The organism is Parapedobacter sp. (genome assembly GCF_035556095.1).
In the GTDB taxonomy this organism is placed as follows: domain Bacteria; phylum Bacteroidota; class Bacteroidia; order Sphingobacteriales; family Sphingobacteriaceae; genus Parapedobacter.
Genome location: NZ_DATMFT010000005.1, coordinates 115,344 through 173,014 on the forward strand (window position 1 = coordinate 115,344; position 57,671 = coordinate 173,014).

The following is a 57,671-nucleotide window of genomic DNA, read 5'->3' on the forward strand; positions in this document are numbered from 1 at the left end:
AACGTGTCCGTATGAGGATTGTCGGCAAGGCTGAACACCATGTCCGGCGATAGGGCCACTTTCTTACGATAAATTTTCTTATGTATGGTAAGTGCCTTTTTTTTGGCATAGCTGCCCATCACCTTTGCAGCCCGGCCAGTGGGGGCCAGCAGCACTGAGCGCATGCGCAATGCCGGTAACGCGGCTACCAACGCACTGATAATGGTTGTTTTACCGGTGCCGGCATACCCTTTGAGCACAAAGCAACTGGATTGGGTCGTGCCTTGATCGATTAGAAAATCGGCAAGCCGCCGCAACGCTTCGTCTTGCTGTGCGGTAGGCCGCATGGGAAAACGGCTGGAAATCAATTCAACTAGCTGCACGGCCAAAGGTACCCAAAAGTTTGTTCAAAATGATTTATTCTAAGTAAGTTTGTCGCGGCACAAATAAATCAACATGATATATACCACGACAGGTTTTGACGAGCAGCAGGGGGCGGCGCATACGCTGTTGATCGGGGTGGGGGCGGTAACCCATACGTTGATCGTTGTTGATGGAGCGCGACAGCTGAGTTTTGCCGCGAGCTACGACCCGGCAAATACGGAGCCGGAAGTGACGGCGCTACTCGACCTCGATTTCGCTGCCGTGAAACTGGCTGTTTCCGATAGCCGTTATTCCTTTATTCCCGCTGAGGTATACGACGAACAGCAGCACGACATGTATCTCCAATATCTTCCCTTCGATGGCGTTGGGACAACGGATGTTGCCGATGTGGATCCGCTTAATATAAAGTTGCTTCATCAGAGCAGCCGAATTGGCTTGGAAGCCCTTATTTCTCGGTTCCCATATGCTGAAATCTATCCGCAGGTATTGGGGCTGCTCAGTGCGGTGGCTGTCCGCGGGCTGCAGGCAAATGAACCATTGCTGGTTATCGAGCGGCATGCTCCGTGGGTAACCATCAGTGTATTTGATGATCATAGGTTTTTGTATTGCCATGATTTTGAGGTGAGTAACGAAGATGACTTCACTTATCACTTATTAGCCGTTGTAAATCGATTTGGTTTTGGTAGCCGGCGACCTAGTATTTACCTGGCCGGTGATATTGAACGTGGCGGTCCGGATTATGAACGTGCTGGAACGTATGGAGGGAACGTGGCATTAGCCGATAGCCGTGCGTGGACTGGCATTCACGTACCGGATGATGTGAAGCCGAACCAACACCGCTTTTTGTCACTTTTGGGATTATACCAATGCGTATAATAGGGGGGAGCCACGCCGGTCTACGGCTACAACCGCCAACCAGCTTGCCCGTTCGGCCAACGACAGACATGGCGAAGGAAGCGATATTCAACGTACTCCAACATCGCATTGACTTTGGTGGCATAGACGTGCTGGATCTTTGCGCGGGAACGGGCAATGTCACCTTGGAAATTGCTTCCCGCGGGGCTGCCCACGTAACCGCCGTAGATATCCACTTTAAGTGTGTACAATACATCAATGCAATGGCCAAAAAATTGCAGATGCCGGCCGTTAAGGGTATCCGGGCAGATGTGTTGAAATTCATTGCCTCATGCAAAGAAGGGTTTGATTTCATTTTTGCAGATCCGCCTTATGAAATGCCCCAGTTGCCCGACATTCCCCGCCGCATACTCGATGGCGGCCTAGTGAAGCCGGGCGGTTGGTTGGTTTTGGAACACGCAACGACACGTAAAATCCCTGTCCATGCGATGTTGGTGGAAACACGGAAATACGGATATTCCTCATTTTCATTTTATCACTATGAACAACTTGGAGGCAAATAACTGGAAAACGATACATAAAAAGACGACCTACGAGAATCCGTGGATATGTGTGGAGCACCGAGATGTGATCACACCTGCCGGCAGCCCGGGTATTTATGGCGTGGTCATGTTCAAGAACAAGGCAATTGGCATCGTGCCAGTCGATGACGCCGGTTTCATTTATTTGGTGGGCCAATATCGATATCCGTTGGAAGAGTATTCGTGGGAAATCCCCGAAGGAGGCGGGCCGATAGGGGAAGACCCATTAATAACAGCCCAACGCGAGCTGAAGGAAGAAACCGGATTAACCGCCGAACATTGGCGGCAGATTGGCCGTGTTCATACGTCCAATTCCGTTACCGATGAAGAGGGTTTTATCTTTTTGGCGCAAGGATTAACGCTTGGATGCGCCCAGCCGGAGGAAACCGAGGAACTGGTGTTGAGAAAGGTGTCGTTGGCCGAAGCAGTGGACATGGTGATGCGCTCGGAAATCACCGATTCGATTTCGAGCTGCGGCATATTGATGGCTGCACGGATATTGGGTGCCTAACTATGACCCTGACTATACTGATAGCGGTATAACTGCAATTACAGTTTGTATTTCGATGAACTTTAGCTAAGTTTACCGGGAACAACAGCAAAACCTGATTAGAAGAAAAATGATGAAGAAACTCCTGTTATTTACTATGCTGGCGCTTTGCATGGGCAGTGTACGTGGTGCCGATGTCGATACCGTATCCGTATGGAGCGAGGCGATGAACAAAGCGGTGAAGTCTGTTATTGTTACACCAACAAACTATGTACAACAGCGTGCCTTTCCCGTGGTGTATCTGTTGCACGGCTACAGTGGCGATTACGCGGACTGGGTCAATAAGGCACCCGAAATCAAGGATCTTTCCGATAGGTACGGCTTGATTATTGTGTGTCCCGATGGAGGGTACGGCAGTTGGTATTGGGATAGCCCATTGGACAATTCGTTCCGTTATGAGACGTTCGTTTCGGACGAACTGATCACATGGGTTGACGGGAACTACAAAACCATCGCAAGCCGTAATGGGCGGGCGATTACTGGGCTTAGCATGGGTGGGCACGGTGCACTTTACCTCGCTATGAAACATGTTGATGTGTATGGTGCGGCCGGTAGCACGGCAGGAGGGGTAGATATTCGTCCATTTCCACTTAATTGGGATATCGCCGAGCGGTTGGGAAGTTATGCCGACCATCCTGAGCGATGGGATAACCATACGGTGGTTAACTTGCTCCATCGCCTCACGCCCAATGCGCTCGCTCTCATAATCGACTGCGGAACAAGTGATTTCTTCTACGGCGTAAATGAGCAACTGCATCGCAAACTATTGGACCGTAATATTCCGCATACCTATATCACCGGGCCGGGGGCCCACAATTGGGAATACTGGCAGCAATCCATTATTTATCAATTGTTATATTTCAATGAATTTTTTTCGAAGGGGTGAGTGGTGAACTCCCTCTTCGTTGACGCGCTAAGTTTCCTTTACGTCCAGCCGCATCAGCGCAGGTACGAAAAACGATGCGATGCCTATCAGGCCGATTACGCTGCCCAGTATGACAAATGTCACGCTGATGCCTATTGTATCGGCCAGGAAACCAGTGCTCAACAATCCAATCATTGATGGTAGCAATGCGATGCTGAAATACATGGAAAACACGCGGCCTAACATGGCAGGATTTATTTTTTCCTGTAAAACGGTCATGAACGACGCGTTATAGACCGAGCCAGCTATCCCACCCAGGACGGTAAGCACAACAAAAGCGATAAATCCGGATGGAGGTAGTAAGCCCGAGCCGGCCAAACTGACTCCCAAAAGGATATGCATGCCATTGATGATGATGATTTTGTTCAGCGTCGGCTTGAAGATACCCAATACCCCGCCACCCACGAGCATTCCGACGCCCCAAACCACCTCGATGACACTCATTTCAAATTTCCCTCCACCAAAGTGCTGCAGGGTGAGCAATGGGAATAGCACCGCTACGGGCATGATGCAGAATGTGGCGAGAATAGAAAACCCGAATAGCCAGGATATACCCTGGTTTGAGGTAACGGCGCTGATGCCTAAACGAAGGTCGCGCAGTACTTGTTTGATCCCCGGAGTCTGTTCAGCCGTAGCTTTGTCAGGATTGGGGATGTGCACCAACAGGAGGGAAGCAATGGCAAACACGGCTCCGCCGATATCAAGCAATAACACATACCCGATGTCCATCAGTCCGATGGCCAACGCGCCGAGTGCCGGGCCTGCTATACTGGATACCGACTGGATGACTTGATTGATGCCTCCGATACGGAGCAGTTCAGATTCGGGTGCCAGCAACGGTACCGAGGCTTGCATAGCTGGCATGTGGAATGCCGATCCTACCGAGCGTAAGGCTAACAAGATGTATATGAACATTAGTTCGGAGTATCCGAGGTAAAACAATACAGACATTACCCCGGTACAGGCAGCGATGAAGCCGTCTGCCAGGATCATGGTACGCTTTCGGTCCCAGCGGTCTATGAATACACCGGCAAAGGGGCCGATGATGGTTTGCGGCAGGAAGGCCGCGATGGCGGCGAACGCCAGCACTTCGGCCGATCCGGTTTCGAGGCTGAGCCAGATGATGATGGCGAAATTGACTGCGGAGCTACTCAATAAAGATACAAATTGTCCGGTCCAAATGATGGCAAATGTTCTTTTCCATGTAGTTGTCATGGCGACGAGCTAAATTATTGGGCTTCCCACGGATACACGCATGCGTAGCGTGGAAAACAATAGTAAATAAGACGTGAATAAACGCGAAATGTTTCGGCGGAAACCGAAACACGAAGTAGTACCCGAGATTCGATTACCTCGGGCTTATGCCCTGTCCCTGTAATGCGGGGTGCTATTGCAATAAACCAGTTTCATCGGCGTAATGAGTTGTTTCCGGCCCAAAGATAGGATATTTTTTGTTTTTTTAGTGATTCATTTATTTGTTCGCTGCCCACTTCGGCTTTGTTTTCAGTACGGCAGCATGGATCGGGCAGTCGAGATCATGGGCACCGGGCAGGTATCCGGTGCTCATTAAAAACTCGTTGACGATTTCACCTCCCGTGAATTTGAAGGTTTTTTTAAATAATTTCATCCATTCTTGTAGGGTTTTCGGATGATTGTGGTTGAGCCATTGCTCGAACGAACCATAAGCTTCCTGAAGCTCAACAATCGCTTTCGCATTTTCTATGGCGGCATTCACTTTGAGTCGGTTGCGGATAATGCCCGCGTCGGCAAGCAGCCGGTTCCTGTCGGCCTCGCCATACGCAGCTACTTTGGCCACATCAAATTGGTCGTATGCCGCTCGGAACGCCTCCTCTTTCCGTAAGATAGTCTCCCAACTCAGGCCAGCCTGATTGATTTCCATGATGAGTCTTCCGAACAATTCGTTGTCGTTATGGATGGGGAAGCCATAATGGTGGTCGTGGTAGCGTTGATGTAATGCCTTACGCGCTTCAGGCTGCAGGGCAGGGATGGCGGTGCAATATGACATGATGGTGGTGCGTTAAATACGTCGCCTAAGGTAGAAAAAGTTCATTAGTTTTCACACCACCGTCTCACGGTCGCCACTAACCGGGATGTACGTATTCGTTTTTCCGAAACAGTACAATCCGTTTGATGAGGTCCAACGGTAGTGGTTGATCATTGGGTAGCTGTATGGCCGACTTCGAGACTTTATATCCTTTTAGGTCGTCTGCAAATTCGTTTAACAGATCATCGCTCCACGGACTGGAGAGTGAAATGTGCGCGGTGTAGGCAGAATAGTAAATCAGAAAGGATTTCCCGATTTTGAAGGCTGGTATCTGATAGCTGATTACCTCTTCTACGCCAGGAACCGCTTCATTGACAACTTCCCGGATTTGCTGCATCCGCTCTCGTATTTCGGATGGGAATGTAGCTTGATACTCGTCGATGGTTTTGAAATCTGTTTTTGCCATGCTATTAAGCTTGAAATTTTAAAATGCCTTGTCACCAAAATAATCAGAAAACTTGATCATTTTAGGTGGATCTCGATGTAGCCGTTGCGTACACTAACAAAAGCGGAAGCTAAGATGTTTTATAAATGTGTTCCGTTCCCTACACTTCCACTTCAATCCATACAGGTGCATGGTCACTGGTCTTTACCCATCCACGTACATCGCGGTCTACGCCTGCGGCACGTAACTTCGGCACCACTGCAGGGCTCAACAGGAAGTGGTCTATACGCATACCCGCATCGCGGCCGAAGGCGTTGCGGAAATAATCCCAATAGGTATAGATGGTTTGGCCGGGGTAAATCTGCCGAATGGCGTCGGTCCAGCCCTGTTCTTCCAATGCCGAAAAAATCGCCCGTGTTTCAGGTCGGAAGAGGGCGTCATTCACCCACCGCTCGGGGCGGTATACATCGGCTTCGGTAGGAATAATGTTGAAATCGCCTGTCAATATCACCGGTCCACCTTGCCTAAGTAGCGTTTGCGCATGCCCAAGCAGGCGGTTCATCCAGCTGAGTTTATAGTCGAATTTAGGTCCCGGTGCGGGATTGCCGTTAGGAAGATATAGGCAACCGATCAGTATACCGTTAATTTCGGCTTCGATATACCGGCTGTGTGCATCCTCGGGATCACCGGGTAGCACGCGGCAAGTCTCTTTAGGTAATCCGATACGGGAGAGGATAGCTACGCCGTTCCAACTTTTCTGGCCATGCCAGACGGATTCGTAGCCCGCTTCGAGGAGTGCCGCCTCCGGGAAGTTCTCTTGAATAGCCTTGAGTTCCTGTAAGCACACCACATCAGGTTGCGATTCTTCCAGCCATCGCAACACCACGGGTAGCCGCGCGTTGATGCTGTTTACATTGTATGTAGCAATCTTCATACGGCAAACTTAGTTAAATTCCGTCTATCCACAAGATGGAGAGGCTACCAAATGACCGCCCGTTTAAAGTAAGCTATACCTATTTTTAGGTAATTTGAAGAATGTGGATAAGTATTGGTCGATTCGGTCTATCTTTGTTAAATCAATATTACCCCAATGGACGAAGCCATTTTCACTACACAGAAACCCGCCTTTATTGGTTTGCCGTTGCGGATTACATTCGGCGGCACCGACCACGAGTTGCGATTGCTGCAAAAGGAAGTAGGTCGGCATGCCGATTACCTCGAGATCCGGATTGATGACGAGCCGCACAGGTTGGTCAACACGGGTGACGGGTGGCGTTTCGATGGGGGAGAAGATAACGCCGCCTTTGCACAGGCCATCTGGCACGCTGTTTCGCTGCGATATCGACTATAATTCCTTTCTTATCAGGGAGTTCGATTTCGTTATACCAAGTTATTCTTATTGTTTGGTCTTTTTAACCAAATAGTTCGGGTTTTTAATTACAACTTTATAGTTGCCTTTCTTTTTGATTTCTTTCATCAAGCGGTTTACTCCAAATTGTGCGTGGTAGTCCGCTGAATCATCGAAAAGGATAAATCCACCGACTTCAAGATACTGTCGACATTACAAAAATCGGCTTTCACGAATTCGTAACTATGATTCCCATCAATATAAGCGAAACTGATTGCTCCTCCCAATTGGACAGCTCGACCTATAACGTCCTTTGCCAGTTTCTCTTCCTTCCATAGTCGGAAAAAATCACTAGCGAATTCCTCGATTGTAAATGGTTGCATTTTTGAAAAGAAACTTACGTTCCTGATGAATGTATTCTTGACAAATTGCCGGTATTCGTTGTGCGTGATATCAGAAGTGCCAAAGTTCGTTTCTTTATTTTGGGTCTTTCTCTCAAAAATCCACTTGTCGCACGTTATAAGTTTATTCGTTTTTTCTGATTTTGCTAAATAATGGCTTATAACATTTGTTGATAGGCCGCAGAAACTTCCTATTTCGATAATGGGTTTGTCCGAAGGTAAATGATCGACAACATATTCAATACAATAAATGTTTCCCTGGTTGAGCATCCCTGCATTAGCAAATTTCAACCAGTTTATAAAGGGGTCTGTTTTGGCATTTTTTCGTTTAGCTAGAAACCATAGGAATTTTAGACCATTTAATATTCTCATTTTCTGATTATTTTTTCTTTTTATTAGCTGATGAGCGCTTGATGTAAATAATGATTGCCCTGTGTGTCAATATTATTTGCGTCTCGGTTTCATATAACGTTTAAAACCAAAGTCGATTGGTTGGTATATCCCTTTATAGTAAAGACGTGTGCCTTAAACGAAACGCTATGGCCATATCCCCGCCACGTCCATCAGATAAGGGACAACTCACCCCCATGTGTTGGCTTTTTTCGTACATTTGCTATTATATCTTCTATCCATCAGTTGTGCTGGGTAAACGTTGTATGTATGGAACAAAAAAAGCAATTTGGGGTGATCCTTAAACCAATGGCAGACTCTTCATACCTGCCCGTAGCATGGGAATACCGGGAAGTCATCGAAGAGGCGATTAAAAAAAAGACAGCTGGAAAAGTATTCTACTTCTGCCAGGAAGAAGGGATATGCGAAGCATCTGGGAGCATTGTTAAATTGAAAGAAATAAGTAAAGAAGGGCTTTTCATGGTGCTGAATACCGATTTAAAAATTCGGGTAGACCGGATTATCACACTTTTCGGTAAGCCCGGTGCCGCTTACGACGAGTACAATGCGTATGGGAATGCGTGCATGGATTGCCTTGGTGGATATGACAAAGATGAGTTGTGATTATTTTTTGCATATAAAAACGACATTCCCTACATTTGCAACCCTTGCAAAGGGAAAATAACCAGACTCCGTAGCTCAGCTGGTAGAGCAACTGACTCTTAATCAGTGGGTCGACAGTTCGAACCTGTCCGGGGTCACCTGTAGGGACAAGTCTAAAAAACTAAGACTTGTCCCTTTTTTATTCCCCTGTAACTTATTGTTATTCTGACATATAAGAGCATACCCTAAGCATCCCCGAGTATCCCCCTGAGCGTTAGGCGAGATGCGTAACAAAATAAACCAATTTCAAATCAGGAAATAGTTGTACATTCAAAGGGTACAAATACCCTACTCGCTATGAATAAATTAAGCAACGTCGATGAATACATCAACAGTTTCCCACAAGGAATCAAAGTGATATTGGAGCAAATCCGGCAGACCATCAGGCAAAAGTCTCCCGATGCTGTTGAATCCATCAGCTACGGCATGCCTACTTACAAGCTAAACGGCAAACCGCTGGTCTATTTTGCAGGTTACAAAAACCACATCGGATTTTATGCCACGCCAACGGGGCATTCCGAATTTGCAGAGGAGTTAGCAACATACAAACAAGGCAAAGGGTCGGTGCAGTTTCCCTTGAATAACCCCATGCCGCTGGATTTAATTAGCAGGATCGTCGCATTTCGCGTGAGGGAGACCTTGGAAAAATAAAATACACACATGATCAGTATCCAACGCACCGATTCTAACCATCCGGATTTCATTAAATTAGTAGCCGCCTTAAATGCCGATCTTGGTGCTTTTTAAATTTTTTTTAAATGAATCGAAAAGATTTTCTCCGTTCTACCCTGTTCCTATGTACGCCAGTAATCATTCCGTTTGGTAGCAAGGGCGTACCTGATTTCGAAGATGGTTATGTTATGACTGTCAATGGCCCCGTGTCAACACGGGATATCGGGTTCACCCTTTCACATGAACACATCATGGTAGACTTTATTGGGGCTGATGAGGTAACACCTGCCCGCTACGATACCGATGATGTATTTGTTAAATCACTACCACACCTAAAACAGGCGGGTGAACTGGGGTGCAAGACGTTGGTAGAATGTACACCTGCATGGTTGGGCCGCGATGTACTGTTAATGCGGCGACTCGCTATCGCAAGCGGCCTCCATATCATCACCAACACGGGATATTATGGCGCTTCTGCAGAAAAGTTTCTACCGATACATGCTCACAGTGAATCTGCTGAACAACTCGCCGCGCGTTGGATAGGAGAATGGAAAGACGGAATCGACGGCTCTGGCATCAAACCTGGTTTCATTAAAATAGGTGTCGATGGTTATCCGCTTTCCGCCGTACAACGCAAATTGGTAGCGGCCGCTGCGCTGACCCACCTGGAAACCGGTTTAACCATCGGCATTCACACCGGTAGCGGAGCGGCAGCACAAGAGGAGCTAAACATCCTCAAAAACATGGGGGTAGCACCCGAAGCTTGGATCTGGATTCATGCTCAAAATGAGTTGAATAGTGCCACACATATCAACATGGCTAAAGAAGGTGCATGGGTATCGTTTGATGGATTAAGTGACCAATCCGTCGATACCTATATCCAATTCCTTACCAATATGAAAACCGCAAACATGCTGCACAAGGTATTGGTTTCGCATGATGCTGGATGGTACCATGTGGGTGAGCCAGATGGAGGGAATTACCGTCCGTATCATACTGTCTTTACAGCACTTATTCCAGCATTGAGGAAAAGTGGATTCTCAGATGCCGAGATCAACCTGATATTTATAAAAAATCCTGCCCATGCATTGGCTGTAAGGATACGGTAGCACAGTATAGTCTATTGCTTCAATCGCTCTTTAAACTCCGCCTTGAATTTGTCAAATTAGCTTGCTGCAAGGCTTGTTTTACAGTGTCCTTGTTGGGCTTGGATATGGGTATTTTTTCACCAGATAGTAACAATAGAATACCACCGTCTTCTTTTAACCAGCTTTTTACATATTTCGGATTTACTAAATGACTTTGGTGGGTTCTTAAAAATCCGTTGGGGCACAGTAAGTCTGCATATTCTTTAAGTGATTTGGAAACCATTATTTTTTCACTACTCGAAAGGAAGAAATGGGTATACGTATTGTCTGCTTCGCAACGTATAATTTCTGATAAAGCAACATACCTTATTTCGCCTTGCATCTGTAGGGCGATTTTGTTCACATTCGTTTCAGGCTTTCTGAGTTGTTGCAGTAAAAAATCGAGCTGCGAGGTTTGCGTTTGTGCGGCCAATTTATGCTCGGCTTTATTTACCGCATTCATCAATTCTTCAATATCGATAGGTTTTAAAAGATAATCCAAGGCGGCAAATTTTACAGCTTGTATTCCGTATTGGTCGTAAGCGGTCACAAAAATAACTTCAAAATCACGCGATGGCAACAGTCTTAGTACATCAAAACCCGTTTTATCGCCCATTTGAATATCCAAGAACACCAAATTGGGCAAATATTTTTCAATGGCATCAACCGCATCACCTACACGTTGTGCCGTGGCGATTATCGTTACCTGCGGACAGTGCTTTGCCAACAATGTCCGTAGGTTCTCCAAGTTGGAAATTTCGTCATCGATTAAAACTGCTCTCATCATATTATAGCCAATCCGTTAATGTTAAACCTATTTTAGTGCCATTAGTGGTTGATTGCATAGCTAAGATAAAGCGATTTTCTTTATAAATCCGATTTAATAGCGCTATTCTACTGCTACTCAATTGCATACCTAAGCCATTGTGCTTCTTTTCCGTGTCAAATCCATTGCCATTATCGGCAACAGTCAATACCAAATCATTTGCTTGCTTCATAAATTCAATCGTAATTTTTCCGGCGGTAGCTTGTTGCGATATGCCGTGTTTCACCGCATTTTCTACAAAAGGCTGTAACAGCATACTTGGTATTTCTATGTTCGCTAAATCCAGGTCTTCGGATGGATTGATTTCGTACTGAAAGCCAAACCGCAATTGTTCCATTTGTAAGTAATCGTCCAATAAGGTCTTTTCTTGTGATAAACTAATCAGTTCTTTGTCATCCAATACGTTGCGCGTTAACCGGGCAAATTTAGCAAGGTATTTATTCGCACGGTCTGTTTCGTTTTTATTCATCAGATTTTGAATGCCGGAGAGCGCATTGAACAGAAAATGAGGGTTTAATTGGGAGCGAATGGAGTTAAGCTGAAGCTTTGCCGCGTTTTTCTGCTGCTCTTGTTCTGCCAATTTTTTCTTGTTTCTTTTTCTGGTAAAGTAGAGGATAACAAGAAAAACCAACCCGAGAAAAAATGCGATGATAAGGATATATATAAAAGCTTCTTTTTTGGTATAACTTTCTTGATCTAAAGTGATAGCGAGCGTATATCTGGCCGTATATTTTTCTATTTCTTGTGGTGAAATATCATACTTGAAAACATCATTATCAAGGGAAATATCCCATCGAATCATTGGCTGAATGATAATTTCATAATCTCCCGACTTTTTGAAAATGCTTTTGTCGATCTTTACGTAAGGTGAAAGTTTATCTTCTTCATTAAGGTAGCCACCATATAGCCATGCAGTAGATTCAAAGATTATTTTACCTGTTTTGTTGTCTTTTATGGAGGTGGAGTAGAGATAGTCGAGATCCGATCTTTCTTTAACAATGGTCAGTTCGTCATCTTTTTCAGCGAAAGTAAGGTCGATTCTTTCTTTCGGATTGACTATATGGCTATAGTCAACGCCTCTTTCAGTTGCAAAACGCTTTGCTAAGACTTCGATTTTTGCGCTCGGAATAGGCTTCCCGTAAAACACACTTTTGTAAACATCCTGCGGTCTTTTGATGTCATACGTTAGTATGGTAATGGTTTTGCCTTTTATAGGGAAGGTACCAAGTGATGTGGAATCGCGTACTTCGTCTTTCCATTCATGATCTTTCCTGATGACATCTTGTAGTTGCTCTTTATTGATCGGCTTGTTTACTACTAAGGGTTTGTTATCCTCCAAGATCGTGTACCGAAAGTTCTCCGGATTCTCTGTCTTTTGAAAATACATTTGGACACTTACATGGTTGACTTCCGGCAAATAATTAAAAGAGGTGTTGGGTTGATTGGGAAATTTATTGGCATAATAGACATTTTTGGCAGCACTATCAACATGCATGTTTAATCGTCCTCCGGCAGCGTAATTGACATAGGGGCTGACGCCTTTTTGCGCATTTACCATTGGTACCGTGATAATGAAACTAAGAACTGTAACGGCTAGTTTTTTCATGGTGTTTTAGTTTAATTTTCATCAAACTTGTCACAATAATAGGAAAACTAAAACCATAAAACAGTAATCGTAGTGTTTGAAATAGTAAATGTATTGTTCTGTACAGTATTTGAATAGTGCTATGAGAGGAGCCGATCAGTATCCATGATGTGGCGAGGGTAGCCAGCATACTTTAAAAATATTTCCTATCTTTCGGAATCAAAAAACACCACACCTATGGCTGTAAAATACGTTACTGTACAACAACATGATTTCAGGAACCCGGATAAACCACGCTATATCGCGCAATGCAAAAGCCGGGGCCACGTAGACGTCCGCGACATCAGTCGGGACTTATCCCACGCATCTACGCTGAATGCGGCCGATATCGTGGCCGTAATCGAAGGGCTGATCCACACGATAGGTCACGCCCTGTCCGATGGTTATATTGTCAAGCTGGGCGACTTCGGCTCGTTCTACCTCGCGCTGGAAGCCGATTCGAAAAACACACCGAAAGAGGTGAATGCCCATAGCATAAAAGGATGCAAAGTTTACTTCCGCGCGGGAAAAGAACTGGTGCGAACACTGGCGGAAACCAGCTTCTCGACCAAGTGACCGAAGTCGGTATCAGAAAAGGCGGGCGGCTTTAAATTGATAGCTGCCCGCCTTTTAGGTAGAAGCCGCGCGCCTTTTAGTCAAAAGGCCGGCGGCTTTTATGTGACCCATCGTAGTCTTTTTCCCTTTAGCATGAGGTGAGATACTGTCCGATATGGAACAGCTGGTGTTCGATATCGAACACTTGCTTGCATCTAAATCAATGCAAGATATTAATAATAAGCAACTTATTTGTTTGGCTTGATAACTGTAACATCTCCTTGCGGAAAGAATAAAACGGAACACGGAAAATGCAGATTAAACGGAAGGACACTGATAAATCCGTGGTATCTGTGTTCAACTGGCCGGAAAAGTTGGCTGGTGCGTTATGGAGAAAAAAGATGAAAACGACACTACGCTATTTATGGAAAAATAGGCTGTTCACCCTCTTGAATGTGTTCGGGCTTGCCGTTGGTATAAGTGCCTGTTGGTTAATCTTCGTTATCGTTGATTATGAAAGTAGGTTCAATAAAAAGATCCCCGACGGCGACCGCGTATTCCAAATAACGAGTTATATTGCCGGCGTCCCCCGTCCGATAGTTGAATTTGTTGAACAGGACATCCCCGGCGTCGAATTGGTCGTACCGATTCACGTCCGTTCGATGCTCAGTGGGAAAGGCGGTGTTCAGAATGCGCCATTCATTGATGAGCCGAAAAAGCAAATTGCGACAACCAGCGGTTATTTCGACCTCGTGCCTTATCGATGGTTATCGGGAAACAAATCAACGGCACTGGATGCACCAAATAAAGTGGTACTGACCCAACGTCGAGCAAATCAATATTTCCCCGGAATGTCCCCACAGGACATCCATGGCCGAACCATCGTTTACAACGATTCCATTCCATATGTCGTATCCGGTATTGTCGCCGAACTTCCCTTTGAAAGCAGTTTTGAATGGCAGGAATTTTTTCAAGTGGAATTTAGCAAAGATTACTGGCTTGCAGACTCCTGGAATGTCATCGATGTGCGGGAACAATTATACGTGAAGCTAGCACATGGGGTCTCTGCCGAACGGGTTACCGGACAGCTCAATGCCATCAATAATGCTCGCAATAAAGCGGATTTTGCCAAATATGAATCGTCATTTAGCTACCGGCTTCTACCTTTATCGGAAGTTCATTATGCAGCTAATTTGGGCGGAATAAGGCATCGGACTGTGGATCGGGAGGTCTTATACGGGCTTATGGGGATTGCAGCGTTCTTAATTCTACTTGCTGTAATTAATTACATCAATCTTAGCACTGCACAGCTCCCACAGCGGGCGTTGGAAATCGGCATCCGAAAAACATTGGGAAGCAACCCCCGCCAATTAATCGTCCGATTTATGGCCGAGACACTCGCTATCGCATTTGTTGCGGTTTTATTTTCTATCGCCCTTTCCGAAGTGTTTTCCTACCTGTTGGCTGATTTTATACCTCCAGACCTTGATGTGTATGATCATATCGGAATAAAGGTACTTTCGCTAACTGCCCTAATTTTTGTGATCACGCTGATTGCAGGCGTCTATCCTGCATGGCTAATTACACGGGTTCGCACCGTGAATGTCTTGAAACGAAAGACAGGGAGCGCTATCGGCGGGGTTCAGGTGAGTTTCCGAAAGGCCCTCGTTGCTTTCCAGTTCGTAATCGCAATGGTATTCATCAGTTGTTCGATCATTATCGGCCAGCAGCTGCGATTCGCGCTGACAAAAGACTTGGGATTCGACTATAATGTGGTGCTATCGGTAAATATTCCCGAACGTATTCATCAAAAACATGGAAATGAGAACAACTCCCTAAACCTGAAACGGTCGTTGGAGCAGTATCCGGAGATAGCATCCGTATCCTTGGGCGATCTACCCATGGACGAGATGTTGGGTCATACCCATTTCTTCCATCAAAATGACACGGGGATGGTCGAAGTTCTTGCAGGAGGAAAGTATATCGATGAAGACTACCTCCATGTCTTTGGCTTGGAGGTAGTGGCCGGGAGAAACATAGACTTATCAAAAGGTACGCCGGAATACATCCTAAATGAGGCTGCTGTCGAGGCCTTTGGATTTTCTTCTCCAAACGACGCCGTGGGTAAAATGCTTGTTAGCGGCTCCAGTGCAGAACCCCTCCCTATTGCTGGCGTTGTACGCGATTTCCATCAACAAGATTTCAAGAATGAGATCAGTCCACTCGTTTTGATGTTTGGATACTATAGCCAACGGGATATCCATATCAAACTGGAGCGAGCAGTTTCAAACGGATGGCAACAAGCCATCGCCAAAATAGAAACGGAATGGAACAGGTTTTATCCTGAAGCAACCTTTGATTTTCGTTTTTATGATGATGTCATCGCGGAATTGTATCGTAAAGAGCGCCAAACGTCAACGCTAATTGGCACTGCGACAGGGATCACTATATTCATCAGTTGCCTAGGCCTGTTCGGCTTGGCAACACTCACTGCTTCCCAACGCACTAAGGAAATTGGCATCCGAAAAGTACTTGGTGCGTCCGTTTCAGGAATCGTGGCGCTGCTCTCCAAAGATTTTGTGAAGCTGGTGCTGATTGCTATCGCCATTGCCTCCCCCATTGTGTGGTGGGCCATGAACAAATGGCTGGAAGATTTCGCTTACCGCATCGAGATACAATGGTGGATGTTTGCTGTAGCCGGACTCGTGGCGGTAGCGATTGCGCTACTTACGGTAAGTTGGCAGGCGGTACGGGCGGCATTGGCCAAACCGGTTGACTCGCTGAGGGATGAGTGATTGTTGGAATAAGGTAAAGTGGTAAAAACAATAAGACCCGATTGCCCTGATTACCGCATGCCCCTGTTTGGCCAATTCCAAAGCGCCTACTTTTCCAATACCCGAGGTAGACCCTGTAATCAAAATTCTTTTTCTTGCTGCTATCATGGTCCTTAAAATTATCGGGGTGCTACCCGGTGGGTTATCCAACGACGTTTCAGTAGTCATCGGGCTTGGACTGACGGGTTAATATGGTACAAAGATTGGTATTTCGTCTGTAGTTTGCAATGCGAACGGTTAGCAATAAATAACCGGAAAATATTCTCGCCCGAGTCCAGCACGATATTGTCCAACGACGTAAATAAACCTCATCAGGAACGGCTACTCTTTACCAAATCATGACAGCTTATTCGCCTCGATTACGTAAGCTTGCCGTGAAGCTATGTGTGTCATCCGCTATTATGTGATATGGATCGTAATGGCCTGTGCAAGCGTAACCTATGCGCAGGAAGTCCCGGTGCGGGGTAACGTAATAGATCACCGCGGACACCCGGTAGGCGGTGCCAATGTGTTCATCAAGGGTACCGTGTATGGTGCCACCACCGAAGACGACGGTTCGTTTACCTTCCATGTACCTTCGCTCGGCGATACGGTACTGGTGGTGCGGCACCTGGCCATGCAGGCCGCAGCAATGCCGGTAACCATCAAGGCAGATACACCACCCATCACCGTGAGGATTAAACCCCGATCCACTTTATTGGACGAAGCAACGGTTGATACACGTAACCATCGTTCCATCGACCATAACCGTTCCATTACGCTCACCACCATGGATATAGACACCTCGCCGGGCAGCGATGGCGACGTAACGACGGCGTTGCGGCAATTTCCAGGTGTACAGACCGTAGGAGAGAGCGGCGCCCTATTTGTGCGTGGTGGCAGCAGCGAAGAAAGCAAAACGTTTATCGACGGCCTGGAAATCACCTATCCCTACGTCACGGGCGTGCCCGACATCGCCCAGCGGAGCCGTTATTCGCCTCACCTATTCGAGGGGATCACATTCAGTACGGGTGGCTATGCCTCTGCTTATGGCGGTGCCTTGTCATCCATCCTTTCGCTGGATTCACGCCAGCACCCTACCCAAAGCTCAACGGTCATTGCCCTCCTGCCCTACGGCGTGCAGGGTGGCCACGATCAACTTTTCGGTGAGCGTACATCAGCCGGTGTCGATGTGGGGTATTCCAACTTCGGCCCCTATTACCGCTTGATCAATCACCGAACCGATTGGACCAGCGCCCCTGAGAATTGGACCGCAAACGCAAATCTTCGATACAGTATGCCGAAGGGCGGCATCATCAAATGGTATGGTTATGCCAACACGTCGCTGCAGGCTGCCAATCTGCCCAACGAGAACGATGCAGGAAGGCCGGCTTACCTCAAGGTAAACAACCGGAACGCTGTTTCGCTATTCACCCTGGAGCGTCCGTTGGCCAAAAGGGCTTATATGTATGTCGGCTACGGTTTTAACTTCAACCACGACGAATACGTTGCTGCATCAGCTACGGGCTCCCTTCAGGCACAGCACCAGTTGCGGTTTGCCTTCCGTACCCCGTTGATCGGTTCTTCTACCATAGATGCGGGTATGGAAGGGTATAGCGTCCGCCTCTCACTTTCGGATATGATGGCCGTATTCGACCACAAAGGTGCGGCGTGGGCGGAATTGACCATACCGGCCTTCGACAGGGCAACCCTGCGACCCGGACTACGCTTGGATTACAGTAGCTTGGTGGCAGGAGCCACCCTGTCACCCCGCCTAACGGCAACCTACCAATTGTCCGCTGCCGACCGGCTATCGCTTGCGTGGGGTAAATATACACAGCAACCCGATTATGTGTATCTTGCAGCCATGCCCAACATCAGCTACCAACGGGCCCATCACTACATCGCCAACTACCAGCATAGTAGCGGTGGCCACCTGCTGCGGATAGAGGGCTACCGAAAGGATTACGGAGCGCTGGTGACCACCCGCGATGACCTTGCGAATGACGGTAGCGGAACCGCCAGTGGCGTGGAAATTTTCTACCGAAACCAGCAAGGCGACAGCGGGCTTGATTATTGGCTGACATACAGCTACCTCCATACGGAACGTACCTACCTGGATTATCCGACGCGGGCTATGCCTACTTTTGCCACACCGCATACCGTTCATGCCGTGGCAAAGCAATTTATCCAACCGATAGGTGTCTACGTCGGTGCTTCGTATTCGTTTGCTACCGGCCGACCCTACTTTAACCCAAATAACCCAATCTTTCTGGGCGACCGCACCACTGCCTATCATCATGTGAATGTCAACGCCGCACTGCTCCGCAAATGGGGCAATACCTTTATTACCGTTGTCGCGGCTGTGAATAACGTGCTGGGAAATCGACAGGTATTCGGCTATCGCTATGCAGACGATGGTGGTTTCCGGGTGCCTATTGAGCGCCCGTATGGCCGTGCGTTGTTGATAGCAGCATTTATTAGTATCGGCAGGGACCGATCGGAAGAAATTTTAAATCAATTGCCATGAACTATCTTTTGCTTCTCTGTATCTCGCTTGCCGTATTGATGGGCGCAGCCCGCGCACAGTCACTGGAAGAATTGTTAACACCCAAAATCGCTGTATTAGATACCACTAAGGGCATGAGTGGTCTGCAACAACTGGCCAACGACTTCGAACGTATTGCACTGGCTCACCCCAAAAACTGGCATGCCAACTACTACACCGCCTATACGTATACATGCCTTGCGTTTGCAGCACCGAAGGATCAAATCGATGCACGTTGCGACCGTGCCCAGGAATATCTGGATGTCGCCATGGCCATCAGGCCGGATGATGTGGAAAATCGCATTCTGGCCGCCTACCTGCTTAGTGCGCGTATCAACGTCAACCCGATGACACGGGGTGCCAGCATGGGGCGTGAGAGCAAAGTTCATTTAACCACCGCGCTTGAGCAGGCTCCCGATAACCCTCGTGCTCTTTATGTACGTGGCATGGGTATTTTCTATACGCCGGCAGTTTTTGGTGGTGGAAAAAAGAAGGCGAAACCATTCCTCGAACGTGCGAGGGAAATCTTCGATGCCTCCACCGACTTTATTCCATTGGATCCCCATTGGGGCCGACGTGAAACCGCAGCATTGCTGGCCACCTATAAATAGCGTATTTTTCTTACCTTTGTCCGCCGCGAGCACACTGCCGTTGGCGATGAATACCATTGATATCGTATGAAGTCTGTCCAAGAACTCGAAGATTTCTTCCGTATGCATCCGGTACCTGAAGGTACGATGCTTAATGCAGCAACCGTCATCACCGAACCTGATAAATATTTGGAGGTCAACCTCGACGTCGTTCGGAATTGGACTCGGGATTTGAATAAATGCCCGAGCTACTGGCACCTCTGCCAGTTGGCAGCCATCATTTCGGGTACGGAGCAGGCTGAGGGGACCCGATGAAGCCTATGATGAAGAAGGGGCTACTGCTCGTTGTAATTTACCTGGCGTTTATTAGTCTGGGCCTCCCTGATTCCTTACTAGGCCCCGCTTGGCCCACGATGTATATCGATTTAGCCGTACCCATCCATTTTGCAGGCATCATTTCGATGATCGTAGCTGGCGGGACGGTGATTTCCAGTTTGTTTAGTGCGAGGTTGATTGCCCGTTTGGGGGTAGCCTCGGTAACCACTTGCAGCGTCTTAATGACTGCCTTGGCATTAATGGGGTTTTCATTTTCACACCACTTCATTTTTTTGTGCCTACTTGCCATTCCCCTAGGCTTGGGTGCAGGGTGTGTGGATGCTGCCCTCAATAATTACGTGGCCCTGCACTACAAAGCTAAACACATGAATTGGCTGCACTGTTTTTGGGGGGTGGGGGCGGCGGTTGGTCCAATCATCATGGCCCGGCAGTTGGCAAACGGCGAATCGTGGAACAGCGGATATTTCGCAGTGGGTTCGATCCAGTTGGCTCTGGTGCTGGTTTTGCTCTTGTCAATTCCGCTTTGGATGCGCAGATCAGCGACCCTTTCTGGAGATCACGGTGATACCAAAGCGGGGTTTAAGACATTGCTGCGTATCGCAGGTTTGAAACAGGCGCTCTTGGTATTCTTTTGCTATTGTTCTGTCGAGGCAACATTTGGGCTGTGGGGCGCAAGCTATCTGGTCTTCGCCCGGCATCTGGAGCCTGATGATGCGGCAAGGCTGGTTTCCATTTACTACGTGGGCATCACAGCAGGGCGCTTCGCTTCGGGCTTTATCGCAGGTCACCTTACGAACAAGCAACTGGTATATATGGGACAGGGGATTATCGTGCTTGGGTTACTCGTCCTGTTGTTGCCGTTTGATGCCGCTTTGCTTCCAGGCTTCCTGTTGATTGGTCTGGGATGTGCACCCATCTTCCCGAGCCTATTGCACGAAACACCACGGAATTTTGGCGAAAAGCATGCGCAGGCCATTATGGGCATGCAAATGGCCAGCGCATATATTGGTATCACATTGATGCCGCTATTGTTTGGGAAGTTGGCTTCTTACCTGGGCTATTCCTTTTTATTGGGCTTTATTGGGCTTATGTTGGTGCTACAAATCGTTATGACCTACAACCTTAACCGCAGCGTGTCCACCAAGAAGGCGATGCCCGATTGATATCGTGTTAATAGCGCCGGGTTATTTATTCGAATACGGATGTTCGGTCGCCATGGGCCATTGGTTGCGAGATGACGATAAATTCGAGGTCGTGATCCGTTTTATTAAATATCCGATGATGTTCGCCCGGTTGGATATAAAACCCTTGCCGTTCGCCAACATCAACATATGCACCGTTTTTTTCGAACGTGGCCGTTCCATTGAGAATAAAGAAAAACTGTTGTGCGTTAGTGTGAAAGTGGAGGGTTTCTTCCGTGCCCGGTGGCATATTTTCCTGGATTACACTCAGGGCATCCGTTTTCACGAGGTGCCAACCATCGCAATTATCGCCCCACTGGTAATGTGGCGCATGTTGTTTAACGATTAATCCCATCTTATTTCGTCTGTATTCGTGGCTAAAAGTAATGATTTATGTAATTGATTTGTGGATCCAGTGGTCCGATTTTTGACAGGATACGATTTTCTCCCTATCTTGGGCGGTACGAATAATCGACAGTTGAATTTACGATAAACAAAAAAGCTATGCGGAGTGCTTTATTGACCCTAGTATGTTGGGCAATGTTAGCTTGGAGTGCCTTTGCGCAGGAACAAATAGATCGCGCCAAATATGAGCTCATACGGGAAACCATTAATTTTCTAGCTACGGATAAAGCGGTCTCACAAGACACCACGTTCCAGATCTCGTGCGAAACGCTGGACTACGGATGCTTCGGGCAGCAATTGTCCGGTAATCCTATAGCTGGTATTGAGGTATGGTATAACCGTTGGCGATCGATGTCGATAACTGACGAGGCCGGTTTAAAAATGTTGCGTGACCGGATGTTCGCCGATATTTTTGACCGGCCTGGCAAAGGATATCGGAAACAGCTACCCGGTTATGAAGGGTATGTAATCCGCACAACGGACCTGATAGAACCTCCCAACGAAACACCGGTACCTGTAGTCGAAACCGCTGAAGACACGATCCCCGAACGCGTCCCTGACCACGTCGGATCGGAACCCATATACCCCGAACAAGACTCGGGTCAGATTGATAACCCCGAAAAAGAAAACAACATGATTGCTTACCTCGCTATTGCCATCGGTCTCATGGCCCTGGTCATTGCTGCCTTACCGTTTCTTAAGAAAAAGGAACCAGACCACCAGTCGGCCCATTTCGACGGGCTGGAGGAATTGCATAGCCGCTTGGACGGCATTGCACTACGTATGAAAAGCCTGGAGCAGAAAATCAGTGATGCCGAAGCCGCCGAGGCGATAACCCACCTGACCGATATTATGGAATCGGTGGAAAAGCGGGTGGTCGAATTGGAGGGCCGCATCAGCGAGTAGGGCGGTCGTCGTACGTTGGACCGTAGAGGCCGGGCACTTTATTGCCGGTCGCGCGGAGGTATACAATCATTTCCCCTCGATGGTGATAAACGTGGTTAAACAGGAAGCTACGTACTACAACACCTCTGGGCATCGGTCCGATTAGCGTATGGTCGCCCGATTTCATCGTCCAAAGGTCTTGCAACTTTTCATCGGATATCGAATGTAACGCGGCTCTGGCCGATTCTACGTTTTTCTCGAAAAGGTCAACGGTTGCCTGGATGTCTCCCGGGTCCCCACGTTGAATACGGTCGGCGGCCATGTCATACACGTCTTCGGTAAGTGTGCCCACGTACCAGTAGTAGATGGTTGCGATGTGTTGCGCAAGTTCGCCCATTGTCCACGAAGTAGGGGCAGGCCGGTAGTCGATGTCTTTTTGGGGAACGGCCAGCAATAGCTTTCTGGTACTGGCTACTTCATGTTCGAATTCGGCAAGCAGGGATTTCAGCATCATGATGTGTCGTTTTGACTCAAATTTACGAAATGCTTTTATTTATACACCATGATTGTACGCACAATTATACGCGAAAGAGTATATTTCAGAAGCAGCCGAGTAGACCGATAACGGCGTAAGCCCCCATGAGCACCTGTAAAAGCAGATGTCTAGGCGAATGAATTCGCTTTTATATTATCAATAATTTAGCTAAGTTTGGTAGATGAAACAATCCATAATCCGATATTTAGTTATTGCGGTGTGCCTCCTCGGTAGTGTATTTCCTTCTTTTGCACAAGAAAAAAGGACCCAGTTCAACCACGTCGCGCTCTCCGTTTTTGATCTGCAGAAAAGTGCTTCATTTTATCAGCATGTGCTGCAGCTCGATACCATACCCGAACCATTTAAGATTGGTAAACACAAATGGTTCGAAATTGGCCCGGGTCTGTCGCTCCACCTCGTCAACGATGCAACTGAAATTACGGAACACCGAAGGAATACGCACATTTGTTTCAGCGTGACGTCCATAGACGATATCATTGCCCGGCTTAATAAATTCGGTGTGGTCTACTATAATGTGCAGGAAGAGCCCGGAAAGGTCGGCACACGGGTAGATGGCGTAAAGCAGCTCTATATTCAAGACCCCGATGGGTATTGGATCGAGATCAATAACGAGCGAATGGAATGGTAAAAATTGCAACTCGTTGCAACTATATGTAACTTCGCGGACAAATAATTGTATATGCAGCATAGGCAGTGGCGGGGGAATCCCGAAAAGCGCGAAACCAACCAACAGGTATATGGTATCCGCGCCGTTATGGAAGCTATCGACGGCGGAAAGGAAATCGAGTCGCTTTTTATACAACGGGGTTTGTCGGGACCGCTGTTCCAAGAGCTGAAACAGCTACTACGGCAATATGATATCAGTTACCAACAGGTGCCGGTAGAAAAGCTCAACCGGATGACAGGCAAAAACCACCAAGGTGTAATTGCCGTTATCTCACCCATTACCTACCAGCGGGTGGAAGACGTGGTGCCCGTCCTATATGAAAGGGGTGAAGTACCCCTGTTACTGATCCTCGACAGTATTACCGACGTGCGTAACCTGGGTGCTATTGCGAGAACAGCCGAGTGTGTGGGCGCACACGCGCTCATCGTACCCAAAAAGGGCTCAGCTGAAATCAACCCCGACGCCATCAAAACGTCTGCTGGTGCATTGTTCAAAATCAGCGTTTGCCGCGAAGACAATTTATCGCATACGGTGCGGTTTCTGCAGGAATCGGGTATTCAAGTGGTAGCCTGTACCGAAAAGGCCCAAGATAACATCTATGGGCTGGATTATTCCGGTCCGATTGCTTTTATCTTAGGTTCGGAAGAACGAGGGATTGCTGACGAACTGGTACGCATGGCCGATCAGTTGGCGCGTATTCCCATGGCAGGTACGATCGCATCGCTCAACGTTTCCGTGTCTGGCGGTGTCGTGCTTTATGAAGCGCTTCGGCAGCGCTTAGCAGCCGTTAAATAGTGGCAATCGGCGGAAGGGCATTACGAGGATTTTCCGTCGGTTTCCTTCACCGCTGCTGACGCCTTTTTCCGTTTTTTTGCTGGCTGCCTTCTCCGGCCATAAGTACCATTTACAATTTTACCACGTTTGGTTTTCTTATCTCCTTTTCCCATGTTGATTACATTAGTTGTCAAATCATGACGAAATCGAGTCACCCAAAAATTAAAAACGAATATAGCAAATACGATAGTGAAAACCGAAAATGTAGTGTCTATTTTGGTCAAGGGAGCGCTCATCTGTATTAACCAATAGTTAATACAGGTTGTGATTGCGTTGCTAATCAATATATTGAAATCACAATCTAATGTTTTACTACAAGTGGTTGCCCTGCATCCGAGAGGTACTCTTGCAAGCAATGCGTGAAGCACACGAGTAAACCGGGTTGAATTAGAAATGCAGTAATTAAGGTTTATCTTAGCACACGATGGAAAAACAATACAGGCTTGACGGTGTGTCGGTTCGGGTAGCGCTTGTGGAAGGTCTGGTGCGTATTGTTAATGATCTGCCGTTCAAACAGGCTGTGATTGATCAGCCCGACGGAATTACAACGGCACTCGTTACGGAAATCAAGGCCGATTATGATGCCGTCTTCGGCAAACGCCTCGCTATACGTGATGATTCCTTCGTCGTGGAAATATTGGGTCATCTTTATTTTGACTACTTATTGCTGAGATATAGGAGGATACTTAAGTTTATCTGTGCGTTTGGTTTATATGATAGATTTTGTCGCTCCTGTAAGGTAATTGATTGTGGTGAGCGAGGCAAGGACCCCAATCGGTGGATATGGGATAGACTCGTACCATTTCGGAAAATCTTAGCCAGACGATTGGGCAATGTCCGATTATCCCGGTTCACGGAAGGCTAGCCCCGACTTTTCCATGCCGTAATCCCCGCGTGCTCCGGTGCGCGGCGTGCAGGTGCGCTTGAGGAGTAAAATAAACCCGGTTTTGGCTTCTTGGATGCCTCACATACCGGGCAGACCGGACAATTAGATTAAGCCACTTCCCGCATATCCACAGCAACGACGCGAGAAATGCCCTGTTCAACCATGGTAACCCCATAGATGATATCGGTGCTGGCTATCGTACGCTTATTGTGCGACACGATAATAAATTGTGAGTGGTCTGAGAACTTGCGGATAATATGATTGAATTTGTCGATGTTGGTGTCATCCAAAGGGGCATCAACTTCGTCGAAAATACAGAACGGCGCAGGCTTGAGGAGGTATAAAGCAAATAACAACGCCGTTGACGTCAGCGTTTTTTCACCTCCGGATAGCTGATTGATAGACAGCGGACGCTTCCCTTTGGGGCGCGCCATGATATCGATATCGGATTCCAACGGGTTCTCAGGATTGGTAAGGATAAGGTCGCACGTGTCTTCCTCGTTGAATAGCGAGCGGAACACCGTGATGAAGTTTTCACGCACTCGCGTAAAGGAGGTCATGAATTTCTCACGTGCGGTATCGTCGATTTCCTGGATGGTCTCCAATAACGAATTCTTCGCGTCTAGCAGATCCTGTTTCTCCTTGATGATGAACGTGTAGCGCTCGTTCATCTCTTGGTATGCTTCCATCGCCATCGGATTGATGCTGCCGAAGTCGTCCAACTGCCGCCGCAGCTTGTCGGTTTTTTGACGTAATGTGTCCTCGTCATCCTGTTGTGCCATGTCTACATCGACATCGTCTCCCGTAGGCGGTGTGAGGTCATTGATGTCGACGGAAAACTCGACAGCCAACCGTTCTTTCAATGCGTTGAGATCGAGTTTCAAGGTTGTTTTCTTATCGCGGAGTTCGTCAAACAGGAAGTCGACCTGCTCTTTCTGCCGGCGTAACAGTGTAACCTGTTCCTCCGTTTCATTGATTTTACCACGAGCGGCGTAATAGTCTTCTTCTACCTCCTGTAGACCTTTTTCATAGGCTTCCTTCTGGGCATACATCGCTACGAGGTCCTCATCCGAATTATCGACATGCTGTAGCGTGTCTTTGATAGCAGCCTGTACCTGTTTGTATTCCGCTTCATTTTTGGTAATCCGGCTTTCGTAGGTGTCCTGTAGGCTTTCTCGGTATTCCAGGTCTTTCGTGATGCCTGCTACGGCATTTTGCTGCTGGTGGAAACGGATGTTCTCTTGGTTGAATGCCGACGATTTATCGGTCAGCAGGTCAGCAAGTTCCTGGTAGGCAATCTGCATTTCTTGCAGTGCCACACCGCTATTTACTTTCGCTGCACTCAGCGCCTCGAGCCGTGGCTCCGCCGTGCGGAGGTCGGCCGCAATGCCCGCCATCTTCTGCTCGATATCCTGTTTGCGGTTCCGGCTGTTGGTAATAAAAGCTTCGTATTGCTCTTGCTTGGTTTTTACCGATACCAGTTCGCCATTCAATCGGTTGAGCTGGCGGCCCAACTCCTCGATATCGGCTTTCTTGGAACTACTCCTTAATATAGCTAGCCGCTGGGTAGCTTCATCCAGCGCCGCCTGTTGCTTGGTAATTTGCTGGCCCAGCGATTTGATGTCTTTGGCCAAGTTCTCTAGGTTTTTTGCACGGCCAATGCGTTTGCCTTCGAATAGGCCTACGGAACCGCCCGACATGCCTAAGCGGTTTTTGCTAAATTTGCCACTTTTATGCAGCACAACCACCCGGTCACCAGGTAGCTCACTATCCAACGCCCGCTCATCTTCGGTATTGAGCACGTATACATTGTGCAGTAATATACGGCAAAGGGGCAGGTATCGTTCCTCCACGCTGATGATATCCAATGCGGGGATAAGTTGCTGCTCATCTGCCCGCGTTGCCAACGCGACATCGTCGACCCGTTCAATGGCATCGAGTACGAAGAAATTGGCCCTGCCGCGTGCCGCATCGCTAAGTAACCGGATGGCTTGGACCGCTTCATCGGGCCGTTGTACCACATAGTGGTTCATATAGGGCTCCAGGTAATTCTCAATGGCAACACGATATTCCTCTTGGCAGAAGAGGATATCTGAAAACAGTGGGTACTGGCTTTTCCAGCCTGCATTTTTACGTAAGAAACGTATCGACTCGGGGAAACCCTCCAAGTTATCTACCAACGATTTCGTGAGGTTGTATTCATTCTGTTTGGCGTCAAGCTGTCTGTTGTCACGCATCAGCTCCTCATTGAGCAACTGGATAGCGGCTTCCGTGCCGTCCACTTGTTCCTGAAGAACCTTTTCAGCCTCGGTTGCAGCGTCGTAGGCCTGTTGTACCGCTTCCGTCTGTCCTTCAAGGTCGGCAACTAACGTATTGAACTGGTCAAGTTCAGCGGCTTTGGACTCCACATCGCTTACATTGCGCAAACTTTCCTGTTCAAGCGCATCGTGTTGGATACGCAGTACGGCAATTTCTTTTTCCAACTTATAGATTTCGTTCTGCTCGTCGCTATGCTGCCTTGTTGCGCCATCGAGCTTTTGTTTGGCCGCATGTTGTTGTCCACGCAATTCATCTACGTCGGCCCGATGCTGTTCCAGTGTGGCTGTTACGACATCGAGCTTATGTTGCGCTTCCAGGTGTTCCTCGTTGAGGCGCTTGATGTTGTACAACACGTGGTTAAGCTGTTGCCGGTCTTGCGTAAGCTCGCCATTGATGCGTGTTTCCTTATCCTGCAGGTTCCGGAGCTGCTCATTTTTGACCTTTTTATCGCTTTCGTATGCCCTTATCTTACCTACGTATTCGTTGGTGGCGCGCTGCTGAGCAGCCAGGTTCTTCTCTTTAACCAGGCTCTCTTGTTTAAGCTGCTGGACGAGTGCTTCCAATTTAGCAATTTCGGTGCTGATGCGCGTCTGCTCGGTACGGTGGTTGAGTTCTTGGGCGTCAAGCGTAGTCAGCGACGCATTGAAATGGCTAATGCGGTAGGTGGCCAGTGCGATACTGAGCGTTTTGTATTGTTCCTTCAACCGGTAATATCGTTCGGCTTTCTTGGCTTGGTTCTCCAGCGTCTTGAGGTTTTTTTCAATTTCAAACAGCAGGTCGTCCACCCGCTCCAGGTCGTTCTCGGTATCCCTTAGCTTATTTAGTGTTTGTTTTTTGCGTACTTTATACTTAGAAATACCTGATGCTTCCTCAAAAAGCAACCGGCGTGAGTTTTCCTTATTGTTGATGATTTCGTCAATCATCTTTAATTCGATGATCGAATAGGTGTCGGCTCCAATGCCCGTGTCTAGGAATAGATCAGTAATATCCTTTAGACGGCACTTCACGTCGTTGAGTCGGTATTCACTTTCGCCGCTGCGGTAAAGTTTCCGGGTGATGGTCACTTGGGAGAACTCAGTGGGTAGGATGTTCTTCGTGTTGTCGAACGAAAGCGATACTTCGGCCAGATTGGCTGCTTTCCGGCTTTTCGTTCCGTTGAAGATGATATTCTCCATTTTCTCCGAGCGTAATACACGTGTGCTTTGCTCGCCCAATACCCATCGGATAGCGTCTACTACGTTGGATTTTCCGCAACCATTTGGCCCAACGATAGCGGTAACACCTTCATTGAAATGAATGGTGATCTTGTCGCCAAAACTTTTAAAACCCTTTATTTCGAGTTTAGTGAGTTGCATCTACGCCAACGGTTCCTTTTGTTCTTCCTGTGCGAATTTAAGAAATTGGTTTGATTTTTTTGCCTAACGATAGCCAACTCCGAGCACCTCATTCAGATCGTCGTAATTTTACGTATACACGACGCGGAAATCGGGTGCATTTCGGTGCAGGCAGGAAGGTACAGGATACTTCCGCGGGATATTTTGCGTTCTTTAGTAGGCGATAGATGTATTTATAAACCACTCGATGATTAAACAGATTTTACCGGTGGAACAGCGGCCGGCCCATTTTCTATCTTTAATAATCGCACCGCGACGGTTGCCGACAACGGTCTGTGTTGTTCTTGTACAGCTTCTGGCCTTTGCCGCATATGCACAGCCAGAGGCGCCTGTGAGCGAACCTGCGGACATATGGTGGGGCTGGGAATTTGTAGGACGGATGCATCCCATGCTGGTACATTTTCCGGTATCGCTTTTACTGATTGCTGCTGTGATGGAGTTGTTAACCTTCCGTCGCTTCCAGTCGCAACTGCGCACCGGTATCAATTGGCTCGTTTTCATCGGGAGTTCAAGTGCTGTCATCGCTGCGTTATGTGGCTGGTTGCTTGCTTGGACCGGCGAATATGGGGGCGACACATTCTATGCCCATCAATGGTCCGGGACGGCCACTGCGGTGCTTGGTGCGTTGGCCGGATTACTACTTTGGGCGGTGGTTCGTAAAAAGCGACTAGCCTTTATTAAGGCATACCAAATTACCTTGCTTCTTTCATCCGTGGGTGTATTCCTTGCCGGCCACTATGGTGGGTCCCTTACCCACGGTCAAGACTACCTGCTGGGTGTTACACCCTGGGGGGGTGAAGACGAACGGATGGCGGCAGCCTTGGGGGGCGCGCCAACTACTGTAGCATGGCAATCGTTCGCGCAGCTCGACACCTTGGACGAACAGCAAGAAGCCCAGTTGAACATGGCCGTCCGCACGGTGCTGGCCCATCGCTGTTTCCAATGCCATAGTAGTGATAAAACGGAAGGGAAATTACGTCTCGACCAACGGGAGTTTGTATTTCAAGGTGGCGAATCAGGGCCCTCCATTCTGCCAGGAGATGTAGACAACAGTGAACTCGTTCGACGCATTACGCTGCCGGCGGGGCATAAGGAGGCCATGCCTGGAAAAGGCAAGCCGCTGGATGATAACGAAGTAAATCTGATCAAGGTTTGGGTAGCGAAGGGCGCACCATGGCCAGAGCATGTTAAAGGGATTTTCCCCGTTGCGCCGCTGGAACCTCGGCGCCCCGAATTACCGAAATTAACGAAAGGGTTGGAAAATCCCATTGACCGATGGGTCAATGATTATTTCGAAGGCAATCAACTGACATGGCCCGATCTGGTAGATGACCGGATATTTCTCCGACGCATTTACGTTGATTTGATTGGTTTGCTACCTACACCGCAGCAACTACGCGATTTCGAAGAAGACACGCGGCCCGATAAACGGGCACAGGTCGCTGCTGAATTATTAGGCCGCAACGATGACTATGCGATGCATTGGACCACTTTTTGGAATGATTTGCTTCGCAACGATTATACGGGGCCAGGCTATATCACCAACGGCCGCTTCAATATTTCCGACTGGTTATACCGGGCGCTCGTGGACAACAAGCCTTACGACCAGTTCGTGAAGGAGCTGCTGAATCCCGATGAATCGTCAAAAGGCTTTATCAAAGGTATCGCGTGGCGGGGGGCTGTTAACAGTAGCCAAACTACCGCAATGCAGGCCGCCCAGAACGTGTCACAGGCGCTGCTGGGTGTGAATTTGAAATGTGCCTCTTGCCATGATAGCTTTGTGAGCGACTGGAAACTTGATGACGCGTATGCCTTTGCTAACATCTTCTCCGAAAATCAGCTCGAAATAGCTCGTTGCGATATCCCCACCGGACAAATGGCCGATACGAGGCTACTTTGGCCCGAACTGGGAAGCATTACAAAAAACGGATCGGTCGAAGAGAAGTCGCGCGAACTTGCGCAGTTGCTTACACAGCCGGAAAATGGACGCCTCTATCGCACGTTGGTAAACCGGATATGGGCGCAGCTGATGGGACGCGGCATCGTGGCACCCACCGACGAAATGGACAATGAGCCCTGGAGCAGAGATCTCCTGGATTGGCTGGCGGTAAATTTTGTGGATAACGCATATGATGTGAAGCATTTGCTTTATCTGATCACCACGTCAAAGACCTACCAGCTTCCGTCGGTAGCCATTGCCGATCCGGCGACGATCAACAAAGCTGATTTTGTGTTTACGGGAGTGTTGAAAAGAAAGCTTACCGCCGAGCAATATGCCGATGCCATCAGCATGATCGTCCATCCGTTGTATCCCACGACATCCCTGAAGTATAATCCCGAAGGCGATGAAGCATCGTACAAGGAATCCCACCCGTTTGTACGTGCGGCATTGGTGCAAAACGACCCGTTTCTGACCGCACTTGGCCGCCCTAGCCGCGAGAATATCATTAGCGTGCGCGATGGGCAGGCTACACTGCTGCAGGCGATGGAATTGACCAATGGCGCCCTATTGAATGAGACGCTGATAGCAGGTGCGCAGGAGTGGATGGCAACCCACCGGGACGAGGACGGACTTATCACCGCAGTGTTCACGCAAAGCCTTGGGCGCCTGCCATCGGAGGATGAACGGCACGTATCGCGTGAAATCCTGGGCGAGCAGATGGATACGACCAGTGTGCAAGACTTGTTATGGTCAGTGGTGTTGTTACCTGAATTTCAATTTATCGAATAATATAGTTATGAACCGATATTACAACAGGCGAAATTTCTTGAAAACGGCGACTGCCGGTACCTTGGGTGCATTGGCTGCCGGTGCGCCGCTCGCGGGATTCTTGAATTCGTGCTCCGGAAAGCAGGCGAGTGCAGACGCAGTCATCTTGCTATGGATGGCCGGCGGCATGGCCCACACAGACACGTTCGACCCCAAGGCCTATACACCGTTTGAGAAAGGTTTAGATTCCAACCGGGTATTGAGCACTTTTCCGTCCATTCCAACGGCATTGGATGGCATCTCTTTTTCGGAGGGTCTGGAATCTATGGCCTCGCTGATGGATAGGGGTACACTTATCCGTTCTTATGTGGCCGGCGACCTTGGGCATATCCTGCATTCGCGGCACCAGTACCACTGGCATACCTGCTATGAGCCCCCACAAACGGTGTCTGCCCCACATATCGGTGCGTGGATAGCGCAGGAGCTTGGCCCTAAAAACCCAGTAGTCCCGCCGTTCATTAATATCGGTCAACGGATGACGGTGGGAGAGGCCGAAGAACTCAAGGCTTTCCATACGGCCGGTTTCCTTGGCAGTGAATACGGGCCTTTCATGATTCCTGACCCTTCCGCTGGCCTCGATGCCGTAAAGCCACCCGCAGGGATGTCATTTAGCCGGTTTGAACGGCGCAACCAACTGTATACCGAACTGCTCGACCAAAACGCAATTGGCGACCTAGGGAGTGACTATCAAAAAGAATCATTCAAAAGATCGATGGAACAGGCGTATATGCTGCTCAAATCGCCCGAGGCCAAGGCATTCGATTTGCGGGAGGAACCGGAGGAACAGTACGCTGTATACAACACCGGCAAATTCGGATTGGGATGTTTGATGGCCCGCAGGCTTATTGAACAAGGTGCGCGATTTATCAGTGTAACTAGCGAATATGAGCCATTTATGGGGTGGGACACCCACGAAAATGGCCATGTACGCGTAGGGGATATGAAGAAGCTCATCGATGCACCCGTAGCCCAGCTTATCAAAGATCTGGATCGTACTGGACATCTTGACCGTACACTGGTTATCGTCGCCAGCGAATTCAGCCGCGACATGGTCATGGAAGGACGCCCTGGCGCCGAAGTGTTACACCAGGTAGACCAACCCGATGTGATCAATGACATCCGCAATTATGGCATGCACCGTCATTTTACCGATGGATGCTCCATATTGATGTTTGGTGGAGGAATTAAAAAAGGATCGGTATTTGGAAAAACGGCGGATGAAAGGCCTTGCAAGACCATCGAGAACCCCATCCGGATTGAACAGATCCACCAGTCGGTTTATCATGCGTTGGGTATCGACCAACAAAAGCACGCGATGGTGGAGGGTCGGCCGTTTTATACTACCCCCGATGGTGTGCACCTGCCGGAGATGGCATTGTTTACTTAACAGAAACCGGGAAAAAAATAATACATCTAATACAATACATTGCAATACATGTACGTTATTAGATTAAAGTAAGATTGTCTTTTCATAATTTAGGTTTATAATTGGTTAGTTTTAAAGCCCCGTTCCGCCAGGATTAGGGGCTTTTCTTTATTACGTTTTTTTTGTGTACCCCGTTTAGGCATAAGGATTGCTGCAGACTTAAAAACACTAAGTGGATGAAGACCATTAACTTTGCTGTCGTATCGTTGTTTATCGCGGCTCTATATGTGTGGGGTTGTACAAAAGATACTGCGCCGGAGGTGTATCCGGTAGCAGAAGACGTAATCTTGAAAGACGTGGCCTACGGGGATCACGAGCAACAGCGGATGGATGTTTATCTTCCTGCAGGTAGATCGCAAGTGGCAACGAAGATTGTCGTTTTTATCCATGGCGGCGGTTGGATGGCTGGCGATAAAGATGACCTTCAGTTTACGGATGAAAATTTACAGACGCTGAAAGCGCATTTTCCCGACTTTGCGTTGGTGAATCTGAATTATCGGCTCGTGAATGGCGACGAAAACCGATATCCAGCGGCGGAGAATGACGTGAAGCAAGCGATGAATTACCTGTATCGCCGATTGGAACCGTACCAATTGTCGTCAGACACGTACCTGGCTGGGGGTAGTGCCGGGGCACACCTCGCTGCGCTTCATACCCTGAAGCACAACAGTAACGGCAATATCAAGGGCTGTATAGCGATTGCCGGCGTTTACAATATGCAATCGCTTTATGAGTACGGAAATACGGAAGCCAAATTGATTGTCGCTGCATTTATGGGCGGTACCCCAGCCAATCAAACCGATCGATACGAGCAGGCGTCACCGGTAACCTTCGTCACCCCATCCAGTCCGAAATTTCTCTTATTGCACGGCACGGAAGACACCTTGGTGCCGGTATCACAAGTTTACGAATTACGGGATGTACTTAGCGAAAACGATGTTGAACACACCGTATTTACCTATTCCGGGGGACATGGCATCCCTCCAGAACACTTGGTTGCAGCTTTTGAACACATCGATGCTTTCTTGCAATAGTCCCGCACCGATGCGCACGGATTACGTCAGTTTATTAAACCAATCGATGTACGCATTAACCGCTTGGCGGAGGAACGCTTTTGTTTCTTCGCTTTTCAGATTATCGTCCTCATCGAATGCATCTTTCATATCCGGGAGATAAACCTCCGGCTGCTGCATAGCGGGTACGTTGAGAAACACCAGGCATTGCCGGAGGTGGTGGTTTGCTCCGAATGCGGAAAGGTTCCCCGGCGAATTGCTGAATATAGCGGCGGGCTTCCCATCCCACGTATTTTTACCATACGGCCGTGACCCGACGTCCAATGCATTTTTCAGCGCGCCCGGTATGGAACGGTTATATTCAGGGGTGACGAAAATCACGCCATCGACAGCCCTAATCGCATTACGGAATACGGTATACGATTCCGGCGCGCGGTCTTCGTCATCGAAATCTTGGTTATAAATCGGTAAGTCATCAATCGGTATGGTCTTGAACGCAAATCCGGAGGGGGCCATGGCAGTAATGGATTTGGCGAGTTTCTTCGAAAATGACGCTTTGCGTAGGCTACCTACGATAATTCCTATGGTGTTGCTCATCGGGTTCATATTTTCTTGTCAAACAATTATGGTTTCCTCAGTTAGCGAACAATCGGCACCGCCGATTGTTTACCCTTGTAAAATCAAAGCTATGAGAGCCATCTGGACTGGTGCTATCGGCTTCGGCCTGGTGAATATACCCATAAAAATATACAGTGCCACGCAGGAAAACCGGCCTGACTTCGACCTGCTGGAACGAAAGTCGCTGGACCGCGTGCGGTACAAACGGGTGAACGAACGCACGGGAAAAGAAGTCGATTGGGACGACATCGTTAAAGGCCATTACCTTAAAGATAGGTACATTGTAGTCGAAGATGCCGATTTCGAAGAGGCAAGCCCTGAGAAGACGAAGATCATCAACCTGCAGTCGTTCGTCAACGAATCGGCTATCGATAGTATCTATTTTGAAACACCTTATTACCTGAGCCCGCAAAAAGGGGGCGAGAAAGCCTATTCACTGCTGTATCGTGCATTGGCCAAAACGAAGAAGGCCGCACTTTCCACCTTTGTGATGCGCAGTACGGAGAGCCTGGCCGTGATACGGCCTCATGATAAATTGCTACTGCTCAACCGACTCCGATTCCAAGAGGAAATCCGGCCCGCATCCGATGCTGGCATTACGCTATTATCAGTTTCGAAAGCCGAAATGGACATGGCGGTAAAGCTGATCAAGCAGCATACCGGCGATTTCAATGTGGAGGAATACCGCGATGAATACAGCAAGGAACTGATGAAGCTCATCCGGGCAAAAGCTAAGGGCAAACGGCCCACGGTGAGGAAACTTAAAACGAAGCCCAAGGGTTCGGCCGATCTGCTGGAGCAATTGAAAGCAAGCCTTGCATAAACCAGAAAACATGGCACTCACCGCATATAAGAAAAAGCGTCGGTTAAACGAAACTCCCGAGCCGGCAGGGGGGAGGGCTCCCGCCGCGCAACTCCGGTTCGTGGTGCAAAAACACCATGCTTCACGGTTGCACTACGATTTCAGGCTGGAACTCCGAGGCGTATTGAAGAGTTGGGCGGTACCGAAAGGCCCTTCACTTAATCCTGACGATAAGCGATTGGCTATGGAGGTGGAAGACCATCCTTATGATTACAAAGATTTCGAAGGCGTCATACCGAAAGGCAATTATGGAGCGGGGACGGTGATTGTTTGGGATGAAGGGACTTATGAGCCGCTGGAAAGTAACGGCGATAAAAAGGCCATGGAAAAAGACCTGATGAAACAATGGCGGGCCGGTTCACTAAAAGTGGTATTGAAAGGTAAAAAGCTGAAAGGTGAGTTCGCATTGGTGAAGATGAAAGGAAAGGAAGATAACGCCTGGCTGCTCATCAAGCATAACGATCAGTACGCCACCGATGCGGACGTCACACTGAAGGAGATGTCGGTGGTCTCCAAGTTGACGCTCAATCAGTTGGCCGCCGCGGCGGGCAATGCGCACACCAAGCCATCGGCGAGAGGAAAGACCGAAAAGAAGCAGGCGGTTAAAGCAACACTAAAGGAACAAGTAAACCCCGAGGGCAATGCCAACCCACGAACCGATATCGATGCCGCCAAACTGCTGAAAATCGCTAAGAAAGTGCCTTTTCCGAAAGCGATGTCACCCATGCTGGCTACACTCGTCGATGCTCCTTTCGACGACCCCGAATGGGAATATGAGGTAAAATGGGACGGATATCGCGCACTGGCGTTCCGCAACGGAAAACAAGCGGCATTGAAATCGCGCAACAACAAATCGTTTGCCGATAAATTTTACCCCGTTTTTGAAGCGGTTACCGCGTGGGAGATTAATGCCGTGGTAGATGGTGAAATCGTTGCGGTAACGGACGGTGGAATTTCCAGCTTCAACGGGTTGCAGAATTGGCGTAGCGAAGCGGACGGGGAGCTGTTGTATTATGTCTTTGATCTGCTGTGGTATGAAGGCAAGGACACCACGGGGATACCGCTGTCGCAACGGAAGGCCATCCTCCAGCGCCTGATACCGGCCGAGGGAATCATCCGGAGCGGTTATAGTGTCAATGCCGACGGCAACGCGTTTTTCGAAGCGGCAGGTAAGCTTGGCTTAGAAGGCATTATCGCTAAACGCTCCGACAGTAGCTACCATCCCGGTGAGCGTACAAGGGATTGGCTGAAAATCAAACTGCAAAAGCGCCAGGAAGCGGTGATTGGTGGCTTCACACGTAATGCAGGAACATCGAAACCTTTCAGCTCCCTGTTGCTCGGCGTATTTGACGGTAACGATTTTCATTATGTGGGAAAGGTAGGTACTGGCTTCAAAGATCAGGAGCAACGTGAAATGTTGCGGTTGTTCAAACCGCTAATTCGCAAAACCAGTCCCTTCGCCACCCCTCCCGATCCGAACAAGCCATCGCGGTTCAGGCCCAACCCACCACGTGCAGCAGCAACCTGGCTCACCCCTAAAATCGTATGCGAGATTCATTATACCGAAGTGACCGAGGATGGTGTGTTCAGGCATCCTGCGTTCATCGCGCTGCGCGAGGATAAGGACGCTAAGGCGGTAGTCATGGAAAAAGAAGCTATCATGGAAAAAAGCGAAGGCAAAGCAACACCAATCATCAAGGAAGCGCCGAACCGCGGAAGGCGTACACTCTTAAACCCTTCCCAGAAAACGCAGGTGAGGAAAGTGAACAGCAACGAGTTGAAATTCACGAATCTGCAAAAAGTATTCTGGCCGAATGGGGGATATACCAAAGGCGACATGCTCAATTATTACTGGCAGGTGGCGAAATACATACTCCCTTACCTCAAAGACCGTCCCCAGTCGCTCAACAGATTCCCAAACGGGGTAAAAGGCAAGAACTTCTACCAGAAAGATGTAACCGGGAAAGTACCGGCATGGGTGGATAAATACCCCTATAAAGCCGAGGGTGAGCGAAAACGCAAGCACTACATGCTATGCAATAATGAGGCGGCCCTGCTGTATATGGCTAATCTTGCGGCTATTGAGATGAACCCATGGAGCAGCACCATCCATAAACCCGATTACCCAACGTATTGCCTGCTGGATCTTGATCCCGATAAAAGCAATACGTTCGAGCAGGTCATTGAGGTGGCCAATGCCATCCATGCTTTCCTGGAAGATATCGCTGTGCCATCATACTGTAAAACGTCCGGTTCGACGGGACTGCATATCTACGTTCCCTTAGGTGCAAAATACACCTACGACCAGTCGCAGCTTTTTGCACGCTGGGTAGCCAATGAAGTGGATGCGACACTGGATTTTACAAGCGTTGAGCGGATGACCGACCGGCGCCGGGGGAAAGTGTATATCGATTTCTTGCAAAACCGACCTGCCGCCACATTAGCCGCGCCTTATTCGCTCCGTCCCAAGCCGGACGCTACGGTGTCTATGCCGCTTCACTGGGAAGAAGTGAAAAAAGGGTTGAAATTAAGTGATTTTACGATTGCCAATGCGCTAGATCGTATTCGCTCCGAAGGCGATATATTCAAACCAGTATTGGGCAAGGGGATCAACCTCAAGAAGCTACTCAAAGGTTTGGAAAAATAACAATGGAAATCCGTAACTTATCAGGCCGTTGCCCTTTTGAGCGGTGGCTAAAAATATGAAACCATCATGATTTTTCAGACCACACAGGGGGATGAATAAATCTGATAGCTTCAGCACAGAAAAAAGACAAATTTAAAGAGATGAAACCTGCATAAATTACCATAAACAAAAGAACATGAATAATTTATGCAAGCTTCATTGCCATTAAAAAGCAATTTATTCGAATGAAAAAAGTTAACCCAAAAAAAGAGAGCGATGCCACAGTTAAAAAAGGAAGACATTAAGCAAGAGGTCTTCGACCTCTACGATGATTACGCGCACAATCGACTATCTCGTCGCGATTTTATGCAGCGTTTGTCGGTGTATGCCGGTGGCACAGTCACGGTGCCGGCGCTCATGAGTTTCCTGATGCCCAATTACCAGGACCGCATTCAGGTAAAGGCCGGCGATCCCCGGATCGAGGAAGCATATATCGACTACCCGTCGCCGAAAGGTGGCGGTACGATTAAGGCATTATTGTGCATGCCGAAGGGCAATACCCAACAGCTTGGTGGTGTCGTGGTGGTCCATGAAAACCGGGGACTGAATCCGCACATCGAAGATGTGGCCCGCAGGGCAGCATTGGCAGGATTTGTCAGTCTCGCACCTGACGCACTGAGCCCATTGGGAGGGTATCCGGGTACCGACGATGAAGGGCGCGAAATGCAAAGTAAACGGGATCGCGATGAAATGCTCGAAGATTTCATCGCAGCAGCGGCATTTCTGGAGCAGCACGACGCCTGTAATGGCAAAGTAGGGGTGGTGGGGTTCTGTTTCGGTGGATGGATTTCGAATATGATGGCTGTCCGTTTGCCGGAGCTAAAAGCTGCCGTACCATTTTATGGCGGCCAGCCCGCTGCTGAGGATGTGCCGAAAATACACGCCCCACTCCAGTTGCATTATGCCGAGTTGGATACCCGGGTAAATGATGGATGGCCGGCTTACGAACAAGCCCTGAAAGCAAACCATAAAGAATATACTATGTACATGTATGCCGAGGCAAACCATGGATTCCATAACGACACGACGCCGCGGTATGATCCGGAAGCGGCAAAGCTCGCATGGCGTCGTACGGTAGACTTCTTTAAAGAAAAACTTAGCTGATTCTTGCAAAAAAGTACGGTGGCCCAGACCCGCAAAAGATTAAATGCGGTGGCAGGTGCCTTTAAAATAACAGTATCAGGGTAGAAACCACGGTTAAGGCGATCATAACCATCCGGAACCGCTGTTCGGGAAATATACGGATAATATAGATGCCCAGTAAACCGCCAAGCAGGATAAAAGGCACGGCCACCAGGTCGAGCAACAGACCATCCCACGTGAGGTTATCCCAAACCAGGGCCTGAAGCGGAATTTTAAGGTAGTTTAAAATCATAATAAACCACGCTCCTGTGGCTACGAACGCGAACTTCGGCAATCGCAAGGCGAGTAGGTAAACAACAAGGAGCGGGCCGGCAGCATTCCCGATCATGGTCGAGAAACCAAGTAGAAAGCCCATCCCCGGTGCAAACCACACCGAATCAGTAAGCGCATAAGCCCGTTCGGGCCGTCGGGTACCAACCATTGTTGCTATTCCCAAGAGAATGCAGGCAGCCATCATCACTTTGAATCCCGATTGGGGGATAAGATGGCCGGCCACCAGTGCTACCACCAATCCCAGCAATGCCCAAGGCATGGGTTTGAGCACTAAATCGCGATGAAACCTCTTACGGTAATAAATAACAGCCAATAAATCAGCAAAACAGAGCATCGGCAATACGACGCCTGTGGAGGCTTTCGCACCGAACAGCAGCGCAAAGACTGGCACTGTAAATGTACCGATATTAGGCACGCCTGTTTTGGACATGCCGATGAGCAGCGCGCAACCCAAAAAAACCGCCCATTCATACGGCCCTTGTAAAAGACCTGAAAAATCAAGCATTTTTTTTGGCTAGCAATTGGTTGATGTCGTTCACGCCAATTTCGCGGTAATCGTGGATATAGCGCTTGCATGGTGGGAGTTCGTCCACGGTATGCGAGGTGAGTACGCCGACTACCGTGGCACCAGCGTTGATTGCTGCGGATACCCCGGAATACGAATCTTCAAAGACGACGCAATTGTGGGGCTCGACGTCAAGCATCGCAGCCGACTTCAGATAAATTGCCGGATCGGGCTTGTGGGCGGTTACGTCTTCACTGGATAAAACCGCACCCATATACGTACGTATGGACAGTTTATCGATGATAAAGTCGAGATTGGCCCGCGGTGCAGAGGTAGCTACCCCTATGTGGTAGCCAGCGCTCTTAAGCCGGTCCAGAAACGGGAGCAGGCCGGCTATGGGCACAACGTGTTTTGCATAGATGTCACGGAAGAGCGACTCTTTTTCTTCGGCGAGTCTGGCGACCTCGGCGTCATCCAGTGGGCGTTTGAAAAAGTAGCGCATGATGTAATCGTTGTGCTTGCCATACATGTGGTCGGCAAACTCCCCCATCGTGTAGGTCACATCATATTTGTCAAAAAACTGCTTGAATGCTTCCGTATGGTATGGATTGGTATGGGCAATGACCCCATCCATGTCAAAAATAACGGCATAGTTGTCCATATGGCAAAGATAGCCTTTTTGGTGGAACGTGGGGCGGAATAGGTTTTCCGTTGTCGTTATGAATACGTAATTTTGCCCGTATGAATAACCACGATCGCTATGCGCCCAAGTTGCCACAGTTTGCGGAACAGATTATCTACGAAGACGACAACCTGATCGTGATCAACAAACCGCCTTTTTTGGCGTCATTGGATGAGCGGGAGGGGGGTGAGCCCAGCGTATTGCGTTTAGCCAAGAAGTACCATCCGGATGCGCAAGTGTGCCATCGGCTTGACAAGGAAACCTCCGGTGTGTTGCTCATCGCCAAAAACCCCGAGACCTACCGGTTGGTATCTATCGAATTTGAACGTCGGCGCGTTACCAAAGTATACCACGCAATTATTGGTGGGACCCACGTGTTTGAAGATCTGCTGGTCGATCTACCCATACTTAACCTTGGCAATAAAAATGTGACGATAGACCGGGCCAATGGCAAGCGGGCCGAAACCTATTTCAACTCGCTTCGTTATTTTAAACACTTCACCCTGGTGGAATGCCGCCCGGTGACTGGCCGTATGCACCAAATACGTATACACTTGGCAACTCAGCAAGCAGCAATTGTGGGAGACACCCTGTACCATGGCAAACCCGTATACCTGTCGCAGATTAAAAAACGTGGCTTTTCACTGGGGCGAGGAAAAGAAGAGCAACCCATTATGCGGCGGTTTGCACTGCATGCGCACGAACTGCGGCTTACAATAGGGGATAGCCCCTACCATTTCCAAGCGCCTTACCCAAAGGACTTCGCTACGTTGCTCCGTCAGTTGGAGAAATACGACGATTGATCAAGATCGATTAACTAAACAGGTTGCTATCGGGCCTTCTTATTTGGAGCCCAAGTGCGTCGTTGAGCCGATCGATGAAATAAGTGGATAGCATCGGCGATTCGAGTTCGATATGCTGGTGAACAAAAAAGTAGAGCGATTGCAGTCCCGCATCGCGCCATTCTTTGATGCGCTCCACCCATTCGTCCAACCGCTGCTTGTCCGTGGAGTGGTTATGTCCCACATAGCGGATAAATGCGGAAGGCGTGGAAAGGCGCATGTGCAGCATATCACGTCGGCCCAATGCATCTACCAATACGTTGACCACCTGCTCTTCTTGCAACAGGGTATATAATCTTCGGGAGACGTCCTCGTTGGCAAACCATTCCGCATTACGGACTTCCACGGCAAACGGTACAGCTTTGGAGAATTTCTTAACGAATGTGGCCAAGCGGTCAAAATCTTTCGGCTTGTAGTTATCGTGCATCTGTAGGAAACTTACCCCCAGTTGGTCTTCGAAAAGTGCAATGGCATCGCAAAAGGCTGTCATCTTCTCATCGACATTCAGTAAACGCCCGAAATGGCTGACGCTCTGTGGTACCTTCGGAAAGAATTTGAAATCGGAAGGCGTCTTGTTCTTCCATGTCTCTACCTGCTGTTTATCGGGCGAGTTGTAAAACGTAGCGTTCAGTTCAATGCAATTGAACTGCGTTGCATAGTAACTCAACTCGTCCTTTGTTCCCCGAGGGTAGAAACCTTTCAGGTCCTGGCGATTCCATTTGGCACAGCCAACGTACACTTCCAGTGGTTTGGCGGGTTTATGCGTGCCCAATAAAGCCAGGGTGTCCGGATGGGTAGGGGGTAGGGTGAAATCTACTTCCGAGGGGTCAGCGGCACTTCCAAATTTCATATGTTCCGATTTTTCAATTTGAAGATTTGAAGATAAATCAGCACATCAACAAATCAATTAATGTTTAAAATGCCGCACACCAGTAATAACCATCGCCACACCTTTCTTGTTGGCCATTTCCACAGATTCCTTGTCACGGATAGAACCACCCGGCTGGCTGATAGCAGCGATGCCCGCATCGGCTGCAATCTCAACACAATCGGGGAACGGGAAGAACGCATCTGACGCCATCACCGCTCCGCGAAGGTCAAAACCGAATGCCTTGGCTTTTTCGATGGCTTGCTTCAGCGCGTCAACCCGCGAAGTCTGGCCCACACCACTTGCAGATAGCTGTCCGTCCTTCGCCAACACGATCGTGTTAGACTTGGTGTGTTTGACAATCTTATTGGCAAAGAAAAGATCCTGCAATTCCCGCTCCGTGGGAACCTTGTCCGTAGCAGGTTGCATTTGTTCCGGTCCTTCGATAACAGCATCCTTGTCTTGCTCGATTACGCCGTTGAGCAGTGTTTTGAACTGGCTTTTTGGAAGCGTCGTATCCTTACGTCTTAGCAATATCCGATTTTTCTTGCTAGTGAGTGTGTGTAGCGCGGTGTCGCTGTAGGCGGGTGCGATTAAGACTTCAAAGAAAAGCTTGTTGATTTCGGCAGCCGTTTGGTTGTCGATTTCGCCGTTGCAAATGATTACTCCGCCAAATGCAGATACGGGGTCGCAAGCCAGTGCATCTTGCCATGCTGTCAACAAATCCGAACGGGTGGCAACGCCACAGGCGTTCGTATGTTTCAATATGGCGAATGTCGGCTGCTCAAATTCATCGATGAGTGCCACTGCGGCATCCACATCCACAAGGTTGTTGTACGATAGTTCCTTTCCATTCAGCTTGTCGAATAACGCATCCAGATTACCATAAAAAACACCTTTCTGGTGAGGGTTCTCTCCGTAACGGAGCACCTGCGCCTGTTGCTCGCTTTTTTTGAAAACTTGCAGCGGCGCTTCCTGGTTAAAGTAATTGAATATCGCTGAATCGTAATGTGACGATACGTTGAATGCGCGTTTTGCTAATTCTTTGCGGTGTTCCACAAAGGTGTAACCCTCGTTCTCAGCGAGGATACCTTCAAGGTATTTATAATCATCTTTGGAGGCAATGATGGCCACATCGTTGAAATTCTTGGCAGCTGCCCGAATAAGGGAGATACCACCAATATCTATTTTCTCGATGATATCCTGCTCCGATGCGCCCGATGCTACGGTTTCTTCAAAAGGGTAGAGGTCTACGATCACCAGATCGATTTCGGGAATCTCGTATTCCTGCAATTGCTGCCTATCCGCCTCCAGCGGTCGGCGCGACAGGATGCCACCAAATACTTTGGGGTGAAGTGTCTTCACGCGTCCGCCCAGGATAGAGGGGTAACCGGTAAGGTCCTCTACGGGAACCACATCGTGACCGAGCTCACGGATAAACGTTTCGGTGCCACCTGTAGAATAAAAGGTAACACCATGCTTATGTAATAGATTAATTAACGGTGCAAGGCCATCCTTATAATATACGGAGACCAATGCATTTTTGATTTTTACGGGATGGCTCATTCGCTATTCAGCTATTTAGTTTATGAGCGGCAAAGATAACAAAAATCCTGTCGGTCACATTTTCTTTAGCAGGTTTTCAATGACTTTCGGATAATGGAGGTGCTCCAATTGCTGTCCCTTGAACTTGATGACTTCCAGACTGTCGCTTGGTTCGATACGGAAACGAGCTTGATAGATAATTTCGCCTTCATCAAACTGCTCATTGACGAAATGGATGGTTATGCCGGATTCCTCATCACCGGCATCGAGTATAGCTTGATGCACGCGATCACCGTACATACCTTTACCGCCATAAGCGGGCAGCAATGCAGGGTGGATATTGATGATTTTGTTGGGGTATTTTTCCAACAGGTTTTGTGGAACCAACCAAAGGAATCCCGCCAGCACCACCAAATCAATCTGAAGTTTAATAAGGAGATCGACGATTTCGTCCGTTTGGTATAACGCGTACCTGTCAAATACATGGGTAGGTACCTCGAAGTTGTCGGCACGCTGGAGCACATACGCATCCGGGTTATTGCTCAGAATCAAAGCGACTTCGGCCCGGTCGTCGTATTTGAAATGTTCCATAATTTTCTGGGCGTTCGACCCTGAGCCTGAAGCAAAAATAGCGATTCTTTTTTTCACGTTTCTTTGTTGAATTGATGGATTCTCCAGCAGAATGCACCCAAACTTAATAAAGTTTGCCTAATAAAGCAAGGCATACGATTATCTTTGGGCGCTGCAAAAATAGTGTTTATCTTGCGGTCGACCAATAGCTCGTGCCCCACATGGGATCCCACGGGGCATAACGCCTTTTTGAAGAAGGGTGTATATTAAAATTGTGACAGTACACAGCTGGTTTCATTAATATAATTATTTGAATAATCTCATTTTTTTGAAAAAATGATTAAAAAAAATAGTTTCTGTTGCGAATGTCAATATTTTATCCGTTACTTTGCAACATTAGCTAGAATGAGTATTTAATTCGTATTACATTTATGTGTGGAATCATTGGAGCTTTTGACTTGAAAACCAAGTCGGAAGAATTGCGCCCCCAGGTATTGAAGATGTCGAAGAAGATTCGTCATCGGGGACCGGACTGGTCGGGGATATATAGCTCAGATCGAGCTATATTGGCGCATGAACGTTTAGCAATCGTTGACCCGAAATCTGGCCAACAGCCGCTGTACAGTTCGAATCGTAATATCGTGCTTGCAGTGAATGGCGAGATTTACAATCACCAACAGTTGCGGAATGAGCTGTCCAATTATGAATTTTCCACGCAAGTTGATAGTGAGGTCATCTTGGCGCTCTATGAGAAGAAAGGACCACGGTTCATTGAAGATTTGAACGGCATTTTTGCGTTTGCACTTTATGACGTTGACAGCGATGCGTATTTGGTTGCCCGTGACCATATCGGAATTATCCCCCTATATATGGGATGGGACGAAGCAGGCACTTTTTATGTTGCTTCCGAACTGAAGGCGTTGGAGGGCTATTGTAGCCGGATAGAAACGTTTCCTCCGGGGCATTACCTATATAGTAAGGAGGGCAACACGCCACAGAAATGGTACACCCGCGATTGGGAACAATACGATGCCGTGAAGGATAACGTTACCGATATCGATGTATTGCGTAAAGGACTTGAAGATGCCGTACACCGCCAATTGATGTCTGACGTACCTTATGGCGTATTGCTTTCGGGTGGATTAGACTCATCGGTAATTGCTGCCGTAACGAAGAAGTTCGCATCGCGGCGTGTGGAGTCTAACGATCAGGAAAAAGCTTGGTACCCGCGGTTGCATTCGTTTGCGGTGGGACTAAAGGGTTCGCCAGACCTCATCGCGGCAAAAAAGGCTGCTGACCACATCGGCACGATTCACCATGAAATCAACTTTACAATACAGGAAGGGCTCGATGCGGTGCGCGATGTGATTTATCACCTCGAAACCTATGATGTGACCACCATACGTGCATCAACACCCATGTACCTCCTTGCACGGGTCATCAAATCGATGGGTATTAAGATGGTGTTATCGGGCGAGGGGTCCGATGAGTTGTTCGGCGGATACTTGTATTTCCATAAAGCGCCCAATGCCAAGGAATTCCACGAAGAGACGGTCCGCAAGCTTGGCAAGCTGCATCTCTACGACTGTTTACGGGCGAACAAATCGTTAGCAGCCTGGGGTGTAGAGGGCCGTGTACCTTTCCTCGACAAGGAATTTATGGATATCGCTATGCGTTTGAACCCCGAAGATAAGATGATCCGCGAGGGACGGATGGAAAAATGGGTCGTACGGAAGGCATTCGAGGATTATCTGCCTGAAAGCATTGCTTGGCGCCAAAAAGAACAGTTTTCAGACGGTGTAGGATACAGCTGGATCGATACACTGAAAGAACAGGCTGCGGAACGTGTCAGTGATGATGAATTAGCGGGGGCGTCAGAACGATTCCCCGTTAATCCACCCCAAAACAAAGAGGAATACTTGTATAGGTCTATTTTTACGGAGCATTTCCCTTCAACAGCTTCGGCGCTCACGGTACCCTCAGTCAAATCGGTAGCGTGTAGTACTCCCGAAGCGCTGGCGTGGGATGCGTCTTTCCAAAACCTGAACGACCCGTCAGGCCGGGCGGTGGCCAGCGTACATAACGAAAGTTACGAGAAGGCGATAGTTAATTTTTAATTGACAGTTGATAGTTTTTGATAATGGATAGTTGATAATGGATAATTACCATTCATTATCCATTATCAACTATTAATTAACCAATTAATTAAAGTGGCCTTATCCAGATATTGCGGAAACTTACTGGATTGCCGTGATCCTGCAATACGATAGGACCTGCACCGTGTGCTTTATATTTAGGAAGGCCAATGAATTCGGTTGGGCCATCCAGTTCAACGTTGTTTTGTACCAGTACCCCGTTGTGCAACACGGTGACACGTGCTTTGCTAATGAGTATCCCCTCCGCATTGAAACGTGGTGCGGTCCAGATGATATCATACGTTTGCCATTCGCCGGGTGCCTTGGTGGCATTAACAAGCGGAATCCGCTGCTTATAAAGACTCGCTGCCTGCCCATTCGAATACGTGCGGTTATTGTAGCTATCCAATACCTGTACCTCGTATAGCCCCTGCATGAAAATGCCGCTATTACCGCGTCCTTGTCCCTCGCCTTCGATCTTTGTCGGAGACCGCCACTCTACGTGAAGCTGGTAATCGGTGAACTGCTGTTTGGTTTGGATGCCGCCCTTACCACCCACCACCGTGAATGCGCCATCCGACACCTCCCATTCCACCGGAGAAGACCCATCCTTTTGACTCACCCATTGATTAAGTGACGTGCCGTCGAATAAAATGACCGCATCCGAGGGTGCCTTGTCGGCAGCAGTACTAACGACCCGAGGTTCTGGCTCCCATACTTCCGTTTCTTCCGGTTTCATTTTTGATTGTTGTGCTAGGGCCGGGAGCACGAGCAATGCCACCGCGCCGGTAATGATAACTGATTTTGTATCCATACTAATTTTATAATAATGATTAAAGACAAAAGGTTAATGACTTAAGATTAATTAAACGCATTGATTCCGGTGATATCCATCCCTGTGATCAACAGGTGCACATCATGTGTGCCTTCATAAGTGACCACAGATTCGAGGTTCATCATATGGCGCATAATGGGGTATTCGCTCGTGATACCCATGGCGCCCAGTACTTGGCGGGCCTCACGGGCAACATGCAGTGCGGTGACTACGTTATTGCGTTTGGCCATCGAAATCTGTGCCGGTGTAGCGCGGTCTTCGTTTTTGAGCTGGGCGAGCCGCCATACGAGTAGCTGCCCCTTCGTAATTTCGGTGACCATCTCGGCCAGCTTCTTTTGCTGCAGCTGAAAGCCTGCAATCGGCTTGCCAAACTGTTTCCGTTCTCCCGCGTAGCGCAAGGCTGTGTCGTAGCAATCCATGGCCGCACCTAGCGCGCCCCAAGCGATGCCATACCGCGCCTGGTTGAGGCAGCTGAGCGGTCCCCGCATGCCGGTTACACCCGGCAGTATATTAGATTTTGGCACACGTACGTTATCAAATACAAGCTCGCCGGTAGCGGAGGCCCGCAAACTCCATTTGTTGTGTGTTTCGGGCGTGGTGAAACCTTCCATGCCCCGTTCCACGATCAGCCCCTGCACCTTGCCTTCCGGATTTTTGGCCCAAACCATTGCGATATCTGCGAACGGAGCGTTGGAAATCCACATCTTCGACCCATTCAATAGCACGGCATCGCCGTCATCTTCAAAACGTGTTAGCATACTGCCGGGATCGGAACCGTGGTTAGGTTCGGTAAGGCCGAAACAACCCATCAATTCCCCGCTGGCAAGCTTGCGCAAATATCGTTGTTTTTGCTCTTCACTACCATAGGCATAGATGGGGTACATCACAAGCGATCCCTGAACGGAAGCCGTCGAGCGGATGCCGGAATCGCCGCGCTCCAGTTCCTGCATCATCAGGCCATAAGCTAAATAATCCAGTCCGGCACCACCGTAATTCTCCGGGATGGTCGGCCCAAATAGTCCCAGTTGGGCCATGCCCGGAAGCAACTGTTTAGGAAATTCCGCACGTTGGGCATGGTACTCGATCACCGGCATAAGTTCAGTGTTGACCCACTGCCTCACGCTATCGCGGATCAGCAAGTGTTCTTCGCCGATGAGTTCGTCTAGCAGGTAATAATCCGGTGCGGTATATTGGCCCATCTATCGTCTATTTAATGGGCAATTATAGCGATAAAATCTGGTTTAACGAACATCATACACTCATCCTTGGCATCGTCTTCCCGAAGGTTTCCGACGGGTAGTCGAAACGTGCCGCATTTCAGCGTCTTGTTTCCAAAAGGTTTTAACGGAGAAGAAAGAAGGTTTTTCGTGGCAGCTGTCTTGTATAGAATAACCGTATAGGAAGGTGGCTAGACGAAAGAGCAAATGAAACGACTGGTAATGTTGTACCTTTGCAGGTATGGGACATATCCGCCAACAGGTAGCGCTCGTCGACGCGCGTTTTTATGCCTATCACGGTTACTATGCCGAGGAACAGGTGCTCGGCAATGAATTTACGGTAAATATCGAGGTGACTTTCGAGAAAGGCGAACGCACAACAACCGATGAACTGCAGCATACGGTCAATTACGAGCAGCTTTACCTCATCGCAAAAACCGAAATGCAACAGCCCCGCAAATTACTCGAAACGGTTGTCGAAACAATATTGCACCGCGTTAGGGCAGATTTTCCGTTCGTTTTTAGCATTGAAGTAGGTATCACCAAACATAATCCGCCTTTCGGGGGCGACCGTGCCAATGCGCGTGTCGTGCTTAAGTGGAGGGCTGCACCATACAACGGTACCGTGTGAGGCGATATTTTCTATGGCGCAATGGACGGTTATCGACATAAGACAAACAACGGTATATTGAAGACAATATGTCACTACACATTCAATAATAAATGACATAAAGTCATTAAAACAAGTTTTTTCCTGTTTGGTATATCATTTGGAAGGTTGATACCGAAGTCAGAAACATAAAAATTAAAAGGAGGATACAAAATGACACTGGTAAAATTTTCTGGAAACAAAAACAGGGGAGTAGACAACTGGGTAAACGATTTTTTCAACCCGATTTTCAATGATTCATTCTTGTCTGATCGTTTCATTTCTCGTGTGCCGGCGGTGAACGTGGCGGAAACGAGCGATGCATTTCACATTGAACTGGCAGCGCCCGGCTTAGAAAAGGGCGATTTCAAAATCAACGTCGATAAAGACGTATTGACGATTTCTGGTGAGAAAAAAGTTGAAAATACCGACGAAAACAAAAAATATAGCAAACGGGAATATAGCTATACGTCGTTCACCCGTTCATTCACCTTGCCGGAAAGCATCGATCACAACAGTATTGACGCCAATTACAAAGACGGCGTGCTGAAAGTGTCTATCGGCAAAAAAGAAGAAGCAAAAGTAGCTTCACGGTTGATTGAAGTGAACTAGAAAAGATTAGTCGGACATTAAATATTATAGTTCCCCGGGCCCATGGATGATATACCATGGGCTTTTTCATTTGCGCTTAGGTAGTCACTTCTTCGTAATCGGCACTTTTAGGTAGGTGGATTACGATGGCTTGCCATTCTTTCGGTAATATCGTGAGTTTCCGTTTTTCGATATCCATCCATGCGCCGTCAACGGTTACCACAGCACATTTTGTCCCGTCTGACCGATAAATCTCATGCCGGAATGAGAACCGGGAGTTGATCGTGTTGTATTTGGTCATCACTACGGTCACCTTCACTTCGTCATTGAGGTGTATTTCGCGAAGGTATACCAATTCTTCGCGGAAAAGTACCGGACCGATATTCATTTCCGCAATCTTGTCAAGCGAAAGCCCCGTATCCCGCAGCATATTGCTCCTCGCTTGGGCGCAGAGATCGGCATAGGCAGAGTGGCGTAGGTGCCGATTGGCATCGATCTGTGCCCAGATAATCTGCCCTTCATAGAAAACGTTTTCTTCCATAACCCAAACATAGCAATAATATCGATAAACCAACCGCCGCTATTTTTGTTAATGTGCTAACGATGTTGCAATTCACTACACGGGGCATATATTGCCCCCAAGCCGATGTGTATATCGATCCTTGGCAGCCTGTAGAGCGGGCGGTGGTGACCCATGGCCACAGCGACCACGCGCGGTGGGGCATGGGTCGTTACCTCTGCCATCCGCATACGGCAGCCATCCTTCGCTTGCGATTGGGGATAGATACCGCCATCCAATCACTGGAATACGGGGAAGTGGTTACCCTAAACGGTGTCCGCATTAGCCTGCATCCGGCTGGGCATATTATTGGCTCCGCCCAAGTGAGACTAGAATATGGCGGTGAAGTTTGGGTGGTTTCCGGTGACTATAAGCTTACTCATGATGGAATAAGCGTACCCTATGAGCCGGTGCGCTGCCATTCTTTCGTAACGGAGTCTACATTCGCACTACCCATATACCGTTTTCCCGATCCTGCATCTGTATTGTTAGAAATCAAGCAATGGTGGCGGCAGAATGCGGAAGCCGGGTTCAATACGGTGTTGTTGGCCTATGCATTGGGTAAGTCGCAAGTGCTGCTCCAGCACTTAGACCCCGCAACCGGGCCAGTATTCATACATGGCGCTGTGGCCAACGTAAATGCAGTGCTGGCAGAAATCGGTTATCAGTTCGCCGGTGAGCGCATCACCCCGGAGACCGACCGTGCCACGATAAAAGGAGCCGTCGTTGTGGCGCCGCCATCTGCGCTCGGCTCACCTTGGCTAAAGAAGCTATCGCCCTACCGGATTGCATTATGCAGCGGCTGGATGCAACTCCGCGGCGCACGCAGGCGCCGGGGCGTAGACCGAGGGTTTGTCCTTTCGGATCATGCAGATTGGAAGCAGTTGAACACGGCGGTAGCCGCCACGGGCGCTGAGAATGTATACGTAACCCACGGCTATGAAGGGCCATTTGCGCGTTGGCTGCGGGAAGAAAAGGGCCTCTATGCGCGCGAGGTACATCTGCAAGGCGGCGAGACGACGGAGGGTGATCTATGAAGCGGTTCACTAAATTGTTTATTGCCATCGACCAAACAACAAAGACGAACGCAAAGGTGGGCGCCATCGTAAATTACCTTGAAAATAGCGACGATAGAAGCGCATTATATGCCATCGCGCTATTGATCGGCAATCGACCACGGCGCCCCGTAAAAACCGCGGATCTCAAAGGATGGGCAGCGTCTGCAGCCGGAATACCGAGCTGGCTTTTTGAAGCATCGTACCACGTCGTGGGCGATCTCGCTGAAGCGATCGCACTCGTGCTCCCCCCGCAAGCGGAACCCGGCCAAGCTTTCACCCTTCCACAGGTGGTCGACGAGCTGGCCAACCTCTCGAAGCGAACCGATGAAGAGAAAAAAGCAAGCATAACCGGTTATTGGAAACGTCTCGATAAAGACGAACGATTCGTTTTCACTAAATTGATTACGGGAAATTTTCGGATGGGCGTATCCCGTCAATTGGTCATCAAGGCGCTGGCTACCTATCTCGGTATGGATGAAACCGCCGTAGCGCACCGGTTAATGGGTAAATGGATGCCTACCGCCGAGACCATGGCCTCGCTGTTTTCGGAAACTACTTTGGGCGAGCGTGATTTCCAGCCATATCCCTTTTACTTGGCTTACCAATTGGATACATCGCCCGAATCATTGGGTGACGTGGGCGGTTGGTACATTGAGAGAAAGCTCGACGGTATCCGGGGACAGCTGATTGTCCGGAACGGACAGCTTTTCGTGTGGAGCAGGGGGGAGGATTTACTCACCGACAAATTTCCCGAGTTCGGTCCGTTAGCGGAAATGTTGCCCGACGGTACAGTTATCGACGGCGAAATCATTCCGTGGCAGGAAGGGCATCCGTTGCCCTTTCAGGTGATGCAAACACGAATCGGGCGCAAAAACCTTTCGCCTAAATCGCTTAGCGAGGCCCCATTGGTGATGGTATGTTATGACTTGCTGGAATGGAACGGGGAAGATATCCGGGGCAGGCCGATGCATGAGCGCCGTGACCTCCTGCAAGGTCTGTTGTCTTCGCCTACATCCTATCCGGCACTGCTGCTGTCGGAAACCATGGCTTTCGATAGCTGGCGCGAGGTAGCGGATTTCCGCCAACGGGCGCGCGAATTCCATTGCGAGGGCGTGATGCTCAAACGTAAGGATAGCCCCTATGGCAGCGGTCGGCGGCGTGGCAACTGGTGGAAGTGGAAGACGGACCCACTTACCGCCGATGGTGTACTCATTTATGCCCAAAGTGGTCATGGCCGTCGAGCCAATCTTTATACCGATTACACTTTTGGGGTATGGGATGAAGAAGGTGTATTGGTGCCGTTCGCCAAAGCGTATTCGGGCCTTACCGACAAAGAAATTGCCGAACTGGATAACTGGATCAAGCGCAATACGCTCGAACGCTTTGGTCCGGTACGGAGTGTCACACCGTATCATGTCTTCGAGATCGCTTTCGAGGGCATCGGGGAAAGCAGCAGGCATAAATCCGGTGTGGCGCTACGCTTTCCGCGTATTCTGCGCTGGCGACGCGACAAGTCGCCCGAGGACGCTAATACCAAGGCAGATTTATTGCAGTTGATTGACGCATTAAGGTAAAAGGTAATGATTTTTTTGTATCTTAGTGGGACGTATCGTCTCCACCGCATTTAACATTTACCTTCCCATTGCAACATGTTCGTCAATAGTTAATACCTGCTTCGTACCTGCGTCGCACCTGCTTCGCAACGAAACCAAGTTGCGCCTATGCTGAGTCCGGGGTGTATCCACGTTTTTACGGTAAAAACGTGGACTCAACGTGGACTTACCGTGCTCACAGGGTGCAGGCATAGCGAAGCAGTCTCGAACCACTGGCGAACAAGAGTCGAACCGTGTAGAAACCTTTGCGGCACGGTCTTGGCGAGGTTTTTACTTGAATTATAAAACCTTACCTTTGCATATCGGGTTATATTGTCATTGAACATATTCGCAGAAACATGGTTTTTCAATAAGGGCTGGCAGCCCCACCGTTTCCAACAGGAAACGTGGGCCGCTATCGCTGCCGGTAAATCGGGGTTGCTGAACGCACCTACCGGATATGGCAAAACCTTCGCCGTATGGTTTGGCATCCTCCAGCGGTATTACCGAAAAGAGAAACGCCGGAAAGGACTCCACGGATTGTGGATTACACCATTGCGCGCACTTTCTGCTGAGATTTTGCAAGCCACACAGGCGGTGAGCAACGACTTGGAGCTCGACTACCGTATTGGGCTACGAACGGGCGACACCCATACAGCCGAGCGGCAACGGCAGCGGAACAACCCTCCCCAAGCGTTAATTACGACGCCCGAGAGCGTCCATCTCCTATTGGCATCTAAGGGGTATCGTGAATTTTTTAGCGGTTTGGAGTTCGTGGTCGTCGATGAATGGCATGAGCTGGTGGGGAGCAAGCGGGGGGTATTGGTCGAGTTAGCCCTTAGCCACCTCCGGTCGATATGCCCAAAGCTTCAGGTGTGGGGAATCTCCGCTACCATTGGCAACCTCAATGAGGCTATGGATATTCTGCTGGGCGATGGCCATTGCGGTAAGCTTGTGCGGGCTAACCTGAAAAAAGACACCTACATGGAGACACTGCTTCCTGATACCTTGGAGCGGTTCCCTTGGGCAGGCCACATCGGTACCTCCATGATTGACAAAGTCGTGCCCATCATCGAATCCCATCGGTCGACCTTGCTGTTTACCAATACACGATCACAGGCAGAAATCTGGTACCATCGGTTGCTCGATGCCGCACCGCAGCTATCCGGTGCGTTAGCTATCCACCACGGGTCGTTGAGCGACGAACTACGCATATGGGTGGAAGATGCGCTGCACCGAGGCACGCTCAAAGCCGTGGTTTGTACAAGCAGTCTCGACCTTGGGGTCGACTTCCGCCCGGTGGATTGTGTGGTACAGATCGGTTCACCGAAGGGCGTGGCCCGGTTCGTGCAGCGGGCGGGTAGGAGCGGCCATCGGCCAGGCGAAACAAGTACGATTTTTTTCCTACCTACCCATTCACTGGAAATCATGGAAGGGGCGGCCATACGCTATGCCGTGGCCAACGGCCTGGTAGAGCAACGGATGCCGTATGTGCGGTCGTTCGATGTTTTAATTCAATATATGGTTACGTTGGCCGTATCCGATGGTTTCCGTGCAGAGGAGTTATATAGCGAAATCAAACGAACACACTGTTTTGGATCGATTAGCCGTGAGGAATTCGACGAATGCTTACTGATGGTTACGCAGGGTGGCCGAACCCTGGATACGTATGAGGAATTCCATAAAGTAGTAGTGGAAAACAGCGTGTATCGCGTTACCAGTAAACGCGTAGCCATGCGCCACCGTTTGAGCATCGGCGCCATTGTTTCCGACACGATGATGCGCGTGAAATTCATGAGTGGCAAATACTTGGGTACCATTGAGGAATGGTTTATTTCGCGGCTCCAACCCGGTGATACGTTCTGGTTTTCGGGTAGGCTGCTGGAGTTGGTACATGTAAAGGATATCCAGGCTATCGTCCGCCCGGCCAAGGGCAAAAAAGGAGCTGTCCCCTCGTGGATGGGCGGGCGATTTCCCATATCGGACAATTTCGGGGCAGCGCTTCGGCACACGTTTGCGGAAATCCAGCGGAAAGGCCGGGGGATTGCGGCAGAATTACGGTTTCTGCAACCGCTGTTTGCTGAACAGCGTCGTGTTTCGGCACTGCCGGATGAAGATGAACTCTTGGTGGAATACATCCAGACGAGATATGGCCACCACCTATTTGTCTATCCATTTGAAGGAAAGCTGGTACATGAGGGGATGGCTGCCGTGGTGGCTTACCGCCTAAGCAGCATCCAAAAGGCGACATTCAGCATCGCAAGCAATGAGTACGGGTTTGAGCTGCTTTGTGATGCTCCGATACCGTTAGACGAGGCTTTGCGAAACGGGTTGTTTGCCACTGACAGCCTGTTCGACGATATCCGCAGCGGCATCAACATCCGGGAGATGGCGAGGCGCAAATTCCGTGACATCGCCGGCATTGCAGGCTTGGTATTTCAGGGGTATCCGGGTAAACCGATGAAGACCAAGCATCTCCAGGCCAATTCGGGGTTGTTTTTTTCTGTCTTTGAAGAGCATGATGCCCGCAATCTGTTACTCCAGCAAGCCTACGATGAAGTGTATGATTTTCAGTTGGAAGCATCGCGCATGCATAAAGCATTCAGACGCATTGAGACCCACCGCATTATTGTGCAGCGTCCAGGCCAGCTCACACCGTTTGCCTTCCCGATATTTGCGGAGTCTTTCCGCGAGCGGTATAGCAATGAGGATTGGCAATCCCGGTTGGAGAAATTGAAAAATCAATTGGAAGCATAGCGGTATGGCAAAAACAATCCGGTTGATAGATACGGATCTCGTATTGTTGCCCGAACGGGCACTTTGGCTACCCGATTACCGTACGCTGGTCGTAGCCGATTGGCATTTGGGGAAAAGCACCCATTTCCGTAAGGCAGGGATTTTCATGCCGTCCGCATCGGTCGACAAAGACGTGCTGCGTATCCAGTCGTTGTTGGATAGATATGCAGTGGACACCGTGGTTTTTCTGGGCGATCTCTTCCATAGCGACCTGAACAGCGAATGGTTGGTGTTTGAGCGGTTCCGGATGGCTAATCCTTCAATACGATTTATTCTTACGCGCGGCAATCACGATATCCTGCCGGACGATTTATTGGAAAAGGCGGCGGTTGATGTGGTAGCGTCGTATTCCATCGCACCGCATATCCATTGTACCCATCATCCCGAAGAGAATGGGTTTGCTGGACGACTTAACCTAGCAGGACATGTGCATCCGGGATGTCTTATTCCTGCAAAAGGAAGACAGGCGTACCGTTTGCCTTGTTTCTACTACCGGGAGCAGATATTGCTGCTTCCGGCTTTCGGTTCATTAACCGGGTTGTACCTTGTTCAACCTGCACGTCATGCTCGCATTTATCCAATAGCGGGAGATCAGGTTTGGGAATGGGGACTTTGATTCAACAAACTTTGCCGGTATTTAAATGGTGTGGTAGCGAACAGTTCCCTGAATTGCTTGTTGAAATTCGACATGCTTTCGTAGCCACAATGAAAGCCTACTTGATGAATACTCAGGTCGCTTTCCTGCAGGAGTTTGCAGGCATGGCCCAACCGTATTTCTTTCAGAAAATCGAAATAGGTTTTTCCGGTGCTTTTCCGGAAAAACCGGCAGAATGCCGTTTTGCTCATATGCGCTAGCCCGGCTACGGTGTCTAGGTCGACGGGTTTCTTGAAGTTTTCCAATGTGTATTCAAACACCTTATTGATACGGTCAGATTGGTTCTCTACAAATGAATTGATAAAACCCGGGCTCGATATCTGTTCAAACGAATCTGATTTGGCAAGCAAGTTCAACAATCCCAACAAGTTCATTATCCGGTCAAAATCGGTTGTTTCGAATATCTGCAAGATTTTCCAAACGGCAAGCTGTTCAATTTCAGGTGGAAAACGCAAACCGAGCTGCGATTGTTCCAGTAGATGCTTGATCTGTCGGCCTTCCGGAATATCAAAAAAATCTTTCCCGAGGAAGTCGGCGGAAAAATGGATGACATAGGCTTTGGCGTTGGGGTTCTTGTTGCCGAGGTCTTCTTTCCAGCAATGGGGAAGGCTGGGGCCTACAAGAACCAACTCGGTTTCATTGAACTGCTGGATACTGTCGCCCATGAATCGGGTGCCTACACTTCCCGTAATCATAATCAGTTCGTATTCGGGGTGATGATGCCACGCCGTATCGAATTCTGGAGGATTCTCCAACACGGTGGAAAATGAGAACAATTGCGAATAAGTGATTTTTCGGTATACCGGTAACATAATATAGGTTTTTTAAGCTATTCGAATATCGGAATTATATTTAAAAATCCTATTAATGCCGTATACGAAGGGTAATATAGTGTAAAACACGGCAAATTTAGAAACGAATTACGTATGTTTATAGCTTATTAAACCGTGATTAAGATTGATAATGAAGCCTAAACACCCAACCAAGCACACGTCGAGCAGGTTAGCCTCGAGGGAAATATAGTGTCAAAAGCTGCA

General features: G+C 48.7%; 54 protein-coding genes and 1 tRNA gene (1 of these 55 only partly in view). 32 read left to right on the plus strand and 23 right to left on the minus strand.

Going from position 1 to position 57,671, the window contains the following annotated elements:
• A protein-coding gene (locus tag VNQ80_RS02490; protein ID WP_325635866.1) for an ATP-dependent DNA helicase crosses the window boundary here: on the minus strand, positions 1-326 show its 5' portion. 1,075 nt of this gene lie to the left of the window's left edge; only the first 326 of its 1,401 coding nucleotides appear in the window; its start codon is at positions 324-326; the stop codon falls past the left edge of the window.
• 109 nt (positions 327-435) lie between these two features.
• Here VNQ80_RS02490 and VNQ80_RS02495 point away from each other — a divergent pair, with 109 nt between their 5' ends.
• The 4 genes from VNQ80_RS02495 (at position 436) to VNQ80_RS02510 (ending at position 3,235) form a co-directional block, all read left to right on the plus strand.
• Positions 436-1,239 (plus strand): DUF3822 family protein, encoded by an 804-nt coding sequence (locus VNQ80_RS02495; protein WP_325635867.1) that lies wholly within the window; start codon positions 436-438, stop codon positions 1,237-1,239.
• Positions 1,230-1,781 (plus strand): RsmD family RNA methyltransferase, encoded by a 552-nt coding sequence (locus tag VNQ80_RS02500; RefSeq protein ID WP_325635868.1) that lies wholly within the window; start codon positions 1,230-1,232, stop codon positions 1,779-1,781. Before VNQ80_RS02495 ends, VNQ80_RS02500 begins: the two co-directional genes overlap by 10 nt.
• Positions 1,759-2,310, plus strand: coding sequence for an NUDIX hydrolase (locus VNQ80_RS02505; protein ID WP_325635869.1), 552 nt, complete (start codon positions 1,759-1,761; stop codon positions 2,308-2,310). The genes VNQ80_RS02500 and VNQ80_RS02505 overlap by 23 nt, the downstream gene beginning before the upstream one ends.
• Positions 2,311-2,419: 109 nt before the next feature.
• Positions 2,420-3,235 carry an alpha/beta hydrolase family protein gene (locus tag VNQ80_RS02510; RefSeq protein ID WP_325635870.1) on the plus strand — a complete coding sequence of 272 codons (816 nt, stop codon included), beginning with the start codon at positions 2,420-2,422 and terminating at the stop codon, positions 3,233-3,235.
• A 27-nt stretch (positions 3,236-3,262) separates the two neighbouring features.
• Here VNQ80_RS02510 and VNQ80_RS02515 read toward each other — a convergent pair whose 3' ends face one another.
• The 4 genes from VNQ80_RS02515 to xth form a co-directional block, all read right to left on the minus strand.
• A complete protein-coding gene (locus VNQ80_RS02515) occupies positions 3,263-4,489 on the minus strand; it encodes an MFS transporter (protein ID WP_325635871.1) in 1,227 nt (408 codons plus the stop codon).
• Between the two features lie 256 nt (positions 4,490-4,745).
• On the minus strand, positions 4,746-5,300 hold the full coding sequence (locus VNQ80_RS02520; RefSeq protein WP_325635872.1) for a DNA-3-methyladenine glycosylase I: 555 nt from the start codon (positions 5,298-5,300) through the stop codon (positions 4,746-4,748).
• 76 nt (positions 5,301-5,376) lie between these two features.
• Positions 5,377-5,745: a DUF1801 domain-containing protein gene (locus VNQ80_RS02525; RefSeq protein WP_325635873.1), complete on the minus strand. Its 369-nt coding sequence runs from the start codon at positions 5,743-5,745 to the stop codon at positions 5,377-5,379.
• 139 nt (positions 5,746-5,884) lie between these two features.
• Positions 5,885-6,658, minus strand: a complete 774-nt coding sequence (gene xth, locus VNQ80_RS02530) for an exodeoxyribonuclease III (protein ID WP_325635874.1) — start codon at positions 6,656-6,658, stop codon at positions 5,885-5,887.
• A 156-nt stretch (positions 6,659-6,814) separates the two neighbouring features.
• Here xth and VNQ80_RS02535 point away from each other — a divergent pair, with 156 nt between their 5' ends.
• On the plus strand, positions 6,815-7,075 hold the full coding sequence (locus VNQ80_RS02535) for a hypothetical protein (protein ID WP_325635875.1): 261 nt from the start codon (positions 6,815-6,817) through the stop codon (positions 7,073-7,075).
• A 134-nt stretch (positions 7,076-7,209) separates the two neighbouring features.
• Here the strand turns inward: VNQ80_RS02535 and VNQ80_RS02540 are convergent, their stop codons facing one another.
• Entirely contained in the window at positions 7,210-7,845 is a 636-nt protein-coding gene (locus tag VNQ80_RS02540) for a class I SAM-dependent methyltransferase (protein WP_325635876.1), read from the minus strand.
• Between the two features lie 288 nt (positions 7,846-8,133).
• On the opposite strand from VNQ80_RS02540, the gene VNQ80_RS02545 reads away from it, so the two are divergent.
• From VNQ80_RS02545 to VNQ80_RS02560, 4 genes are all read left to right on the plus strand, one after another.
• On the plus strand, positions 8,134-8,487 hold the full coding sequence (locus VNQ80_RS02545) for a hypothetical protein (protein ID WP_325635877.1): 354 nt from the start codon (positions 8,134-8,136) through the stop codon (positions 8,485-8,487).
• Between the two features lie 64 nt (positions 8,488-8,551).
• Positions 8,552-8,624: transfer RNA gene (locus VNQ80_RS02550), tRNA-Lys, on the plus strand.
• Between the two features lie 199 nt (positions 8,625-8,823).
• Positions 8,824-9,177, plus strand: a complete 354-nt coding sequence (locus VNQ80_RS02555; RefSeq protein WP_325635878.1) for an iron chaperone — start codon at positions 8,824-8,826, stop codon at positions 9,175-9,177.
• Positions 9,178-9,284: 107 nt separating this feature from the next.
• Entirely contained in the window at positions 9,285-10,307 is a 1,023-nt protein-coding gene (locus VNQ80_RS02560) for a hypothetical protein (protein WP_325635879.1), read from the plus strand.
• Positions 10,308-10,326: 19 nt separating this feature from the next.
• Here VNQ80_RS02560 and VNQ80_RS02565 read toward each other — a convergent pair whose 3' ends face one another.
• Positions 10,327-11,112, minus strand: coding sequence for a LytTR family DNA-binding domain-containing protein (locus VNQ80_RS02565; RefSeq protein WP_325635880.1), 786 nt, complete (start codon positions 11,110-11,112; stop codon positions 10,327-10,329).
• Position 11,113: 1 nt separating this feature from the next.
• Entirely contained in the window at positions 11,114-12,757 is a 1,644-nt protein-coding gene (locus VNQ80_RS02570; protein WP_325635881.1) for a sensor histidine kinase, read from the minus strand.
• A gap of 216 nt (positions 12,758-12,973) precedes the next feature.
• Between VNQ80_RS02570 and VNQ80_RS02575 the strand changes: the two genes are divergently transcribed.
• The 6 genes from VNQ80_RS02575 to VNQ80_RS02600 all read left to right on the plus strand — a co-directional run bounded on the left by VNQ80_RS02575 (position 12,974) and on the right by VNQ80_RS02600 (position 20,780).
• Positions 12,974-13,351 (plus strand): HU family DNA-binding protein, encoded by a 378-nt coding sequence (locus VNQ80_RS02575; RefSeq protein WP_325635882.1) that lies wholly within the window; start codon positions 12,974-12,976, stop codon positions 13,349-13,351.
• Between the two features lie 380 nt (positions 13,352-13,731).
• Positions 13,732-16,125 (plus strand): ABC transporter permease, encoded by a 2,394-nt coding sequence (locus tag VNQ80_RS02580; protein ID WP_325635883.1) that lies wholly within the window; start codon positions 13,732-13,734, stop codon positions 16,123-16,125.
• 421 nt (positions 16,126-16,546) lie between these two features.
• Positions 16,547-18,673, plus strand: a complete 2,127-nt coding sequence (locus VNQ80_RS02585) for a TonB-dependent receptor (protein WP_325635884.1) — start codon at positions 16,547-16,549, stop codon at positions 18,671-18,673.
• A gap of 8 nt (positions 18,674-18,681) precedes the next feature.
• Positions 18,682-19,302: a hypothetical protein gene (locus VNQ80_RS02590; protein ID WP_325635885.1), complete on the plus strand. Its 621-nt coding sequence runs from the start codon at positions 18,682-18,684 to the stop codon at positions 19,300-19,302.
• Between the two features lie 66 nt (positions 19,303-19,368).
• Positions 19,369-19,596, plus strand: coding sequence for a DUF6965 family protein (locus VNQ80_RS02595; RefSeq protein WP_325635886.1), 228 nt, complete (start codon positions 19,369-19,371; stop codon positions 19,594-19,596).
• 5 nt (positions 19,597-19,601) lie between these two features.
• On the plus strand, positions 19,602-20,780 hold the full coding sequence (locus VNQ80_RS02600; RefSeq protein WP_325635887.1) for an MFS transporter: 1,179 nt from the start codon (positions 19,602-19,604) through the stop codon (positions 20,778-20,780).
• 25 nt (positions 20,781-20,805) lie between these two features.
• Here VNQ80_RS02600 and VNQ80_RS02605 read toward each other — a convergent pair whose 3' ends face one another.
• A complete protein-coding gene (locus tag VNQ80_RS02605; protein WP_325635888.1) occupies positions 20,806-21,153 on the minus strand; it encodes a cupin domain-containing protein in 348 nt (115 codons plus the stop codon).
• A gap of 185 nt (positions 21,154-21,338) precedes the next feature.
• Here VNQ80_RS02605 and VNQ80_RS02610 point away from each other — a divergent pair, with 185 nt between their 5' ends.
• Complete coding sequence (locus VNQ80_RS02610; RefSeq protein ID WP_325635889.1) at positions 21,339-22,109, plus strand: hypothetical protein; 771 nt, start codon at positions 21,339-21,341, stop codon at positions 22,107-22,109.
• On the opposite strand, the gene VNQ80_RS02615 is transcribed toward VNQ80_RS02610, so the two are convergent.
• Entirely contained in the window at positions 22,099-22,602 is a 504-nt protein-coding gene (locus tag VNQ80_RS02615; protein WP_325635890.1) for a DinB family protein, read from the minus strand. The two genes, VNQ80_RS02610 and VNQ80_RS02615, sit on opposite strands and share 11 nt — an antisense overlap.
• Positions 22,603-22,804: 202 nt before the next feature.
• Between VNQ80_RS02615 and VNQ80_RS02620 the strand changes: the two genes are divergently transcribed.
• Entirely contained in the window at positions 22,805-23,272 is a 468-nt protein-coding gene (locus VNQ80_RS02620; RefSeq protein ID WP_325635891.1) for a VOC family protein, read from the plus strand.
• A gap of 51 nt (positions 23,273-23,323) precedes the next feature.
• Entirely contained in the window at positions 23,324-24,106 is a 783-nt protein-coding gene (rlmB, locus tag VNQ80_RS02625; protein WP_325635892.1) for a 23S rRNA (guanosine(2251)-2'-O)-methyltransferase RlmB, read from the plus strand.
• Between the two features lie 20 nt (positions 24,107-24,126).
• Here rlmB and VNQ80_RS02630 read toward each other — a convergent pair whose 3' ends face one another.
• The 3 genes from VNQ80_RS02630 to smc form a co-directional block, all read right to left on the minus strand.
• Entirely contained in the window at positions 24,127-24,258 is a 132-nt protein-coding gene (locus tag VNQ80_RS02630) for a 30S ribosomal protein THX (RefSeq protein WP_325635893.1), read from the minus strand.
• Positions 24,259-24,554: 296 nt separating this feature from the next.
• Entirely contained in the window at positions 24,555-24,791 is a 237-nt protein-coding gene (locus VNQ80_RS02635; protein ID WP_325635894.1) for a hypothetical protein, read from the minus strand.
• 347 nt (positions 24,792-25,138) lie between these two features.
• Positions 25,139-28,705 (minus strand): chromosome segregation protein SMC, encoded by a 3,567-nt coding sequence (gene smc, locus VNQ80_RS02640; RefSeq protein ID WP_325635895.1) that lies wholly within the window; start codon positions 28,703-28,705, stop codon positions 25,139-25,141.
• 226 nt (positions 28,706-28,931) lie between these two features.
• Between smc and VNQ80_RS02645 the strand changes: the two genes are divergently transcribed.
• The 3 genes from VNQ80_RS02645 (at position 28,932) to VNQ80_RS02655 (ending at position 33,974) form a co-directional block, all read left to right on the plus strand.
• Positions 28,932-31,475, plus strand: a complete 2,544-nt coding sequence (locus VNQ80_RS02645) for a PSD1 and planctomycete cytochrome C domain-containing protein (protein ID WP_325635896.1) — start codon at positions 28,932-28,934, stop codon at positions 31,473-31,475.
• 7 nt (positions 31,476-31,482) lie between these two features.
• Entirely contained in the window at positions 31,483-32,901 is a 1,419-nt protein-coding gene (locus tag VNQ80_RS02650; RefSeq protein ID WP_325635897.1) for a DUF1501 domain-containing protein, read from the plus strand.
• A 215-nt stretch (positions 32,902-33,116) separates the two neighbouring features.
• On the plus strand, positions 33,117-33,974 hold the full coding sequence (locus tag VNQ80_RS02655) for an alpha/beta hydrolase (protein ID WP_325635898.1): 858 nt from the start codon (positions 33,117-33,119) through the stop codon (positions 33,972-33,974).
• A 21-nt stretch (positions 33,975-33,995) separates the two neighbouring features.
• Here the strand turns inward: VNQ80_RS02655 and VNQ80_RS02660 are convergent, their stop codons facing one another.
• Positions 33,996-34,550: an NADPH-dependent FMN reductase gene (locus tag VNQ80_RS02660; protein ID WP_325635899.1), complete on the minus strand. Its 555-nt coding sequence runs from the start codon at positions 34,548-34,550 to the stop codon at positions 33,996-33,998.
• A gap of 91 nt (positions 34,551-34,641) precedes the next feature.
• On the opposite strand from VNQ80_RS02660, the gene VNQ80_RS02665 reads away from it, so the two are divergent.
• The 3 genes from VNQ80_RS02665 to VNQ80_RS02675 all read left to right on the plus strand — a co-directional run bounded on the left by VNQ80_RS02665 (position 34,642) and on the right by VNQ80_RS02675 (position 39,223).
• Complete coding sequence (locus VNQ80_RS02665) at positions 34,642-35,394, plus strand: Ku protein (RefSeq protein WP_325635900.1); 753 nt, start codon at positions 34,642-34,644, stop codon at positions 35,392-35,394.
• A gap of 10 nt (positions 35,395-35,404) precedes the next feature.
• Positions 35,405-38,080 (plus strand): DNA ligase D, encoded by a 2,676-nt coding sequence (gene ligD, locus VNQ80_RS02670; RefSeq protein ID WP_325635901.1) that lies wholly within the window; start codon positions 35,405-35,407, stop codon positions 38,078-38,080.
• Positions 38,081-38,335: 255 nt separating this feature from the next.
• Positions 38,336-39,223 (plus strand): dienelactone hydrolase family protein, encoded by an 888-nt coding sequence (locus VNQ80_RS02675; RefSeq protein WP_325635902.1) that lies wholly within the window; start codon positions 38,336-38,338, stop codon positions 39,221-39,223.
• 61 nt (positions 39,224-39,284) lie between these two features.
• Here the strand turns inward: VNQ80_RS02675 and VNQ80_RS02680 are convergent, their stop codons facing one another.
• Positions 39,285-40,040, minus strand: a complete 756-nt coding sequence (locus VNQ80_RS02680) for a sulfite exporter TauE/SafE family protein (protein ID WP_325635903.1) — start codon at positions 40,038-40,040, stop codon at positions 39,285-39,287.
• Positions 40,033-40,701, minus strand: a complete 669-nt coding sequence (locus VNQ80_RS02685) for an HAD family phosphatase (RefSeq protein ID WP_325635904.1) — start codon at positions 40,699-40,701, stop codon at positions 40,033-40,035. Before VNQ80_RS02685 ends, VNQ80_RS02680 begins: the two co-directional genes overlap by 8 nt.
• An 80-nt stretch (positions 40,702-40,781) precedes the next feature.
• Here VNQ80_RS02685 and VNQ80_RS02690 point away from each other — a divergent pair, with 80 nt between their 5' ends.
• Positions 40,782-41,525, plus strand: a complete 744-nt coding sequence (locus VNQ80_RS02690) for an RluA family pseudouridine synthase (RefSeq protein ID WP_325635905.1) — start codon at positions 40,782-40,784, stop codon at positions 41,523-41,525.
• Between the two features lie 10 nt (positions 41,526-41,535).
• Here VNQ80_RS02690 and VNQ80_RS02695 read toward each other — a convergent pair whose 3' ends face one another.
• The 3 genes from VNQ80_RS02695 to purN are packed head-to-tail and all read right to left on the minus strand — an operon-like array spanning position 41,536 to position 44,625.
• Positions 41,536-42,414, minus strand: coding sequence for a DUF72 domain-containing protein (locus VNQ80_RS02695; RefSeq protein WP_325635906.1), 879 nt, complete (start codon positions 42,412-42,414; stop codon positions 41,536-41,538).
• A 57-nt stretch (positions 42,415-42,471) separates the two neighbouring features.
• Entirely contained in the window at positions 42,472-43,998 is a 1,527-nt protein-coding gene (purH, locus tag VNQ80_RS02700) for a bifunctional phosphoribosylaminoimidazolecarboxamide formyltransferase/IMP cyclohydrolase (protein ID WP_325635907.1), read from the minus strand.
• A 54-nt stretch (positions 43,999-44,052) separates the two neighbouring features.
• Positions 44,053-44,625 (minus strand): phosphoribosylglycinamide formyltransferase, encoded by a 573-nt coding sequence (gene purN / locus VNQ80_RS02705; RefSeq protein WP_325635908.1) that lies wholly within the window; start codon positions 44,623-44,625, stop codon positions 44,053-44,055.
• A gap of 353 nt (positions 44,626-44,978) precedes the next feature.
• On the opposite strand from purN, the gene asnB reads away from it, so the two are divergent.
• Positions 44,979-46,664 (plus strand): asparagine synthase B, encoded by a 1,686-nt coding sequence (asnB, locus tag VNQ80_RS02710; RefSeq protein WP_325635909.1) that lies wholly within the window; start codon positions 44,979-44,981, stop codon positions 46,662-46,664.
• Positions 46,665-46,752: 88 nt separating this feature from the next.
• Here asnB and VNQ80_RS02715 read toward each other — a convergent pair whose 3' ends face one another.
• Positions 46,753-47,496 carry a DUF1080 domain-containing protein gene (locus tag VNQ80_RS02715; protein ID WP_325635910.1) on the minus strand — a complete coding sequence of 248 codons (744 nt, stop codon included), beginning with the start codon at positions 47,494-47,496 and terminating at the stop codon, positions 46,753-46,755.
• A 47-nt stretch (positions 47,497-47,543) separates the two neighbouring features.
• Positions 47,544-48,716: an acyl-CoA dehydrogenase family protein gene (locus tag VNQ80_RS02720; RefSeq protein WP_325635911.1), complete on the minus strand. Its 1,173-nt coding sequence runs from the start codon at positions 48,714-48,716 to the stop codon at positions 47,544-47,546.
• A 259-nt stretch (positions 48,717-48,975) separates the two neighbouring features.
• Between VNQ80_RS02720 and folB the strand changes: the two genes are divergently transcribed.
• Both folB and VNQ80_RS02730 read left to right on the plus strand, forming a co-directional pair.
• Entirely contained in the window at positions 48,976-49,365 is a 390-nt protein-coding gene (folB, locus tag VNQ80_RS02725; RefSeq protein ID WP_325635912.1) for a dihydroneopterin aldolase, read from the plus strand.
• A 192-nt stretch (positions 49,366-49,557) separates the two neighbouring features.
• Positions 49,558-49,995, plus strand: a complete 438-nt coding sequence (locus VNQ80_RS02730) for an Hsp20/alpha crystallin family protein (protein WP_325635913.1) — start codon at positions 49,558-49,560, stop codon at positions 49,993-49,995.
• A 76-nt stretch (positions 49,996-50,071) separates the two neighbouring features.
• Here the strand turns inward: VNQ80_RS02730 and VNQ80_RS02735 are convergent, their stop codons facing one another.
• On the minus strand, positions 50,072-50,515 hold the full coding sequence (locus VNQ80_RS02735) for an acyl-CoA thioesterase (protein WP_325635914.1): 444 nt from the start codon (positions 50,513-50,515) through the stop codon (positions 50,072-50,074).
• Between the two features lie 62 nt (positions 50,516-50,577).
• Here VNQ80_RS02735 and VNQ80_RS02740 point away from each other — a divergent pair, with 62 nt between their 5' ends.
• The 4 genes from VNQ80_RS02740 (at position 50,578) to pdeM (ending at position 56,595) form a co-directional block, all read left to right on the plus strand.
• Complete coding sequence (locus VNQ80_RS02740) at positions 50,578-51,570, plus strand: ligase-associated DNA damage response exonuclease (protein ID WP_325635915.1); 993 nt, start codon at positions 50,578-50,580, stop codon at positions 51,568-51,570.
• Complete coding sequence (locus VNQ80_RS02745) at positions 51,567-53,165, plus strand: ATP-dependent DNA ligase (RefSeq protein WP_325635916.1); 1,599 nt, start codon at positions 51,567-51,569, stop codon at positions 53,163-53,165. Before VNQ80_RS02740 ends, VNQ80_RS02745 begins: the two co-directional genes overlap by 4 nt.
• A 357-nt stretch (positions 53,166-53,522) precedes the next feature.
• Entirely contained in the window at positions 53,523-55,940 is a 2,418-nt protein-coding gene (locus tag VNQ80_RS02750; protein WP_325635917.1) for a ligase-associated DNA damage response DEXH box helicase, read from the plus strand.
• Between the two features lie 4 nt (positions 55,941-55,944).
• Positions 55,945-56,595, plus strand: coding sequence for a ligase-associated DNA damage response endonuclease PdeM (gene pdeM / locus VNQ80_RS02755; protein ID WP_325635918.1), 651 nt, complete (start codon positions 55,945-55,947; stop codon positions 56,593-56,595).
• On the opposite strand, the gene VNQ80_RS02760 is transcribed toward pdeM, so the two are convergent.
• A complete protein-coding gene (locus tag VNQ80_RS02760; RefSeq protein ID WP_325635919.1) occupies positions 56,571-57,446 on the minus strand; it encodes an AraC family transcriptional regulator in 876 nt (291 codons plus the stop codon). The genes pdeM and VNQ80_RS02760 overlap by 25 nt on opposite strands.
• Positions 57,447-57,671: the final 225 nt, after the last annotated feature.

Excerpts from the sequence above, each read along its gene's own strand:
- VNQ80_RS02495 (WP_325635867.1), top strand. The coding sequence starts at position 436 with ATGATATATACCACGACAGGTTTTGACGAGCAGCAGGGGGCGGCGCAT.
- VNQ80_RS02500 (WP_325635868.1), top strand. The coding sequence starts at position 1,230 with ATGCGTATAATAGGGGGGAGCCACGCCGGTCTACGGCTACAACCGCCA.
- VNQ80_RS02505 (WP_325635869.1), top strand. The coding sequence starts at position 1,759 with ATGAACAACTTGGAGGCAAATAACTGGAAAACGATACATAAAAAGACG.
- VNQ80_RS02510 (WP_325635870.1), top strand. The coding sequence starts at position 2,420 with ATGATGAAGAAACTCCTGTTATTTACTATGCTGGCGCTTTGCATGGGC.
- VNQ80_RS02515 (WP_325635871.1), bottom strand. The coding sequence starts at position 4,489 with ATGACAACTACATGGAAAAGAACATTTGCCATCATTTGGACCGGACAA.
- VNQ80_RS02520 (WP_325635872.1), bottom strand. The coding sequence starts at position 5,300 with ATGTCATATTGCACCGCCATCCCTGCCCTGCAGCCTGAAGCGCGTAAG.
- VNQ80_RS02525 (WP_325635873.1), bottom strand. The coding sequence starts at position 5,745 with ATGGCAAAAACAGATTTCAAAACCATCGACGAGTATCAAGCTACATTC.
- xth (WP_325635874.1), bottom strand. The coding sequence starts at position 6,658 with ATGAAGATTGCTACATACAATGTAAACAGCATCAACGCGCGGCTACCC.
- VNQ80_RS02535 (WP_325635875.1), top strand. The coding sequence starts at position 6,815 with ATGGACGAAGCCATTTTCACTACACAGAAACCCGCCTTTATTGGTTTG.
- VNQ80_RS02540 (WP_325635876.1), bottom strand. The coding sequence starts at position 7,845 with ATGAGAATATTAAATGGTCTAAAATTCCTATGGTTTCTAGCTAAACGA.
- VNQ80_RS02545 (WP_325635877.1), top strand. The coding sequence starts at position 8,134 with ATGGAACAAAAAAAGCAATTTGGGGTGATCCTTAAACCAATGGCAGAC.
- VNQ80_RS02555 (WP_325635878.1), top strand. The coding sequence starts at position 8,824 with ATGAATAAATTAAGCAACGTCGATGAATACATCAACAGTTTCCCACAA.
- VNQ80_RS02560 (WP_325635879.1), top strand. The coding sequence starts at position 9,285 with ATGAATCGAAAAGATTTTCTCCGTTCTACCCTGTTCCTATGTACGCCA.
- VNQ80_RS02565 (WP_325635880.1), bottom strand. The coding sequence starts at position 11,112 with ATGATGAGAGCAGTTTTAATCGATGACGAAATTTCCAACTTGGAGAAC.
- VNQ80_RS02570 (WP_325635881.1), bottom strand. The coding sequence starts at position 12,757 with ATGAAAAAACTAGCCGTTACAGTTCTTAGTTTCATTATCACGGTACCA.
- VNQ80_RS02575 (WP_325635882.1), top strand. The coding sequence starts at position 12,974 with ATGGCTGTAAAATACGTTACTGTACAACAACATGATTTCAGGAACCCG.
- VNQ80_RS02580 (WP_325635883.1), top strand. The coding sequence starts at position 13,732 with ATGAAAACGACACTACGCTATTTATGGAAAAATAGGCTGTTCACCCTC.
- VNQ80_RS02585 (WP_325635884.1), top strand. The coding sequence starts at position 16,547 with ATGTGTGTCATCCGCTATTATGTGATATGGATCGTAATGGCCTGTGCA.
- VNQ80_RS02595 (WP_325635886.1), top strand. The coding sequence starts at position 19,369 with ATGAAGTCTGTCCAAGAACTCGAAGATTTCTTCCGTATGCATCCGGTA.
- VNQ80_RS02600 (WP_325635887.1), top strand. The coding sequence starts at position 19,602 with ATGATGAAGAAGGGGCTACTGCTCGTTGTAATTTACCTGGCGTTTATT.
- VNQ80_RS02605 (WP_325635888.1), bottom strand. The coding sequence starts at position 21,153 with ATGGGATTAATCGTTAAACAACATGCGCCACATTACCAGTGGGGCGAT.
- VNQ80_RS02610 (WP_325635889.1), top strand. The coding sequence starts at position 21,339 with ATGTTAGCTTGGAGTGCCTTTGCGCAGGAACAAATAGATCGCGCCAAA.
- VNQ80_RS02615 (WP_325635890.1), bottom strand. The coding sequence starts at position 22,602 with ATGATGCTGAAATCCCTGCTTGCCGAATTCGAACATGAAGTAGCCAGT.
- VNQ80_RS02620 (WP_325635891.1), top strand. The coding sequence starts at position 22,805 with ATGAAACAATCCATAATCCGATATTTAGTTATTGCGGTGTGCCTCCTC.
- rlmB (WP_325635892.1), top strand. The coding sequence starts at position 23,324 with ATGCAGCATAGGCAGTGGCGGGGGAATCCCGAAAAGCGCGAAACCAAC.
- VNQ80_RS02630 (WP_325635893.1), bottom strand. The coding sequence starts at position 24,258 with ATGGGAAAAGGAGATAAGAAAACCAAACGTGGTAAAATTGTAAATGGT.
- VNQ80_RS02635 (WP_325635894.1), bottom strand. The coding sequence starts at position 24,791 with ATGACCCAATATTTCCACGACGAAGGAATCATCACGTATAGCGAGGCG.
- smc (WP_325635895.1), bottom strand. The coding sequence starts at position 28,705 with ATGCAACTCACTAAACTCGAAATAAAGGGTTTTAAAAGTTTTGGCGAC.
- VNQ80_RS02645 (WP_325635896.1), top strand. The coding sequence starts at position 28,932 with ATGATTAAACAGATTTTACCGGTGGAACAGCGGCCGGCCCATTTTCTA.
- VNQ80_RS02650 (WP_325635897.1), top strand. The coding sequence starts at position 31,483 with ATGAACCGATATTACAACAGGCGAAATTTCTTGAAAACGGCGACTGCC.
- VNQ80_RS02655 (WP_325635898.1), top strand. The coding sequence starts at position 33,117 with ATGAAGACCATTAACTTTGCTGTCGTATCGTTGTTTATCGCGGCTCTA.
- VNQ80_RS02660 (WP_325635899.1), bottom strand. The coding sequence starts at position 34,550 with ATGAGCAACACCATAGGAATTATCGTAGGTAGCCTACGCAAAGCGTCA.
- VNQ80_RS02665 (WP_325635900.1), top strand. The coding sequence starts at position 34,642 with ATGAGAGCCATCTGGACTGGTGCTATCGGCTTCGGCCTGGTGAATATA.
- ligD (WP_325635901.1), top strand. The coding sequence starts at position 35,405 with ATGGCACTCACCGCATATAAGAAAAAGCGTCGGTTAAACGAAACTCCC.
- VNQ80_RS02675 (WP_325635902.1), top strand. The coding sequence starts at position 38,336 with ATGCCACAGTTAAAAAAGGAAGACATTAAGCAAGAGGTCTTCGACCTC.
- VNQ80_RS02680 (WP_325635903.1), bottom strand. The coding sequence starts at position 40,040 with ATGCTTGATTTTTCAGGTCTTTTACAAGGGCCGTATGAATGGGCGGTT.
- VNQ80_RS02685 (WP_325635904.1), bottom strand. The coding sequence starts at position 40,701 with ATGGACAACTATGCCGTTATTTTTGACATGGATGGGGTCATTGCCCAT.
- VNQ80_RS02690 (WP_325635905.1), top strand. The coding sequence starts at position 40,782 with ATGAATAACCACGATCGCTATGCGCCCAAGTTGCCACAGTTTGCGGAA.
- VNQ80_RS02695 (WP_325635906.1), bottom strand. The coding sequence starts at position 42,414 with ATGAAATTTGGAAGTGCCGCTGACCCCTCGGAAGTAGATTTCACCCTA.
- purH (WP_325635907.1), bottom strand. The coding sequence starts at position 43,998 with ATGAGCCATCCCGTAAAAATCAAAAATGCATTGGTCTCCGTATATTAT.
- asnB (WP_325635909.1), top strand. The coding sequence starts at position 44,979 with ATGTGTGGAATCATTGGAGCTTTTGACTTGAAAACCAAGTCGGAAGAA.
- VNQ80_RS02715 (WP_325635910.1), bottom strand. The coding sequence starts at position 47,496 with ATGGATACAAAATCAGTTATCATTACCGGCGCGGTGGCATTGCTCGTG.
- VNQ80_RS02720 (WP_325635911.1), bottom strand. The coding sequence starts at position 48,716 with ATGGGCCAATATACCGCACCGGATTATTACCTGCTAGACGAACTCATC.
- folB (WP_325635912.1), top strand. The coding sequence starts at position 48,976 with ATGGGACATATCCGCCAACAGGTAGCGCTCGTCGACGCGCGTTTTTAT.
- VNQ80_RS02730 (WP_325635913.1), top strand. The coding sequence starts at position 49,558 with ATGACACTGGTAAAATTTTCTGGAAACAAAAACAGGGGAGTAGACAAC.
- VNQ80_RS02735 (WP_325635914.1), bottom strand. The coding sequence starts at position 50,515 with ATGGAAGAAAACGTTTTCTATGAAGGGCAGATTATCTGGGCACAGATC.
- VNQ80_RS02740 (WP_325635915.1), top strand. The coding sequence starts at position 50,578 with ATGTTGCAATTCACTACACGGGGCATATATTGCCCCCAAGCCGATGTG.
- VNQ80_RS02745 (WP_325635916.1), top strand. The coding sequence starts at position 51,567 with ATGAAGCGGTTCACTAAATTGTTTATTGCCATCGACCAAACAACAAAG.
- pdeM (WP_325635918.1), top strand. The coding sequence starts at position 55,945 with ATGGCAAAAACAATCCGGTTGATAGATACGGATCTCGTATTGTTGCCC.
- VNQ80_RS02760 (WP_325635919.1), bottom strand. The coding sequence starts at position 57,446 with ATGTTACCGGTATACCGAAAAATCACTTATTCGCAATTGTTCTCATTT.